This window comes from Pseudarthrobacter sp. NCCP-2145, from assembly GCF_023708005.1.
In the GTDB taxonomy this organism is placed as follows: Bacteria; Actinomycetota; Actinomycetes; order Actinomycetales; family Micrococcaceae; genus Arthrobacter; species Arthrobacter oxydans.
Map to the genome: position 1 here is coordinate 225,944 of NZ_BRCG01000003.1, position 55,836 is coordinate 281,779.

General features: G+C 66.7%; 55 protein-coding genes and 1 tRNA gene (1 of these 56 running past the window's edge). 36 read left to right on the forward strand and 20 right to left on the reverse strand.

Translation table 11 applies throughout. The features are described from left to right. A protein-coding gene (locus tag NFU08_RS04015; protein ID WP_174178337.1) for an aromatic acid exporter family protein crosses the window boundary here: on the reverse strand, positions 1 to 426 show its 5' portion. 702 nt of this gene lie to the left of the window's left edge; only the first 426 of its 1,128 coding nucleotides appear in the window; it begins with the start codon at positions 424 to 426; the stop codon falls past the left edge of the window. Between the two features lie 264 nt (positions 427 to 690). Between NFU08_RS04015 and pstS the strand changes: the two genes are divergently transcribed. From pstS to NFU08_RS04040, 5 genes are all read left to right on the forward strand, one after another. Next, complete coding sequence (pstS, locus tag NFU08_RS04020) at positions 691 to 1,812, forward strand: phosphate ABC transporter substrate-binding protein PstS (protein ID WP_174178339.1); 1,122 nt, start codon at positions 691 to 693, stop codon at positions 1,810 to 1,812. Between the two features lie 105 nt (positions 1,813 to 1,917). After that, the gene (gene pstC / locus NFU08_RS04025; RefSeq protein WP_251420899.1) at positions 1,918 to 2,850 is read left to right on the forward strand and encodes a phosphate ABC transporter permease subunit PstC; all 933 of its coding nucleotides are present in this window, start codon (positions 1,918 to 1,920) and stop codon (positions 2,848 to 2,850) included. Continuing rightward, positions 2,851 to 3,963, forward strand: a complete 1,113-nt coding sequence (gene pstA, locus NFU08_RS04030; RefSeq protein ID WP_251420901.1) for a phosphate ABC transporter permease PstA — start codon at positions 2,851 to 2,853, stop codon at positions 3,961 to 3,963. An 81-nt stretch (positions 3,964 to 4,044) separates the two neighbouring features. Beyond that, a complete protein-coding gene (gene pstB / locus NFU08_RS04035) occupies positions 4,045 to 4,824 on the forward strand; it encodes a phosphate ABC transporter ATP-binding protein PstB (RefSeq protein ID WP_066273199.1) in 780 nt (259 codons plus the stop codon). Positions 4,825 to 4,994: 170 nt separating this feature from the next. Further along, on the forward strand, positions 4,995 to 5,411 hold the full coding sequence (locus NFU08_RS04040) for a hypothetical protein (protein WP_251420974.1): 417 nt from the start codon (positions 4,995 to 4,997) through the stop codon (positions 5,409 to 5,411). A 19-nt stretch (positions 5,412 to 5,430) separates the two neighbouring features. Here NFU08_RS04040 and NFU08_RS04045 read toward each other — a convergent pair whose 3' ends face one another. The 4 genes from NFU08_RS04045 to NFU08_RS04060 all read right to left on the reverse strand — a co-directional run bounded on the left by NFU08_RS04045 (position 5,431) and on the right by NFU08_RS04060 (position 8,727). Continuing rightward, positions 5,431 to 5,838 (reverse strand): hypothetical protein, encoded by a 408-nt coding sequence (locus tag NFU08_RS04045; protein WP_251420903.1) that lies wholly within the window; start codon positions 5,836 to 5,838, stop codon positions 5,431 to 5,433. Positions 5,839 to 6,079: 241 nt separating this feature from the next. Further along, positions 6,080 to 7,093, reverse strand: coding sequence for an inorganic phosphate transporter (locus NFU08_RS04050; protein ID WP_174178349.1), 1,014 nt, complete (start codon positions 7,091 to 7,093; stop codon positions 6,080 to 6,082). Position 7,094: 1 nt separating this feature from the next. Then, positions 7,095 to 7,712 carry a DUF47 domain-containing protein gene (locus NFU08_RS04055; protein WP_174178351.1) on the reverse strand — a complete coding sequence of 206 codons (618 nt, stop codon included), beginning with the start codon at positions 7,710 to 7,712 and terminating at the stop codon, positions 7,095 to 7,097. A 355-nt stretch (positions 7,713 to 8,067) separates the two neighbouring features. Next, positions 8,068 to 8,727 (reverse strand): hypothetical protein, encoded by a 660-nt coding sequence (locus NFU08_RS04060; protein WP_066273207.1) that lies wholly within the window; start codon positions 8,725 to 8,727, stop codon positions 8,068 to 8,070. A gap of 186 nt (positions 8,728 to 8,913) precedes the next feature. Between NFU08_RS04060 and NFU08_RS04065 the strand changes: the two genes are divergently transcribed. The 9 genes from NFU08_RS04065 to araA all read left to right on the forward strand — a co-directional run bounded on the left by NFU08_RS04065 (position 8,914) and on the right by araA (position 17,791). After that, positions 8,914 to 8,986: transfer RNA gene (locus NFU08_RS04065), tRNA-Lys, on the forward strand. 152 nt (positions 8,987 to 9,138) lie between these two features. Then, positions 9,139 to 10,164: a LacI family DNA-binding transcriptional regulator gene (locus NFU08_RS04070; protein ID WP_174178355.1), complete on the forward strand. Its 1,026-nt coding sequence runs from the start codon at positions 9,139 to 9,141 to the stop codon at positions 10,162 to 10,164. 156 nt (positions 10,165 to 10,320) lie between these two features. Further along, positions 10,321 to 11,154 carry a DUF4397 domain-containing protein gene (locus tag NFU08_RS04075; RefSeq protein WP_174178357.1) on the forward strand — a complete coding sequence of 278 codons (834 nt, stop codon included), beginning with the start codon at positions 10,321 to 10,323 and terminating at the stop codon, positions 11,152 to 11,154. A gap of 113 nt (positions 11,155 to 11,267) precedes the next feature. Beyond that, positions 11,268 to 12,017, forward strand: a complete 750-nt coding sequence (locus NFU08_RS04080) for a class F sortase (RefSeq protein ID WP_251420906.1) — start codon at positions 11,268 to 11,270, stop codon at positions 12,015 to 12,017. A gap of 50 nt (positions 12,018 to 12,067) precedes the next feature. Beyond that, positions 12,068 to 12,646, forward strand: coding sequence for an RNA polymerase sigma factor (locus NFU08_RS04085; protein ID WP_374724838.1), 579 nt, complete (start codon positions 12,068 to 12,070; stop codon positions 12,644 to 12,646). After that, a complete protein-coding gene (locus NFU08_RS04090; protein ID WP_251420908.1) occupies positions 12,633 to 13,502 on the forward strand; it encodes an anti-sigma factor in 870 nt (289 codons plus the stop codon). Before NFU08_RS04085 ends, NFU08_RS04090 begins: the two co-directional genes overlap by 14 nt. 282 nt (positions 13,503 to 13,784) lie before the next feature. Further along, positions 13,785 to 15,542: a ribulokinase gene (gene araB / locus NFU08_RS04095; RefSeq protein WP_251420910.1), complete on the forward strand. Its 1,758-nt coding sequence runs from the start codon at positions 13,785 to 13,787 to the stop codon at positions 15,540 to 15,542. Further along, complete coding sequence (locus NFU08_RS04100) at positions 15,539 to 16,240, forward strand: L-ribulose-5-phosphate 4-epimerase (protein WP_251420912.1); 702 nt, start codon at positions 15,539 to 15,541, stop codon at positions 16,238 to 16,240. The genes araB and NFU08_RS04100 overlap by 4 nt, the downstream gene beginning before the upstream one ends. A 30-nt stretch (positions 16,241 to 16,270) precedes the next feature. Further along, positions 16,271 to 17,791, forward strand: a complete 1,521-nt coding sequence (araA, locus tag NFU08_RS04105) for an L-arabinose isomerase (protein ID WP_251420913.1) — start codon at positions 16,271 to 16,273, stop codon at positions 17,789 to 17,791. A 40-nt stretch (positions 17,792 to 17,831) separates the two neighbouring features. Here the strand turns inward: araA and NFU08_RS04110 are convergent, their stop codons facing one another. Next, complete coding sequence (locus NFU08_RS04110) at positions 17,832 to 18,785, reverse strand: ANTAR domain-containing protein (protein ID WP_174178369.1); 954 nt, start codon at positions 18,783 to 18,785, stop codon at positions 17,832 to 17,834. Between the two features lie 285 nt (positions 18,786 to 19,070). On the opposite strand from NFU08_RS04110, the gene NFU08_RS04115 reads away from it, so the two are divergent. From NFU08_RS04115 to NFU08_RS04170, 12 genes are all read left to right on the forward strand, one after another. Next, on the forward strand, positions 19,071 to 20,618 hold the full coding sequence (locus NFU08_RS04115) for an alpha-N-arabinofuranosidase (protein WP_174178371.1): 1,548 nt from the start codon (positions 19,071 to 19,073) through the stop codon (positions 20,616 to 20,618). Between the two features lie 61 nt (positions 20,619 to 20,679). Continuing rightward, entirely contained in the window at positions 20,680 to 21,255 is a 576-nt protein-coding gene (locus NFU08_RS04120; RefSeq protein WP_188729230.1) for an HhH-GPD-type base excision DNA repair protein, read from the forward strand. A gap of 117 nt (positions 21,256 to 21,372) precedes the next feature. Then, a complete protein-coding gene (locus tag NFU08_RS04125) occupies positions 21,373 to 22,377 on the forward strand; it encodes a LacI family DNA-binding transcriptional regulator (protein WP_174178373.1) in 1,005 nt (334 codons plus the stop codon). 60 nt (positions 22,378 to 22,437) lie between these two features. Next, positions 22,438 to 22,989 (forward strand): cysteine hydrolase family protein, encoded by a 552-nt coding sequence (locus NFU08_RS04130; protein WP_188728983.1) that lies wholly within the window; start codon positions 22,438 to 22,440, stop codon positions 22,987 to 22,989. 137 nt (positions 22,990 to 23,126) lie between these two features. Further along, positions 23,127 to 23,429, forward strand: a complete 303-nt coding sequence (locus tag NFU08_RS04135) for an urease subunit gamma (RefSeq protein WP_104185865.1) — start codon at positions 23,127 to 23,129, stop codon at positions 23,427 to 23,429. An 11-nt stretch (positions 23,430 to 23,440) separates the two neighbouring features. Beyond that, positions 23,441 to 23,779 carry an urease subunit beta gene (locus NFU08_RS04140; RefSeq protein WP_174178385.1) on the forward strand — a complete coding sequence of 113 codons (339 nt, stop codon included), beginning with the start codon at positions 23,441 to 23,443 and terminating at the stop codon, positions 23,777 to 23,779. Next, positions 23,776 to 25,569: an urease subunit alpha gene (gene ureC / locus NFU08_RS04145; protein WP_251420915.1), complete on the forward strand. Its 1,794-nt coding sequence runs from the start codon at positions 23,776 to 23,778 to the stop codon at positions 25,567 to 25,569. The genes NFU08_RS04140 and ureC overlap by 4 nt, the downstream gene beginning before the upstream one ends. 26 nt (positions 25,570 to 25,595) lie before the next feature. Continuing rightward, positions 25,596 to 26,075 carry an urease accessory protein UreE gene (gene ureE / locus NFU08_RS04150; RefSeq protein WP_188728985.1) on the forward strand — a complete coding sequence of 160 codons (480 nt, stop codon included), beginning with the start codon at positions 25,596 to 25,598 and terminating at the stop codon, positions 26,073 to 26,075. Continuing rightward, a complete protein-coding gene (locus tag NFU08_RS04155) occupies positions 26,056 to 26,763 on the forward strand; it encodes an urease accessory protein UreF (RefSeq protein WP_251420917.1) in 708 nt (235 codons plus the stop codon). Before ureE ends, NFU08_RS04155 begins: the two co-directional genes overlap by 20 nt. Before the next feature lie 12 nt (positions 26,764 to 26,775). Continuing rightward, positions 26,776 to 27,393 carry an urease accessory protein UreG gene (gene ureG / locus NFU08_RS04160; RefSeq protein ID WP_251420919.1) on the forward strand — a complete coding sequence of 206 codons (618 nt, stop codon included), beginning with the start codon at positions 26,776 to 26,778 and terminating at the stop codon, positions 27,391 to 27,393. Continuing rightward, positions 27,390 to 28,280, forward strand: coding sequence for an urease accessory protein UreD (locus NFU08_RS04165; RefSeq protein WP_397425148.1), 891 nt, complete (start codon positions 27,390 to 27,392; stop codon positions 28,278 to 28,280). The genes ureG and NFU08_RS04165 overlap by 4 nt, the downstream gene beginning before the upstream one ends. Further along, positions 28,280 to 29,335, forward strand: coding sequence for a HoxN/HupN/NixA family nickel/cobalt transporter (locus tag NFU08_RS04170; protein ID WP_251420921.1), 1,056 nt, complete (start codon positions 28,280 to 28,282; stop codon positions 29,333 to 29,335). Before NFU08_RS04165 ends, NFU08_RS04170 begins: the two co-directional genes overlap by 1 nt. 61 nt (positions 29,336 to 29,396) lie before the next feature. Here NFU08_RS04170 and NFU08_RS04175 read toward each other — a convergent pair whose 3' ends face one another. The 6 genes from NFU08_RS04175 to NFU08_RS04200 all read right to left on the reverse strand — a co-directional run bounded on the left by NFU08_RS04175 (position 29,397) and on the right by NFU08_RS04200 (position 36,454). Continuing rightward, positions 29,397 to 29,849, reverse strand: coding sequence for a transferase (locus NFU08_RS04175; protein WP_251420923.1), 453 nt, complete (start codon positions 29,847 to 29,849; stop codon positions 29,397 to 29,399). Between the two features lie 96 nt (positions 29,850 to 29,945). Then, entirely contained in the window at positions 29,946 to 32,255 is a 2,310-nt protein-coding gene (gene treS / locus NFU08_RS04180; RefSeq protein ID WP_251420925.1) for a maltose alpha-D-glucosyltransferase, read from the reverse strand. Between the two features lie 125 nt (positions 32,256 to 32,380). Continuing rightward, on the reverse strand, positions 32,381 to 33,040 hold the full coding sequence (locus NFU08_RS04185) for a GntR family transcriptional regulator (protein ID WP_174178402.1): 660 nt from the start codon (positions 33,038 to 33,040) through the stop codon (positions 32,381 to 32,383). Between the two features lie 131 nt (positions 33,041 to 33,171). Next, on the reverse strand, positions 33,172 to 34,218 hold the full coding sequence (locus tag NFU08_RS04190; protein WP_217432513.1) for a transketolase family protein: 1,047 nt from the start codon (positions 34,216 to 34,218) through the stop codon (positions 33,172 to 33,174). After that, entirely contained in the window at positions 34,215 to 35,117 is a 903-nt protein-coding gene (locus tag NFU08_RS04195) for a transketolase (RefSeq protein ID WP_174178404.1), read from the reverse strand. The genes NFU08_RS04190 and NFU08_RS04195 overlap by 4 nt, the downstream gene beginning before the upstream one ends. After that, complete coding sequence (locus NFU08_RS04200) at positions 35,114 to 36,454, reverse strand: MFS transporter (RefSeq protein ID WP_174178405.1); 1,341 nt, start codon at positions 36,452 to 36,454, stop codon at positions 35,114 to 35,116. The genes NFU08_RS04195 and NFU08_RS04200 overlap by 4 nt, the downstream gene beginning before the upstream one ends. 200 nt (positions 36,455 to 36,654) lie before the next feature. Between NFU08_RS04200 and NFU08_RS04205 the strand changes: the two genes are divergently transcribed. The 6 genes from NFU08_RS04205 to NFU08_RS04230 all read left to right on the forward strand — a co-directional run bounded on the left by NFU08_RS04205 (position 36,655) and on the right by NFU08_RS04230 (position 41,444). Beyond that, positions 36,655 to 37,479 (forward strand): sugar phosphate isomerase/epimerase, encoded by an 825-nt coding sequence (locus NFU08_RS04205; protein WP_251420927.1) that lies wholly within the window; start codon positions 36,655 to 36,657, stop codon positions 37,477 to 37,479. Between the two features lie 90 nt (positions 37,480 to 37,569). Further along, positions 37,570 to 38,343: an SDR family NAD(P)-dependent oxidoreductase gene (locus tag NFU08_RS04210; RefSeq protein WP_251420929.1), complete on the forward strand. Its 774-nt coding sequence runs from the start codon at positions 37,570 to 37,572 to the stop codon at positions 38,341 to 38,343. Positions 38,344 to 38,388: 45 nt separating this feature from the next. Beyond that, positions 38,389 to 40,137, forward strand: coding sequence for a dihydroxyacetone kinase family protein (locus NFU08_RS04215; RefSeq protein WP_251420931.1), 1,749 nt, complete (start codon positions 38,389 to 38,391; stop codon positions 40,135 to 40,137). Further along, entirely contained in the window at positions 40,134 to 40,625 is a 492-nt protein-coding gene (locus tag NFU08_RS04220; protein ID WP_285835569.1) for an RpiB/LacA/LacB family sugar-phosphate isomerase, read from the forward strand. Before NFU08_RS04215 ends, NFU08_RS04220 begins: the two co-directional genes overlap by 4 nt. 46 nt (positions 40,626 to 40,671) lie before the next feature. Further along, on the forward strand, positions 40,672 to 40,950 hold the full coding sequence (locus NFU08_RS04225) for a hypothetical protein (protein ID WP_251420933.1): 279 nt from the start codon (positions 40,672 to 40,674) through the stop codon (positions 40,948 to 40,950). A gap of 53 nt (positions 40,951 to 41,003) precedes the next feature. Further along, positions 41,004 to 41,444 carry an SRPBCC family protein gene (locus NFU08_RS04230; protein ID WP_251420934.1) on the forward strand — a complete coding sequence of 147 codons (441 nt, stop codon included), beginning with the start codon at positions 41,004 to 41,006 and terminating at the stop codon, positions 41,442 to 41,444. A gap of 182 nt (positions 41,445 to 41,626) precedes the next feature. Here the strand turns inward: NFU08_RS04230 and NFU08_RS04235 are convergent, their stop codons facing one another. Then, complete coding sequence (locus NFU08_RS04235; RefSeq protein WP_174178419.1) at positions 41,627 to 41,917, reverse strand: hypothetical protein; 291 nt, start codon at positions 41,915 to 41,917, stop codon at positions 41,627 to 41,629. Positions 41,918 to 42,204: 287 nt separating this feature from the next. Beyond that, positions 42,205 to 42,504, reverse strand: coding sequence for a DUF4193 domain-containing protein (locus NFU08_RS04240; RefSeq protein WP_174178421.1), 300 nt, complete (start codon positions 42,502 to 42,504; stop codon positions 42,205 to 42,207). Positions 42,505 to 42,634: 130 nt separating this feature from the next. On the opposite strand from NFU08_RS04240, the gene NFU08_RS04245 reads away from it, so the two are divergent. Further along, positions 42,635 to 43,243 carry a TetR/AcrR family transcriptional regulator gene (locus NFU08_RS04245; protein WP_174178422.1) on the forward strand — a complete coding sequence of 203 codons (609 nt, stop codon included), beginning with the start codon at positions 42,635 to 42,637 and terminating at the stop codon, positions 43,241 to 43,243. Next, positions 43,240 to 44,226, forward strand: coding sequence for a DMT family transporter (locus NFU08_RS04250; protein WP_251420936.1), 987 nt, complete (start codon positions 43,240 to 43,242; stop codon positions 44,224 to 44,226). The genes NFU08_RS04245 and NFU08_RS04250 overlap by 4 nt, the downstream gene beginning before the upstream one ends. On the opposite strand, the gene NFU08_RS04255 is transcribed toward NFU08_RS04250, so the two are convergent. After that, the gene (locus tag NFU08_RS04255) at positions 44,143 to 44,442 is read right to left on the reverse strand and encodes a DUF3040 domain-containing protein (protein ID WP_246256204.1); all 300 of its coding nucleotides are present in this window, start codon (positions 44,440 to 44,442) and stop codon (positions 44,143 to 44,145) included. The genes NFU08_RS04250 and NFU08_RS04255 overlap by 84 nt on opposite strands. Before the next feature lie 157 nt (positions 44,443 to 44,599). Further along, entirely contained in the window at positions 44,600 to 45,646 is a 1,047-nt protein-coding gene (locus NFU08_RS04260) for an aldo/keto reductase (RefSeq protein ID WP_174178425.1), read from the reverse strand. Between the two features lie 364 nt (positions 45,647 to 46,010). On the opposite strand from NFU08_RS04260, the gene malQ reads away from it, so the two are divergent. Next, the gene (gene malQ / locus NFU08_RS04265; protein WP_251420938.1) at positions 46,011 to 48,209 is read left to right on the forward strand and encodes a 4-alpha-glucanotransferase; all 2,199 of its coding nucleotides are present in this window, start codon (positions 46,011 to 46,013) and stop codon (positions 48,207 to 48,209) included. Positions 48,210 to 48,330: 121 nt separating this feature from the next. Here the strand turns inward: malQ and NFU08_RS04270 are convergent, their stop codons facing one another. After that, the gene (locus NFU08_RS04270) at positions 48,331 to 51,501 is read right to left on the reverse strand and encodes an alpha-amylase family glycosyl hydrolase (protein ID WP_251420945.1); all 3,171 of its coding nucleotides are present in this window, start codon (positions 51,499 to 51,501) and stop codon (positions 48,331 to 48,333) included. A 448-nt stretch (positions 51,502 to 51,949) separates the two neighbouring features. Then, a complete protein-coding gene (locus tag NFU08_RS04275; protein ID WP_251420946.1) occupies positions 51,950 to 52,996 on the reverse strand; it encodes a beta-propeller fold lactonase family protein in 1,047 nt (348 codons plus the stop codon). Positions 52,997 to 53,098: 102 nt separating this feature from the next. Between NFU08_RS04275 and NFU08_RS04280 the strand changes: the two genes are divergently transcribed. Next, positions 53,099 to 53,962 (forward strand): putative protein N(5)-glutamine methyltransferase, encoded by an 864-nt coding sequence (locus NFU08_RS04280; protein ID WP_251420948.1) that lies wholly within the window; start codon positions 53,099 to 53,101, stop codon positions 53,960 to 53,962. A gap of 41 nt (positions 53,963 to 54,003) precedes the next feature. On the opposite strand, the gene NFU08_RS04285 is transcribed toward NFU08_RS04280, so the two are convergent. Together NFU08_RS04285 and NFU08_RS04290 are read right to left on the reverse strand one after the other, a co-directional pair. Beyond that, positions 54,004 to 54,630 (reverse strand): maleylpyruvate isomerase family mycothiol-dependent enzyme, encoded by a 627-nt coding sequence (locus tag NFU08_RS04285; protein WP_251420950.1) that lies wholly within the window; start codon positions 54,628 to 54,630, stop codon positions 54,004 to 54,006. A gap of 536 nt (positions 54,631 to 55,166) precedes the next feature. Further along, the coding region (locus NFU08_RS04290; RefSeq protein WP_251420952.1) for an HNH endonuclease signature motif containing protein at positions 55,167 to 55,836 on the reverse strand (670 nt) is incomplete at its 5' end.

The following is a 55,836-nucleotide window of genomic DNA, read 5'->3' on the forward strand; positions in this document are numbered from 1 at the left end:
CGGTGCAGGCAGCAGCACCACCAGCAGCGACTGCAGGGCCAGCTGGGTGGTGAAGATGTTCCCGCTGTCGAGGAACCTGGCGAGCAGGATGGAGAAAAGAAGCACGACGGCGGCCTGCCAGATTCCGGCGCCCAGCCAGTGCAGGAGCAGGTCGCCCACCGCGATGCCGATGGTGCAGCCCAGGCCCACCTCCAGTACCCGCCGCAGGCGCGGTTCCCGGGAGAAGCCAAGCGCGATCAGCGATGATGTGGCCGCGAAGAGGGGACCGGAGTGGCCCAGCACGTATTCCGCGAAGGCGTAGGCACCCACGGCGCAGACGGTCATCTGGATGGCCGGGATGAGCGAATTCCGGCTCCGGATCATGCCGGTGCGGAAGCGGCCGCGGAGGAACCGCCTGCCTGCTGAGAGTCCTGCTGCGGGAGCCATGCCGTCCAGTCTATTGCTGGCACGCACATTTCCTTTGGCAACTCCTGGGGCGCCGGTGCACTACGGCCGGACATGTGATCTGCGCAATGGTGACCGGGCATTTGTCAGCGAATATCCCGCCGTCGTTAATCCTCCGTTCACTTTGGTCCGCCCGTCCCGTTACCTGCGGAGCCTAACTTCGATGAAGGTACAAAACCTACGCATCGCGCAGCAGGGTTCTCCGTCCCTGTCCGCAACTGAAAAACCCTGGAAGGGGTACATCTAGTGAAGGCACTCCGCTTCGGCCGCCACGCGGCTATCGCTGTTATCGCAGCCGGCGCTCTCGCGCTTACCTCCTGCGGTTCAGACAACGCTACGGGCACCGCCCCCGCAGGCGACCAGGCTTCCTCCGGCCCGAAGGTCACCGGCACCCTCACGGGCATCGGCGCTTCCTCCACCGGCGCAGCCATGGATGCGTGGAAGGCAGGCTTTGCCGCCGCAAACCAAGGCGCCACCGTGCAGTACTCCCCGGACGGCTCCGGCGCGGGCCGCAAGGCCATCATCGACGGTTCGGCGCAGTTCGCCGGTTCGGACGCCTACCTCAAGGACGAGGAGTTCGAGAGCTCCAAGGCCGTCTGCGGGCCCGATGGCGCCATCAACATCCCCGTCTATATCTCCCCGATCGCCGTGGCCTTCAACATTCCCGGCGTCACCGAGCTGAAGCTGGACGCCGCCACCGTGGCCAAGATCTTCCGCGGCGAGATCAGCAACTGGAATGACCCCGCCATCGCGGCAATGAACGAGGGCGTCAGCCTCCCGGACCTCAAGGTCACCCCGGTGAACCGCTCTGACGACTCCGGCACCACCACCAACTTCACCGACTACCTGGCATCCGCGGCACCCGAGGTGTGGACGGACAAGTCCTCCGGCGTCTGGCCCGCGAGCCTCCAGGGTGAGAACGCCAAGGGAACCTCCGGCGTGGTCAAGACCGTCACCGACACCCCCGGCGCCGTGACCTACGCGGACGATTCCGCAGTAGGCGGCAAGCTGGGAACCGCCTCGATCAAGGTGGGCGAGGAGTTCGTCAAGATCTCCGCCGAGGCTGCCGCCAAGGCCGTTGAAGCCGGCGAGCCCGTTGAAGGCCGCGCCGAGACCGACGTCGCCATCAAGCTGGACCGCAAGACCACCGCTTCCGGCGCCTACCCCGTGGTGCTGGTCTCCTACCACGTCGTCTGCAGCGCCTACGATTCCCAGGAAACGGTTGACCTGGTCAAAGCCTTCGAGAGCTACGTAGTGTCCGAGGAGGGACAGCAGGCCGCCGCGGATTCCGCGAAGTCCGCCCCGCTGTCCTCCGCTCTTGCGGAGAAGGCAACCACGGCGATCGAGTCCATCAAGGTCAAGTCCTAACCACCGCTCCACTGCCGGGTTCCCCGCCTGCCGAAAGGCAGTGCGGGGAACTTGGCTTTGGATAATGCTTCCTCCCCTCCCAGCAACCAACCGAAGGGCCGTCGAATGACCGCCACCCCCCTGACAAGTACCCAGGGCGCCGGGCGCGCCGGGGACAAAATCTTCTCGGGCGCCGCGCTGGCCGCCGGCTGCCTCATTCTCGCCGTCCTCTTCGGCGTCGCACTCTTCCTGGTGGTCCAGGCCATCCCGGCGCTCACCGCGCCGGCCGCCGAGATCCAGGGCGGCGAAGGTTTCTTCGCCTACATCTGGCCCATCGTCATCGGCACGCTCATCGCCGCGGTCATCGCGCTGGTGATCGCCACGCCCATCGCCATCGGCGTGGCGCTGTTCATCTCGCACTTCGCCCCGCGCGGGCTGGCCGCCGGACTCGGCTACATGGTGGACCTCCTCGCCGCCATCCCGTCCGTGGTCTACGGCGCCTGGGGAGCTGCTTTCCTGGCCAAGGAAATCTCGCCGGCCTACAACTGGCTCGCCGCGAACATGGGCTGGCTGCCCATCTTCCAGGGACCTGCCTCGGCCACGGGCAAGACCATCCTCACCGCAGGCATCGTGCTCTCCGTCATGGTGCTTCCGATCATCACCTCACTGTCCCGGGAAATCTTCCTGCAGACCCCCAAACTGCACGAGGAAGCGGCGCTCGCACTGGGTGCCACCCGCTGGGAAATGATCAAGATGTCCGTCCTGCCCTTCGCACGCCCCGGCATCATCAGCGCCGTCATGCTGGGCCTGGGCCGGGCCCTCGGCGAGACTATGGCCGTGGCCCTGGTGCTCTCCTCCGGCGCCCTCACCGCCAGCCTGATCCAGTCCGGCAACCAGACCATCGCCGCCGAGATCGCGCTCAACTTCCCGGAGGCCAGCGGGCTCAAGGTCAGCACCCTGATCGCCGCAGGCCTGGTCCTGTTCGTCATCACCCTGGCCGTGAACATGATCGCGCGCTGGATCATCACCCGGCACAAAGAATTCTCGGGAGCCAACTAAATGACCTCCACGCTTACCCCCGTGCGCAGCAAGCGCTCGGCACTCACCAAGGGCCAGCTGCCCAAGTACGCCCCCTACGTGGTCCTGGCCGCAGCGCTGATCGCCGGCGCCGCGATCCTGGCGCTGGTGGGCTTCAATGCATTCGGCTGGGGAATCGTCTCGGCAATCCTCTTCGCCGTCGGACTGGTGTCCTGGAGCGCTGCCGTTGAAGGCTCCCGCAAAGCCAAGGACAAGCTGGCCACCTGCCTGGTGGTGGGCTCCTTCCTGATCGCCCTGCTCCCGCTCATCTCGGTGATCTGGACTGTCCTGGTCAACGGCATCCCGGGCCTCCTGAACCCCGGCTTCCTCACCACGTCGATGAACGGTGTCACCGGCGTCTATGACAACCGGGCAGTGGAGGAAGGTGCGCCGGTGATCGGTGGCATCTACCACGCACTCCTGGGAACCATCCAGATCACCCTGCTGGCCACCGTGATCTCCGTGCCTGTGGGCCTGCTGACCGCGATCTACCTGGTGGAATACGGCAACGACGGCCGGCTGGCCCGCGCCATCACGTTCTTCGTGGACGTCATGACCGGCATCCCCTCCATCGTGGCGGGCCTCTTCGCAGCAGCCTTCTTCTTCGCCGTGGTGGGCCCCGGGACCAAAACCGGTGCCGTGGCCGCCGTCGCGCTTTCCGTGCTGATGATCCCCGTGGTGGTGCGTTCCAGCGAGGAAATGCTGAAGATCGTCCCCAACGAACTGCGTGAAGCGGCGTACGCGCTGGGCGTGCGCAAGTGGCGCACCATCCTCAAGGTGGTGATTCCGACGGCGATCTCCGGCATCGCGTCGGGCGTCACCCTGGCGATCGCCCGCGTTATCGGTGAGACCGCGCCCATCCTGGTCACCGCAGGGTTCGCCACCAGCATCAACTCCAACGTGTTCAGTGGCTGGATGGCGTCGCTGCCCACCTTCATCTACACCCAGATCCTGAACCCCACCTCGCCGGCGAACCCCGACCCGTCGTCGCAGCGCGCCTGGGGTGCCGCCCTGGTGCTGATCATCCTGGTGATGGTCCTCAACCTCGCGGCACGGCTGATTGCCAGGATCTTCGCCCCAAAGACCGGCCGCTGACGGCCGGGCCGCCCCAACCCCTTCCGGTCCTGCGGGCCGGATGCCAGACTTCAATTCATACCCAGTCAGTTAAGGAACACCATGTCTAAGCGCATCGACGTCAAGGACCTGAATGTCTACTACGGCGATTTCCTTGCCGTGGAGGACGTCACCATCAACATCGAAGCCAAGTCCGTAACGGCATTCATCGGCCCCTCAGGGTGCGGCAAGTCCACGTTCCTGCGGACACTGAACCGCATGCATGAGGTCCTCCCCGGTGCCCGCGTGGAAGGCGAGGTCCTGCTGGACGGGGACAACCTCTACGGCCCCGGCGTGGACCCCGTCACCGTCCGCTCGCAGATCGGCATGGTGTTCCAGCGCCCCAATCCGTTCCCCACCATGTCCATCCGCGACAACGTACTGGCGGGCGTGAAGCTGAACAACAAGAAGATCTCCAAGGGCGAGGCCGATGTCCTGGTGGAACGCTCCCTGAAGGGGGCCAACCTGTGGAACGAGGTCAAGGACCGCCTGGAGAAGCCGGGCTCCGGCCTCTCCGGCGGACAGCAGCAGCGGCTCTGCATTGCCCGGGCCATCGCCGTGGAACCGCAGGTGATCCTCATGGACGAGCCGTGCTCCGCGCTGGACCCCATCTCCACGCTGGCCATCGAGGACCTCATCAATGAGCTCAAGGACCAGTACACCGTGGTGATCGTGACCCACAACATGCAGCAGGCAGCCCGCGTATCGGACCGCACAGCCTTCTTCAACATTGCAGGCACCGGCAAGCCCGGCAAGCTCATTGAGGTGGGGGACACCCAGACCATCTTCAGCAACCCCGTCCAGAAGGCCACTGAGGACTACGTCTCCGGCCGGTTCGGGTAAAGCCGCCACAGCATGGAGGCGGCCCGCGGGGAGGGGGCGGAACACTGCGGGGCAGGGCCAAGGTGCAGGTCAGAAATAGCTGCTGGCCAGAATCGGAAGCATTTAGTACGCTGAACTAGATACTTTGGAAACTAGTAAATAGCATGCTTAGGAGTTTTCCCTTGACGCAGATGGCAACCGGCCGCAGAGGCCACCAGCTTAAAGTTTCCAGGCCCGGGACCGCGAATGCCGTCCAGCAGAACGATCCCCTTGACCATCTGTACACTGGCGCCCCTCTGTCCTTTGAGGATGCGGGGGCTCCGGTTTCTTTCGCCGACTCCGGCGCGGCTGCAGGCCCTGTGCTTGCCGCCGCAACCGGCGCTGCGGACGGGGAGGACTACGTTTCCGCGGTATGGCGCACCAGTTCGTACCTGGAAACTGTCCAGTGGGAGCTGGATGTTGCCCACGAGTCGCTCAGGCAGGCCATCAAGCAGGCGGCGAGCCACGGGGTGGACCAGGGTGCGCTGCTCCAGGCGGCGAATATGACGCCGGAGGAGCTGGCAGCAGCACTGTTGGACAGCCCTCCTGCATTTCCCGCAGCCACGTAGCTGCTGCAGCAATGTGCTGCTACTCCGGGATTTCCAGCTGGAAGCCGCACCGGCAGCGCAGGACACGGGTGGGCAGGCAGACCATGTTAAGGCTGCCGCCGTTGTTGCTGCTCCGGTAGCAAAGCCTTTCGATTTCCAGCCCCGCCTCTTCCAGGGGGAATCCGCAGTGGATGTAGTCATCGCCGAACATGATGACCTTGGCCATCCAGCGGACCTGGTGGAGGGCCGCGGCAACATCCCCCGCGTAGGCGAGGTGCTCGCTGAACAATCCGCAGTCGTTGCAGGTGTAGGAGACGGTGACCAGGTCCCCGTTGGCTGCCCCCATTGCCCTGACGGCATGGATGGTCAGCTGGTGCTCCGTACCGCAGGTTTCGCAGCGCAGCTGGCGTGGCTGGGGTGGGGAGTGCCGGGGATTTGAAGTAGACACGATGCCTGCTCTTTTCCACAGTGTGCATCCTGGCCGCCGATATGCTGCAGCGGCGTTGTCCGCGGCCGTGCACCCGGCGGCGGATGTTGGTCCCTTATTGCTGTGTGCCGTTTACTGCTGTGTGGCTATGAATTGCTGGGGACCCACTTTCGAATCTACGTCACCGGAATGCGGCTGTACAGGGAAGGGCGGGCAACCGTAGTGAACCCGTAACCGTAACCAACGTCCCGACCCGGTTCACCTAGCGTGCGAACGGGGTCATCGCCAGCGCCAGCACAAACGCCAGTGCAGCCGTGGCCAGCGGGGTCAGCAGCCAGAGCCCCACGATCCGGATCACCAGTTTCCGGTTCGTGACGGAGAAATGCTGGTTCTCGCCCGCGCCCAGGACTGCCGCCGTCACCGTGTGCGTGGTGGACAGCGGCCAGTGCAGCCCGATGGCGCCCACGAAGAGCATCACCGCGCTGAAGATCTGGGCCACAGAACCCCGCAGGGGATCGATCCGGGTGATCTTGTACGCGATGGTGTGCGAGATCCGCCAGCCCCCGAACAGCGTCCCGGCAGCCATCATGACGGCGGACAGCAGAACCACCCACAAGGGTATGGTGCCGGGATCGGAATATCCTGCCGCCAGCAGGGCCAGGAGCAGCACCGCGCTCACCCGCTGCCCGTCCTGCAGGCCATGCCCAAAAGCCACCGCCCCGGCAGCGATGGCCTGGCTCCTGCGGAAGCGGTGGTTGACCACGTTGGGCTGCGTGTAGCGTGCCGCCCACGTGGCCGGATACACCAGCATGAAGGCGCCGCTGTACGCAACGAGCGGGGACAGAACCAGCGGCAGCACCACCTGGAACAGCAGGGACTGGTCCACCCCTCCCACGCCGGAACCGCCCACCGCCAGGCTGGCCAGGCCCGCGCCGGCCAGGCCGCCCACCAGGGCGTGCGTGGAGGAAGCCGGAATGCCCCGCCACCACAACAGGATTCCCCAGGCGCAGGCGCTCGCCAGGCCGGCCACCAGGATGCTCAGGCCACCGTTGCCCGGTGGAAGACTGATCCAGGCCTGGCTGACGGCCACGGCCAGGCCGGCGCTCAGCAGGGCGCCCACAAAGTTGAAGAAGGCCGCCAGCAGCACCGCCACGCTGGGGGTGAGTGCCCGGGTCCGCACCGCAAGCGCCACGGACGTGGAGGCATCACGGAAGCCGTTAAGGAAGGTAAACGCCGCGGCCAGCAGGACCACGAAACCGAAGATGACCGGGGTCACCTCAGGATTCCTTGACGATGATGCTGCCCACCTGGGTGGCGATCCGCCGCATGTCCTTGGTGACTTCCACCAGCTGGTTGGCGATGTCCCGGTTGCGGGAATACTGCGCCCATTTCATGTCCGCAATCATGTCTGCCACCCACACCCGGTGCGTCCTCTCGGCGCGCTGGGCAAGGCGGAGGATTTCGATCCAGTAGTCCTCGAGGTCGTCCAGGTTGTTGAGCCGGCGCATGGCGTCCACTGTCAGCTCGGCCTGCCGGCTGATGATCTCCAGCTGGTCGGCCGCACGTTTGGGCAGCCGCTCCAGTTTGTACAGGGCCACCAGCTCGGCGGCCGCGTCCATTTTTTCCATCGCCTCGTTGAGGTAGCGGGAGAGCGCGTACATGTCCTCGCGGGGGAGGGGGTTCACGAAGCTGGTGCGCATGTGCGTCAGGAGGGCGAAGTGCAGTTCAGCCGACTTCGCCTCGTGGTTGTGCATGTCCTCCACGAGCTTGCCGTGCTCGGCGGCGGGGACGCCCAGGATTTCCGCAAGGGTGGCACTGGCCAGCACGATCTGCTGGGCCAGCTGCGAAAGGAGGTTCAGCCCGGCGGGCTCCTGGGGAAAAAGGCGCAGCTTCACGTGTTTACCGGTCTCCGGGAAAAGTACAGGGCGGGGGGTTGCTGCCGTGTGACTTGACCCCGGCGGGCAACTGAGCCCCACTCTACCGGCCTGTGGCTGGGCACCTGAAAAACAGCGCGGCGAAGCCCCTGAGAAATGGGCCGGGAGCCGGGCCGGGAGGTGCGGGAGGGAAACCGTCCGGCAGCAGGCATGAAAATGGTGCCGAACCGGATACGCCTCTCGGCGGTAGGCCGCTCTAGGCGGCTAATTGTTGAAGCCCGGGGGTTTCGCGGCTCGGCACCGGTTTCAGTTTTCTACTTTGGCTGGCGCAAGTCAATCTTGACAGATGGGGCCAGGGCGGGGCAGCGGGGCTGATTCAGTCGAGTTCTCCCAGTCGCCACGCGTTCGCGGCGTGCTCCAGGTCCTCGGCGGTCTTCACCAGCTGGTGCGAGTTCCGCGTGAGTTTGCTGGCGTGCGCTTCGTTGCCATGCTCGGCACCGTCGGCGATGGTTGCCTGGCCGAGCGCCACTACCCGGCAGAACGCTGCGGAACGTTCCAGCGCAACGTCGAATTCGCCGTCGAACGCTCCGGAAAGGATGGCGTCCGCCATGCTCCGCATCTCATCTGCGCCCGGCGGCTCGGCCGCCCCTGCCACCACGTTGGACACCTGGGCGGTGTCCTTGCCGGCCCGGAAGTACACCGAGATGCGCTCCGGGTCCTGGACCGTGGCAGCGCGCAGGGCGTACAGGCGCCACAGGGCGCCGGGCAGTGAACGTGCGGGACTCTCCGCCCACATCTCCGCAATGGCCTCGAGCCCCTGCTCGTCGGCGAGCTTCACCAGGCGTTCGGTGACCACGGGATCGTCGCTGTCACGGCCGTGGCGGACCAGCGCCTGGGCAGCGAGGTGGGCGGCCTCCGAGATGCGCGCGGGATCCGCGCCTCCGGCGAAGGGCTCGAAGTCGATGGGAGCGAAGGGCTTGGGCTTGTGGTGCCGGTTCGCGCCGCCGTACTGGCTGGATCCTGCTTGCTCACTCATGCCCCCACGCTACTCCTGTGCCGAGGCGGAAATCGAGCATCCGCCGCTCCCTCCGCCTCTGGATTCCGCGGCGGGCGGCTGGCCGGGAGCCCCGTGCGAACCCGCCGGAACCATGGGTTAGAGTATTAACGTCCAGAAATGGATTGGGCCGGGTGGCCCGCACATACGCTGCGAACCATCCGGCAGGGGCCTTTAGCTCAGTTGGTAGAGCATCGGACTTTTAATCCGTGGGTCGTGGGTTCGAGCCCCACAGGGCCCACTCTTTGAGAGAAGAGTGGTACGTCCCCGGCATCCTGGCAACAGGACGCCGGGGACGTTTTCTTTTCCCGGACCGGATCCGCGGGCAAGCCCAGAACTCCCGTATCCAGGCCAAACAGGGTATCCGGGCCAACCGGCGGGCAGAATGGGCACATGGCAAAAAGCAGCAAGGGGCGGATGCCGCGCCTGGAAGATGTGGCGGACCGGGCAGGCGTCTCCCACCAGACCGTCTCCCGCGTGATCAACAACCACCCCAATGTCAGCGAAGCGACGCGCGCCAAGGTTGAGGCGGCCATCGCCGAACTGGGGTACCGGCGCAACACCGCTGCCCGGAGCCTGGTGACCCGGCGCTCGCAGACCATCGGTGTCCTGGCCAGCGAACTGTCACAGTACGGCCCGGCCCATACCCTCCTGGGTGTGGAGCAGGCGGCGCGGAACGCCGGCTACTTTGTCAGCATCGCCGCCCTGCGCGAGGTCAGCCGGGATGCCATTGCCGACGCCGTCAGCCACTTCATGGACCAGGCCGTGGACGGGATCGCGGTGCTGGTTCCGCACTCGGACACCCTGCTTGCCCTGGATGAAATGCGGCTGCCCGTGCCCGTGGTGGCCGTGGGGTCCCTCGGCAACAGCAATGTCAGCGGGGCCATGGTGGACCAGCGCCGCGGCGCCCAGCTCGCCGTCGAACACCTTATTGGGCAGGGACACCGCCGGATCGGGCACCTGGCAGGACCCCCGGACTGGATCGACGGTTCGGAACGCGCGGAGGGCTGGCGCGAGGCGCTCCTGGACGCCGGGCTCGGGGACGACCTCCTGCTGCAGGGCGACTGGAGCGCCGGCAGCGGGTATGCCGCCGGCCGGAAGCTCGCCGCCGACCGCCGTGCCACGGCACTCTTCGTGGGGAACGACCAGATGGCCCTGGGCATGCTGCGCGCGTTCGCCGAAGCGGGGGTCAGGGTGCCCGACGACGTCTCCGTGGTGGGCTTCGATGACCAGCCGGAATCGGGGTACTTCACCCCGCCGCTCACCACGGTGCGGCAGGACTTCGAGGAGCTGGGCCGCCGCTGCATGGACATCATGCTCAAGGAGATCGAAGCCGGCGCCGCGGTCAGTTCCACCGTGGTCACGCCGGAACTGGTCCTCCGCGCCAGCACCGCCCCGCCTGTGGAGGCCGCCCCGTAACCGCGGTCATGACGGGTGCCGGTGTCCGCCCCGGTGCCCGGCGCAAAAAATTTTAAAAAGAATTTCCATGCACGTGCATCCAGCTCCGATGCTGCGCCGGTAGTAGAGGTGTAAGCAAAAAATGCCCGCGAGGCGGGCCGATCAATGGAGATAGACATGCGCAACAGGATTTTCACAGCAGGCGCCGGTGCAGCGGCAATCGCAGCAGCCATCGCTCTCGCCGGCCCGGCCCAGGCTGCGGAGGGGGACGCCCAACTGTCGGTCCTCCACGGTGTCCCCGGCCTGACCGTCGACGTCTGGGTCAACGGTGACCGGACCCTCGATGACTTCACCCCCGGCAGCCTGGCCGGCCCGCTGGCACTGCCGGCAGGAGCCTACGAACTCGCCATTACCGCCTCGGATGCCGCTGATGCTTCCGCGGCCGTCATCGGCCCCGTGAGTGTCACGCTGGCCGCCAACGGCAACTACACCGCCGTCGCCAACCTCGATGCAGCCGGCAACCCCACAGCCAACCTCTTCACCAACGACGTCTCCCAGATCGAGGCCGGCAAGGGCAAGCTGACCGTCCGCCACACCGCTGCCGCTCCCGCCGTCGACATCCTTGCAGGCGGTTCCCCCGTCATCACCAACCTTGCCAACCCGAACGAGCAGACGCTGACGCTGGACCCCGGCACCGTACCGGCAGCAGTTGCCGCCACCGGAACCACCGCCCCGGTCATCGGCCCGGCCGACGTCACGATCGCCGAAGGCACGCACACCATCGTGTACGCCTGGGGCAGCCTCGCGGATTCGAACCTGCAGCTTGCCGTGCAGACCATTGAGGGCCTGCACTCCGCTCCGGGTTCAGTGCCGGGTGCCCTTGACGGCTCCACCGTTGCAGCTCCGGCAGACTCCACTGCCCTGATGGTCGGTTTCGGCGCCGCAGCCCTGGCACTGATCCTCGGCGGCGTGGGTGCAGCCCGCACCGTCGCCGCCCGCCGGGCAGAGTAGCACCACTGGCGGCCGCCCGGTGAATGCCGGGCGGCCGCCGCTTTTCCATCCGCTGCGCCGGTTCCTTCCCGGGCCTGCCGAGAGAAAGGCCGGGCACGATGAAAGCCGGACACATGGAAACAGGCACGACGACGGCAGGGGAGTCCCGCCGTCGGTCCTCCGTTTTCCAGGGCGCGGGAGTCCTGCTCGCCGGGGTCCTGATGCTTTCCTCGTGCGCGGCAGACCCTTCCCTGCCGGCGTCATCCCCGGCCCCGACTGCCAGCCAGGCACCTGCTGCGCAGCCCGCCCAGCGCGAAAGCCCGGCCCCCGAAAGCCCTGCTCCCGAAAGTCCTGCGCCGGTAGCTGCGGCGGCGACCACCAGCCCGGCGGCTGTCCCCGATATTCCCGTGCGTGCCGCCACCCCGGCGGCGGTGGTGGCGGCGCCGGTCCCGATCTCCCTGGCTGTTGCCGGCACCCCCATCGACATGCCGGTGGTGCCGGTAGGGGTCTCTGACGGTGGAGCGATGGAAATCCCGGACGCGTTCGACCGGGCCGGCTGGTACCGCTTCGGCCCCGCGCCGGGAGCCGCGGCCGGCACGTCCGTGATCGCCGGGCATATCGATACGAAGTCTGACAATGCGCCCTTTTCCGCGCTGAAGTCCGTAGCGGCCGGAACGCTGGTGCAGGTGGGCCGGGAGGGCGCGCCGGCCCTGAACTACCGCGTGGTGAGCGTTGAGCTGATGGCCAAGGACCGGTTCGATGGCAGCTCCGTGTTCCGGCGGTCCGGGCCCCACGAACTCAAAGTCATCACATGCGGCGGCGAGTGGCTGGACGAACGAATGGACTACAGCGACAATGTGATTGTCACCGCGGTCCTGGAGTGAGCGGTGATCCTGCCATGATTGTCGCCACCGACGCCGCGAAGGAGCCCCGTTTGGTATCTCCCGACCAGGCTCCGCCGGGGTGGGAAGACGGCCTGACGCCGTCCTTCCTGGCAGGCGATGAACATGCCCTGGCGGCCGCTTACCGGGAGTTTGCCCCGCTGGTCCACACCCTGGCGCTGCGTTCCCTGCCGGACCGTTCCGCGGCCGACGACGTGACGCAGGAGGTGTTCATCCGGGTGTGGCGCTCCCGGAGCACGTTCAATCCCCAGGTGGCCCGGCTGCCGGCGTGGATTGTCGGGATCACCCGGAACGTCATCTCGGACACCCTGTCGGCCTCGGCACGGGAAGCCAGGAAAGCCGTGGCAGTGGCCGGCGCCGGTTTGGCCGACGAAGCCGGTACCGGCCATGAGGACGCCGAGCTCCTGGCTGACAGGCTCCTCCTGGACGGGGAGCTGGACCGTCTCGGCGAGCCCCAGGGTTCCATCATGAAGCTTGCCTTCTACGATGACCTGACGCACGAACAGATTTCAAGAAAACTCGGCCTGCCCCTTGGTACGGTCAAAAGCCATATCCGCCGCAGCCTGTCCCACCTGAGAAACAGATTGGAGGTAAACCATGCCGCATCCTGATCCGGAAGAGTTGAGCCTCCTTGCGCTGTACCAGGACTGGGAGGACCGCAGCACCAGGGACCACCTGCAGGTTTGCCCCGAATGCGCAGCGGACTTCGCGGCACTGCGCCGCACTGTCGAAGCCGTCAAAACACCGCCCGGAACCGGCCGCCTTGAGGTGCCTGGCCCGCAGGTCTGGGAAGGGATCCACCGGGAGCTTGGTCTCTCGGAGTCCGTGCACGGGGACCCCTTGGCCGGCGTCAGGGAACATTACGCCACTTCGCGGCCCGGATGGGCGCAGGAGGAAGCAGCTGCAGCGGAAGACGCGGATGATGCCCCGGCCTCCGGCCACGGTGTCCGGCAGGCGGAACCCGCCGCGGAACGTGAAAGCCTCGCCGAGCCGGTGTCGCTCCAGGACAGGGCAGCGTCCCGTCCTGCCAAGCGCCGGTCCGCGGCGTGGTGGCAGCGTCCGGGGCCATGGATGGCTGCCGCTGCGGCGGCGGTCCTGGTGACCGCCGGCGCCGTCTGGTCCCTGAACCAGGCGCCCCGGCCGCTGGCGGAAGCGGACCTGGCACCGCTGGCCCAGTTTTCCGCCGCCGGTTCGGCGCGGGTGGTGGAGTCCGCGGACGGGTCCCGGGCGCTGGAAGTCCGGCTCAGCAAGGATGAGGCCCAGGGCTACCAGGAGGTCTGGCTGATCGCGCCCGACCTCTCGCGCCTGGTGAGCCTGGGGGTCATGAACTCCGAATCCGGAACCTTCCAGTTGCCGGCCGGGCTGGAAATCTCGGAGTATCCGATTGTCGACGTCTCCGACGAGCCCGTCGACGGCAACCCCGCCCACTCAAGCGTCAGCATTGCCAGGGGCACGCTCGCCACCTGACCTGCTTCTCCGCCGCACCGTGGCAACCACCTTGGGCCACTGCGTGGTCACGCCTGCGGCTGCCAGTGCCGCCGCAACGTGAAAGTGCAGCATCGGATGCAATGAGTGGGCGGCGCCTCAGTCGGTTTCGCCCGTTCAGCCTCCGGGGAACCTGCCCGAATCATGGCGGCCATCATCAGCAAGGCTCCGCGGGGGCGTACGGAGCTGTTGACTTCCCTCTTGTTAGCGCTCACAATTGAGCGCAGGCCGCGAAGTGGCGGCAAGCTATGGAGGAAGTTTCTTATGGACGCAGTGGACGCTCCGGATTCGTTTGTCATCGGTGTGGATTATGGAACGCTGTCAGGCCGTGCCGTGGTGGTGCGGGTCCGCGACGGCAAGGAGCTCGGCAGCGGTGTGTACGACTACCCGCACGCCGTGGTGACTGATGTCCTGCCGGAAGATGTGGCAGGCAGGGGCGCCGACGGTCAAGCCGTCCGCCTGCCCGGGGAGTGGGCCCTGCAGGTGCCGAACGACTACCGCGACGTCCTGCGCCACGCGGTTCCCGCCGCCCTGGCGGAGGCCGGCATCGACCCGGCCGCCGTCGTCGGAATTGCCACGGACTTCACCGCCTGCACCATGGTGCCTGTCACGTCCGACGGCACCCCTCTGAGCGAGCTGGACCGCTTCCGGAACCGCCCCCACGCGTACGTCAAGCTCTGGCGCCACCACGCGGCGCAACCGCAGGCCGACCGGATCAACCGGCTGGCAGCCGAACGCGGCGAAGACTGGCTGCCGCGGTACGGAGGGCTCATCTCCTCCGAATGGGAGTTTGCCAAGGGCCTGCAGCTGCTTGAGGAAGACCCCGAAACCTACGCCGAGATGGACCACTGGGTTGAGGCTGCCGACTGGATTGTCTGGCAGCTGTGCGGCCGGTACGTCCGCAACGCCTGCACGGCCGGGTACAAAGGCATCTACCAGGACGGCCGCTACCCCTCCCTGGACTTCCTGGCCGCACTGAACCCGCAGTTCCAGGACTTCGTCAGCACCAAGCTCGAGCACACCATCGGCCGGCTGGGTGGCGCTGCCGGGTATCTCACTGCCGAGGCGGCCGCCTGGACCGGACTGCCGGAAGGCATCGCCGTAGCCGTGGGAAACGTTGACGCCCATGTCACGGCGCCGGCGGCGAAGGCGGTGGATCCCGGGCAGCTGGTGGCCATCATGGGGACCTCCACCTGCCACGTCATGAACGGCGCCGAGCTGCGCGAAGTGCCGGGCATGTGCGGGGTGGTGGACGGCGGGATCGTGGACGGGCTCTGGGGGTATGAAGCCGGGCAGTCCGGCGTCGGCGACATCTTCGGCTGGTTCACCAAGTACGGCGTGCCCCCCGAATACCACCGCGCCGCCGGGGAAGCCGGCCTGGGCATCCATGAATACCTCACCGAACTGGCATCCCGCCAGGCTATCGGCCAGCACGGGCTCATCGCCCTGGACTGGCACTCGGGCAACCGTTCCGTGCTGGTGGACCATGAGCTGTCCGGGATCGTGGTGGGCCAGACCCTCGCCACCAAGCCCGAGGACACCTACCGGGCACTGCTCGAGGCCACCGCGTTCGGCACCCGCACGATCGTGGACGCTTTCCGCGAGGCTGGCGTCCCGGTCAAGGAATTCATCGTGGCCGGCGGCCTGCTCAAGAACCCGCTCCTGATGCAGATCTACGCGGACGCCACGGGCCTGCAGCTGTCCACCATCGGCTCTGCCCAGGGCCCGGCCCTCGGCTCGGCCATCCACGCTGCCGTCGCCGCCGGAAAGTACGCGGACATCCGGGAGGCCGCTGCCGCCATGGGTTCCGAACCCGGCGAGGTGTACACTCCCATCCCGGAAAACGTGGCCGCCTACGGGGAACTCTTCCAGGAGTACAAGACGCTTCACGACTACTTCGGCCGCGGCAGCAACGATGTCATGCACCGGCTCAAGGCCATCCAGCGCAGGGCTGCCGGAGCAGTTCTTCCCGGCACCACGGCAGGGTCCACGGTCCGCGCCACGGCGGAGGTCTCCGCGTGAGCCCCGGGCCAGGAACCGTGGAAACCATCGCCCGCGTCCGGGAGGAAGTGTGCGCCCTGCACGCGGAGCTGACACGCTACGAATTGGTGGTGTGGACCGCCGGCAACGTCTCGGCCAGGGTTCCCGGCCAGGACCTTATGGTCATCAAGCCCTCCGGCGTCTCCTACCAGGACCTGACTCCGGAACAGATGGTGGTCACCGACCTTTATGGTGTCCCGGTAGCGGGAAACGGCGACGGCGCGTGGGGCAACCCGGAGCTGTCGCCGTCGTCGGACACCGCCGCCCATGCCTACGTCTACCGGCACATGCCGGAGGTGAACGGCGTGGTGCACACGCACTCCACCTACGCCACCGCCTGGGCCGCCCGCGGCGAAGCCATCCCGTGCGTGCTCACCATGATGAGTGACGAATTCGGCGGCAGCATCCCGGTGGGTCCGTTCGCGCTGATCGGTGACGACTCGATAGGCCACGGCATCGTGGAGACGCTTAAGAACTCCAATTCGCCGGCCGTGCTGATGCAGAACCACGGGCCGTTCACCATCGGCAAGGACGCAAAGTCCGCGGTAAAGGCAGCCGTGATGTGCGAGGAAGTGGCCCGGACCGTCCATATCTCAAGGCAGCTCGGCGAGCCCGTCCCCATCGACCAGGCGCACATCGACTCGCTCTACGCCCGCTACCAGAACGTCTACGGCCAGTAGGCCGTCACAAACTTTTCCAGGAGAAAACCCATGAGCACCGCAGCAAACACTTCCCTTGACGGCTACGAGGTCTGGTTCCTCACCGGCAGCCAGCACCTTTACGGCGAGGACGTCCTCAAGCAGGTGGCCGCCCAGTCCCAGGAGATCGCCAACCAGCTCAACGCTTCAACGGACGTCCCGGTCAGGATCGTCTGGAAGCCGGTCCTGACCGATTCGGACGCCATCCGCCGCACCGCGCTGGAGGCCAACTCGGACGATTCCGTCATCGGCGTCACCGCCTGGATGCACACCTTCTCCCCGGCCAAAATGTGGATCTCCGGGCTGGACCTGCTCCGCAAGCCACTGCTGCACCTGCACACGCAGGCGAACGTGGAGCTGCCCTGGGCGGACATCGACTTCGACTTCATGAACCTGAACCAGGCCGCCCACGGCGACCGCGAGTTCGGCTACATCCAGTCCCGCCTGGGCATCGCCCGCAAGACCGTGGTGGGGCACGTCTCCAACCCTGATGTGGCCCGCCAGGTGGGTTCCTGGCAGCGCGCCGCCGCGGGCTGGGCCGCCATCCGGACCCTGAAGCTGACCCGCTTCGGGGACAACATGCGCAACGTCGCCGTCACCGAAGGCGACAAGACCGAGGCGGAGCTGCGCTTCGGCGTCGCGGTTAATACCTGGTCCGTCAACGAGCTCGCCGACGCCGTGCACGGCGCGGCGGAGTCCGACGTCGACACGCTTGTTGCCGAGTACCAGGACCTTTACGACGTGGTTCCGGAGCTCCGCGCAGGCGCCGCCAGGCACGGGTCCCTCCGCTACGGCGCCCGGATCGAACTGGGGCTGCGCAGCTTCCTGGAAGCCAACGGCTCCGCCGCGTTCACCACCTCCTTCGAGGACCTGGGCGCGCTCTGCCAGCTCCCCGGCCTGGCTGTCCAGCGCCTGATGGCGGCGGGTTACGGCTTTGGCGCGGAGGGCGACTGGAAGACCGCCATCCTGGTCCGCGCCGCGAAGGTGATGGGTGCCGGACTCCCCGGCGGCGCATCCCTGATGGAGGACTACACCTACCACCTGGAACCGGGCGCCGAGAAGATCCTCGGCGCGCACATGCTGGAGGTCTGCCCCACGCTGACGGCCGCGAAGCCCCGGCTGGAGATCCACCCGCTCGGCATCGGCGGCAAGGAGGACCCCGTCCGCCTGGTGTTCGACGCCGATGCCTCCGCGGGCGTCGTCGTGGCCCTTTCGGACATGCGGGACCGCTTCCGCCTGGTGGCGAACGCCGTCGACGTGGTCCCCCTGGAGCAGCCGCTGCCCAACCTTCCCGTCGCCCGCGCGCTCTGGGAGCCCAAGCCCGACTTCGCCACCTCCGCCGCCGCCTGGCTCACCGCGGGGGCCGCGCACCACACCGTCCTGTCCACGCAGGTGGGCATGGACGTGTTCGAGGACTTCGCGGAAATCGCCAAAACCGAACTGCTGACCATCGACGAGGGCACCACCATCCGGCAGTTCAAGAAGGACCTGAACTGGAACGCCGCCTACTACAAGCTGGCGGGCGGGATCTAGGCAAAAACTCCAGGGATGGGGTGTTGGCCGACGTGCGGGCTCAGCGTCCGAAGTGTGCGCGGGGCGGCCCTTCGGGCAGCTTGTCGAGGATGTCCTCGGCCACCCTGCGCACCTTGATGTTGCGGTGACTTGAGGCCTTGGCGAGGATGGAAAACGCCTCGTGGTAGGAGCACCTGTTCTGGGCCATGATCACTCCGCAGGCGACGTTGATGGAGGTCCGGCTGTCCAGGGCTGAGCGCAGGTCCGTGGCGGTGGTCCTGGCTGAATGCAGGTTGACGGCCACTTCCAGGCTCTTTGCCGCGAGCCCGGCGAAGCCGCGGGCCTCCGCGATGACCTGCAGCGGGAAGGCCTTGGCATCCTGGGCGAAAAATGCAAGGGCGGCAGGCGTGTCAGCCGGGCCGGACCCGTCGCCGTCGGAATCAGCAGCGACCCGAAGCCTGATTCCCATGGCGCTGCCGAAGCCTGACAGCTGGAGCTGCGTGGAATACCGCGGCCAGCGGAAATCCCCGTTGCGCTGGAGCACGGCTACCGGATGATGGCCGGCCAGCACCTCGTGCAGGGGGCCCTCCTCGGCCTGCTGCTCCCACTCCAGGAGCCCCACAACGTCCTCCGAGGTACCGGTGACAGCGGAGCTCCTCTTCGGCTGGTGCACCACCACGCCGCATTCGATCTGCAGGCCTGTGGCCCGGACAATGGTCCGGACGGCTGCGGCGGCAAGGACATCAAGGGATTCGCGCAGGCTGTGCGTCCCGCTCACCAGGTCGAGGAGGAGGCCGTCCTGGATTCCGCTGTCCGGATGCCCGGCCTCGCCCCCCAAAGCGGGTGCTGCCGGTCCGGGCGTGGGCGGACCATGGTCCGCGCCCTTCCGCACACGTAGAGGGCCGGCGACGGCTGGGGGAGAGGCCTTGGTCTCAAAGGCCTCCTCGTCGCCGGCCCCGTTTAGTACCCGTGCCCTGCGGGCCGGGAAAGCCGAACTTATGTTTTGTGCGTGCATTGCAGTCTCACACCCCCTCGTGAGACAAGTACTACGAGTCAGACGACGTCTTGTCTCTGAGAAGAACTTAGTTCGGCGATTCATCCCGGTGAATGCGTAAGGAGTACCCGACTTTCAGATTAGGTACTACTTGGATTTCCGGCCGGCATCCCTCTGCCCCTGTTGCCGCAGGTGGGGTGCGGACAGCGCCGCGCGGTTCCAGGGCCTGCCTCCACCGCGAGTTTGCGTCCGGATGCTTGACTCCTGCCGCGGCAGCCCCAAGAATGTTTCTATAACGTTGTAAAAATGAGAAACGAGGATGTTTTCGTGACCGCTGCAGAACCAGCCACCGCCAGGATCACCATTGACCCCGCCTTTACCGTGGGGCCGGTCCGGCGCCGCACTTTCGGTGCCTTCGTGGAGCACCTTGGCCGCTGCGTGTACACCGGAATCTTCGAGCCGGAGCACCCCAAGGCGGATGAGGACGGCTTCCGCACCGACGTGCTGGAACTGACCCGCGAACTCGGAGTGTCCACAGTCCGCTATCCCGGAGGTAATTTCGTCTCCGGCTACCGCTGGGAGGACGGTGTTGGCCCCGCCGACAAACGTCCGGCCCGGCTGGACCTCGCCTGGCACTCCACAGACCCCAACCTGGTGGGTGTGGACGAATTCGCCAAGTGGTCAGCCAAGGCCGGCGTCGAACCCATGATGGCCGTGAACCTTGGCACCCGAGGCACGCAGGAAGCGCTTGACCTGCTGGAGTACTGCAACATCGACGGCGGCACGGCCCTTTCGGACCAGCGCAGGGCCAACGGTGCGGAGAACGGGTACGGCATCAAGATGTGGTGCCTGGGCAACGAAATGGACGGCCCGTGGCAGATCGGCCACAAGAACGCCCTCGAATACGGGCGGCTGGCAGCCGACACCGCCCGCGGCATGAGGATGATCGAACCCGGCCTGGAACTCGTGGCGTGCGGCAGCTCAGGCCCCACCATGGACACCTTCGGTGAGTGGGAACGTGTTGTCCTTTCGGAAACCTACGACCTTGTGGACCTGATCTCGGCCCACCAGTACTTCGAGGACTTTGGCGACCTGCAGGAGCACCTTTCCGCGGGGTACCGGATGGAAGCCTTCATCCATGACATCGTGAGCCACATTGACCACGTGAAGTCGGTGAAGAAGTCCACCCGGCAGGTCAACATCTCCTTTGATGAGTGGAACGTGTGGCACATGAGCCGCGACGAGTCCCGCGCACCCACGGGGAAGGACTGGCCGGTTGCCCCGGTCCTGCTCGAGGACACCTACACCGTAGCGGACGCCGTCGTCGTCGGTGACCTGCTGATCACCCTGCTCAAGAACACGGACCGCGTCCACTCAGCCAGCCTCGCCCAGCTGGTGAACGTCATCGCGCCCATCATGACCGAGCCCGGCGGCCGCGCCTGGAAGCAGACCACCTTCCACCCGTTCGCGCTCACGTCCCGCCACGCTTCCGGGACGGTGCTTCAGCTCGCCGTCGAATCCCCGCTGGCCAGCGGCGGCAAGACTGCAGGCTTCGCCGCCGTGTCCGCCGTCGCAACGTACGACGCTGACACGGGCGAAGCCGTGGTCTTCGCCGTCAACCGCTCTGCCACGGATGCGCTCAGCCTCGACGCCGTGGTGTCCGGCCTGGGCAACGTGCGGGTCCTCGAGGCCGTCACGTACGCCAACAAGGATCCGTACTGGCAGGCAACCGCCGATGACTCCACGTCCGTCCTGCCCGCGGAAAACGTCACGGTAAAGGCCGGCGGCGGCAGGCTCACCGCGGACCTGCCGGCCGTGTCCTGGTCCATGATCCGGCTGGCCGTCAACCAGTAGCCCCTGTCCGCGGGGAGGGGAGGGCATGACGACGGCGGCCCTCCTCTGGGAGGATGGCGGCATGGAACTCCACATCACGGGTGATCCCGCCGCAGACAAGTTGTTGAGCGAGGACGCCTTCGCGCTGCTGACAGGCATGCTGCTGGACCAGCAGGTGACCATGGAATCGGCCTTCGCCGGTCCGGAGAAAATCAGGGCCAGGATCGGATCCGTGGAGCCCGGAGCCATCGCCTCCCAGGACCCGGACGCCTTTGTGGAGATGTTCAAGGAACGGCCGGCCGTCCACCGCTTCCCCGGCTCGATGGCGGCCAGGGTTCAGGCGCTCGCGGAAACCGTGCAGAACGAGTGGGACGGCGATGCCACCGCCATCTGGACCAGGGGCAACCCGGACGGTGCCGAGGTGCTGCGCCGGCTGAAGGCCCTGCCCGGCTTCGGCGAGCAGAAAGCCAAAATCTTCCTGGCCCTGCTCGGCAAGCAGTGCGGACTGCAGGCGCCGGGGTGGCGTGAAGCCGCCGGCCATTACGGCGAGGAGGGCTCCTATCTCTCCGTGGCCGACATCGTGGACCCGGAATCCCTCGCCAAGGTGCGGGCCAGCAAGCAGGCAGCCAAGGCGGCCGCGAAAGCGGCGAAGGCCTGACCCGCGCTTCCTGGGTCAGTTCCGCCGCGGCCGTGCGTGACCGGCGGTTGCGGCAAGGCCGCCAACGTCTGCAACGATGTATGGCAGGAACTGGCGGAACCACATAAAGGAGCCACGATGGCGGTCACAATGAATGACGTTGCGAGGGCGGCGGGGGTGTCGCTTAAGACTGTCTCCAACGTGCTCAATGACTACGAGTTCATCCGCCCTGCCACCAAAAAACGGGTCCAGGATGCCATCGCGGAACTGGGCTACGAGGCCAACCTGACCGCCAGGAGCCTTCGCTCGGGGAAAACCAGGATGCTGGGCCTGGTGCTGTCCGACCTCTCAGCGCCGTACTACGCCGAGCTTGCCTCCAGGCTGATGAAGGCTGCCTCCCGCCGTGGCTATCGCGTCCTGGTGGAACAGTCGGACGCGGTTGGCGGGGTGGAATTGAACGCCTTGCAGGGCCCGTTCCGGCAGCTCACCGACGGCCTCCTCTTCACCCCGCTGGTCATTGACGCGGACGCCATCGCCGACCGCCTGGGCAGGAAGCCCCTGGTCCTGCTGGGTGAACACATCCTGGACCCCCGATTAGACCTGGTCACCATGAAAAACGGCGAGGCCGCCGCCGCCCTGACCGCCCACCTGTTGGCGGGAGGCCGCCGCCGGATTGCCGTGATCGGGGCGCATCCGGAGGAGTCCGTGGGCAGTGCCGGCCTGCGGCTCAACGGTTACCGCAAGGCCCTCGAGGAAGCAGGTGTCCCTTTCAACCCGGAACTGGTCGCCCCCTGCGAGTGGCGCCGGGACAACGGCGCCGCCGCCGTAGCCGGGCTGATGGACAGGAGTGTGGAGTTCGACGCCGTGTTCGGCCTTAACGACGTCCTGGCGCTGGGTGCCATGCACGAGCTGCTGATCCGCGGGGTCCGGGTGCCCCAGGATGTGGCGGTGGCGGGGTTCGACGACATCGACGAGGCCCGGTTCGCATCGCCTTCGCTGACCACAGTCTCCCCGGGCATGGAAGAGATCGCGGAGCGCTCCATCGGCCTGCTGATCGACCGGATCGAGGGGCGCGAGGCGGCGGAGCAGGCAGCGCACATCGAAGCCGGGTTCCAGCTGAAGGTCCGCGAGTCCGCACCCTAGGTTTCGCCCGCCCGGCCCTGGGGTACTTTTCCGGCAGAACAACGAGGAAAAGGCGGCCATATGATTGCCCTTCTTGTCATTGACATGCAGAACGCATTTTTCGAGGCGCCCGAACTTGCGGCCAGGCAGGAGCAGTTGGTGGCGTCCTGCAACCGGCTGATGGAGGGGTTCGAAGCGAGCGGGCACAAGGTCCTGCTGGTGGGGACGGAACACGAACGGGACAAATCCACCTGGTCCCTGAACATGCTGGACGATGACCAAGGCTTTATTTTCCGCGGCAGCCAGCAGGCCCAGGCCGTGCCTGGACTGGGCACCGACGGCCTGCCGCAGCTGACCAAAACGCGGGACAGTGCTTTTGTGGGAACCAACCTGCTGGCCAGGTTGCGCAACTGGGGCGCTGAGGAGATCGTGCTCGCCGGCGTATCTACGCACAACTGCATCGCCCAGACCGGCGCGGATGCGTTCGCGCACAACATCCGCGTCACGTACGCCAAGGATGCAATGGCCTCCGAGGACAGCCAGGACGCCGCGGACATGCTGCGCATCCTCTCCACGAGCTACCGCCAGCCCGTCCAGTCCAGTGACGAGATCCTGGCCCGGCTCAGCCGCTGACACTGCCGCGTTGAACCGCCCGGACCGGCGCCCGGTGATTGGAGAGCCGGCCATAACAAACCTGAAACGTGGCGGAAACGTCCGCAACCTACTGTGGATCCCACGCCGCCGCAAGCGGCCAGCTGAAGGGACCCAACATGCATCTGATGCCGCGTGAGCAGGAAAAACTCTTGATCGTGGTGGCCGCCGACCTCGCACGGCGACGCCAGGCCCGCGGCCTCAAGCTCAACTACCCCGAGGCTGTGGCCATCATCAGCTACGAACTGATCGAGGGTGCCCGCGACGGCCGCAGCGTTGCCGACCTCATGAGCTACGGCACCACCCTGCTGACGCGCGGGGACGTCATGGAAGGGGTGCCCGAGATGATCCACGACGTGCAGATCGAGGCGACCTTCCCCGACGGCACCAAGCTCGTCACCGTCCACGATCCCATCCGCTGAGAGGGCAGGCCATGATTCCAGGAGAGTACGTCCTCCGGTCCGAGCCGGTGACGGCCAACGCCGGGCGGAGGGCGATCGAGGTCGCCGTGACCAACACCGGCGACCGGCCCGTCCAGGTGGGTTCCCACTTCCACTTCGCGGAAGCCAACGCCGCGCTGGCCTTCGACCGGGATGCCGCCTACGGCCGGCGCCTGGACATTCCTGCCGGAACGGCAGCACGGTTTGAGCCGGGGGACGCCCGGAGCGTGCGGCTGATCGAACTGGGCGGGCGCCGCGAGGTGTTTGGGCTCAGCAACGCTGTCAACGGAAAGCTCGACGGCGGCACCCGCCCGGAAGGGGACGTCCAGTGAGTTTCGAGATCCCCCGCCGGCAATACGCGGACCTGTACGGCCCGACCGCCGGTGACAAAATCCGCCTGGCGGACACCGACCTGTTCCTGGAGATCGAGAAGGACCTCACCGTCTACGGCGAGGAAGTCGTCTTCGGCGGCGGCAAAGTGATCCGCGACGGCATGGGCCAGAACGGCCAGGTGACCCGGGACGGCGACGGTTCCGGCGATCCTGGTTCCGGCGATCTTGGTTCCGGCGGCGGTGTGCCGGACACCGTCATTACCAACGCCGTGATCCTGGACTACACGGGCATCTACAAAGCAGACATCGCCATCAGGGACGGACACATCTTCAGGATCGGCAAGGCCGGCAACCCGCAGATCACCGACGGTGTGGACATCGTGATCGGAGCGAGCACTGAAATCATTGCCGGCGAGCGCAAGATCCTCACGGCCGGGGGAGTGGACACCCATATCCATTTCATCTCCCCGGACCAGATCCCCACGGCGCTGACCAGCGGCATCACCACCATGATCGGTGGCGGCACTGGCCCGGCGGAAGGCACCAAAGCCACCACCGTGACGCCCGGAAAATGGCACATCCAGCGCATGCTGCAGGCCGCCGAGGGGTTCCCCATGAACATCGGGCTCTTCGGCAAGGGCCACGCCTCCGCCGTCGAACCCCTCGCCGAGCAGATCCGCGCCGGGGCCATCGGGCTGAAGGTGCATGAGGACTGGGGCTCCACCACCTCCTCCATCGACACCTCCCTCACCGTGGCCGACAAATACGACGTGCAGGTGGCCATCCACACGGACACCCTCAACGAGTGCGGTTTCGTGGAGGACACCATCCGCGCCATCAACGGCCGCGTCATCCATACGTTCCACACCGAGGGCGCCGGCGGCGGGCACGCGCCGGACATCATCAAAATCGCGGGCATGCCCAACGTCCTGCCGGCGTCCACCAACCCCACGCTTCCCTACACGCGCAACACCATCGAGGAGCACCTGGACATGCTCATGGTGTGCCACCACCTCAATCCGGACATCCCCGAGGACGTTGCGTTCGCCGATTCCCGGATCCGCGCCGAGACCATCGCCGCCGAGGACGTCCTGCAGGACCTGGGGATTTTCTCCATCACCTCCTCCGACTCCCAGGCGATGGGCCGGGTGGGCGAGGTGATCACCCGCACGTGGCAGGTGGCGGACAAGATGAAGAGGCAGCGCGGGGTGCTGGCAGATCCCGCGGATACGGCAGATGACGACGGCGGGGCGCACGGCAGTGCGGGCAGCGACAACTTCCGCCTCAAGCGCTACGTGGCCAAATACACCATTAATCCGGCCATCGCGCAGGGCATTGCGGACTCCGTAGGTTCCGTGGAGGTGGGCAAGTTCGCCGACCTGGTCCTGTGGGATCCTGCCTTCTTCGGCGTGAAACCGGAACTGGTGCTCAAAGGCGGGCAGATCGCGTACGCGCTGATGGGGGACGCCAACGCCTCCATCCCCACTCCGCAGCCGCGCACCATGCGGCCCATGTTCGCCGCGTTCGGGAAGGCCGTGCAGCAGTCCTCCATCACCTTCCTGTCGAAGGCCGCGATCGACGCCGGGGTCCCCGCCGAGCTGGGGCTGGAAAAGGTGATCCGGACCGTTTCCGGCATCCGTTCCCTCACCAAGGCGGACCTGAAGTACAACGACGCCACCCCGGACATCCAGGTGGACCCCGAAACGTACCAGGTGACCGTGGACGGCGAAGACGTCACGTGCGAACCATCCGACGTGCTGCCCATGGCCCAGCGCTACTTTCTCTTCTGAATTCTTCCAAGCCCCCGGAGAACCCCGTGATCATCGAAAAAGTCCTCGGCAACCTGCACGAACTCCCCGACCCGGACACCTATGCCAACCTGCACCAGGAGAAAGTGGTGCTTCCCAGCGCCCAGCTGGTCAAACGGATCCAACGCGCCACCACGGACCACGGCAAGGAAATCGGCATCCGGCTCCCTTCCGGCTCCGGCGACCTGCGCGACGGCGACATCCTGCACGTCGAGGACGCCAACATGATCGTGGTGTCCGTGCTGCCCACCGACGTCCTGGTGATCGCACCGCGGACCATCCACGAGATGGGCGTCGTGGCACACTCCCTCGGCAACCGGCACCTCCAGGCCCAGTTCTTCGACGGTGCTTCGGAGTACGGGGCCGAGGTCATGGTGTGCGCCTACGACCACACCGTCGAGGACTACCTCCGAAGCGTCGGTGCGCCGTATACCCGCCAGGAACGCGTCATGCCTGTTCCTTTCCGCCATGCTGAACACTCGCACTAGTTCCAGCGGCACCGCCAGTGTCGGCAGCTACCAGCTGGCGCTGCAGCAGCTCACCGATTCCGCGCTTCCTACGGGGGCGTTTGCGCACTCTCTTGGTTTTGAGACTTATGTCGATGCCGGGGTGGTCTCTGATGAGGGGTCGTTTGGCGTGTGGCTCGGTACGTTCATCTCCCAGTCGCTTTCCTATTCGGACGGGCTGGCCATCCGGTTCCTGTATGAGGGGTGGGATCCTGGGGAACTGGATGAGCTGTTGTCGGCGTCGCTGCTGCCGCGGCAGGTCCGGGAGGCCAGCATCAAGATGGGCCTGCGGCTGCTCGAAATCGGGGCGGAGGTCTTCCCGTCGCCGGAGCTGGAACTGTACCGGGACCTGGTGGCCACCGGCCGGGCCGCGGGGCACCAGCCGCTGGCGTTCGCCGTCGTCGCGCGCTCCCTGGGGGTGCCGCTGCCGGAAGCCCTCGCCTCCTACCTTTTCGCCGCCGTCACCTCGTTGACACAGAACGCCGTCCGGGCCATCCCGCTGGGCCAGAACGCCGGCCAGCGGCTGCTTCGCCAGGCGGCCGACGGCGTTGCTGCCGCCGTCGAACGGATACCGCACCTGACGCCGGACGACTTCGGGGCCGTCACCCCCGGACTGGAAATTTCACAAATGCGGCACGAACGCCAACGTGCCCGGATGTTCATGAGCTAGCAGGAGGATTAAATGGCTGAACCCATCAAAATCGGCATCGGCGGACCCGTCGGGGCGGGCAAGACGCAGCTCGTGGAGCGGCTCACCCGGCACATGAGCGGGGAAGTCTCCATGGCCGCCATCACCAACGACATCTACACCATCGAGGACGCCAAGATCCTCGCCGCCAACGGCATCCTCCCCGTGGACCGGATCATTGGCGTCGAAACCGGCGGCTGCCCGCACACCGCCATCCGCGAAGACACCTCCATGAACACCGCCGCCATCGAGGAACTCAAAGCCCGGCACCCCGACCTGCAGGTCATCTTCGTCGAATCCGGCGGCGACAACCTCTCGGCCACCTTCAGCCCCGAACTGGTCGATTTCTCCATCTACATCATTGACGTGGCCCAGGGCGAAAAGATTCCCCGCAAAGCCGGCCAGGGCATGATCAAGTCCGACCTCTTCATCATCAATAAAACCGACCTCGCCCCCCACGTTGGGGCGGACCTCGCCGTCATGGAACGGGATTCCAAAGAGTTCCGCGGGGCCAAGCCGTTCTGCTTCACCAACCTCAAAACCGACGAAGGGCTCGACGCCGTCATCGAATGGGTGAGGCGCGACGTCCTGATGCTTGACCTGGCGCAATGAGCACGACGGCGGCCCCTGCACCTGAGGAGGTCATCCCATCTGGGCCTGCGTCACCGATGGGCCGTCTCGAGCTTCGAGTCGCTGTGCGTGGTCAGCGATCCGTGGCAGCGCATCAGTACCACCAGGGAGCGCTGCGAGTACTGCGGCCGCATTACCTGGATGACTCCGGGCAGGTTTGTTATGTGGTCGTAAATCCCGGCGGGGCGTACCTGGGGGCGGATCTGTTCGTGCTGGACATCGAAGTGCAGGACGGGGCTGACCTGCTCCTTACCACCCAGTCCGCCACGAAGGTCTACCGGACGCCCGGGTCCTACGCCGAGCAGCGGATGGCTGTCCGGCTGGGGGAGGGGGCACGGCTGGAGCTCATGCCGGACCAGCTCATCGCCTACCGGGAGGCCAGCTACCGGCAGCACACGCACATCACGGTTCGGCCGTCGTCGTCCCTGGTCATGGCTGAGGTGGTGACTCCGGGATGGTCGCCGGACGGCGCCGCCTTCCGTTATCAGGAGGTCCGGCTGCGCACCAGCATCCGGGTGGAGGGCCCGGACGGAACCCGGCTCCTGGCCCTGGACAACCTCCTGATCCGCCCGCCGGCCGGGGATGTCACGGGCCTGGGGTTCATGGAGGGTTTCAGCCATGTGGGCTCGCTGCTGGTGGTGGATCCCCGGGTGGACCAGGCGCTCGCCGATGACCTGCACGCCCTGGCCCAGGACCAGGATGCCCGCACCGGAATTTCCCTCACCCGAACGGCCTCGGGAACCACCGGGCTGGTACTGCGCGCCCTGTCCAACAGCACGGGGGAACTGAACAACCTGCTTGCTGCCTGCACGTCCGTCCTCCGGAAACGGTGGCACGGGCAGGAACCGCTGAACCTGAGGAAGCACTGATGACGGCCATCACGAACATCACTACGCTGTACCGGGACCGGGAGGCACTGCCGCTGCGGACCCGCCTGCTGTTCACCTTCGGTGCGGTGGCCGCACTGCACGCGGCCGCCGTCGTGCTCCTGCTGGCCGGCAACGCCGCCGGGTCCGGTGCGGAGCCGTTCATCTGGGGGCTCGTCCTCACGGCCTACCTGGCGGGCGTCAAGCACAGCTACGACTGGGACCACCTCGCCGCGATCGACAACTCGACACGCAAGTTCGTGGCACAGCGCCAGGATCCGGTGAGCGTGGGCTTCGCCTTCAGCCTCGGCCACAGTTCGGTGGTGACGCTGGCGGGGATCCTGGTGGTTGCCGGCGCGGGCATGGCGGGCCAGTTCATGCAGGACGGAACCACGGGCAACCTGGTGCTCGGGCTGATCGGCAGCGGCGTCTCCGGGCTGTTCCTGCTGGCCATGGGCCTGTTCAACGGTTCGGCCTTCGCGCGTTCGGCGCGGGCCTACCGCCGGGCCCGGACCGGGGCGACGGTTGACCCAGGCGACCTTGAGCCCCGGGGACTGGTGGCCCTGCTGCTGGCCCGGCCGCTGTCCAGGGTGCGGCGGCCGCGGAATATCTACGTGATCGGGTTCCTGTTCGGGCTGGGGTTCGATACTGCCACCACCATCGGGCTGCTGATGATGACGACGGCGGCCTCGCTGGCGGGGGTGCCGCCGTTCGCGCTCCTGGCGCTGCCGCTGGCGTTCACGGCCGCGATGACCCTTTGCGATTCGCTGAACGGGGTGGCCATGATGCGGATGTACCGTTCTGCCCTGGAGGACCCCCAGCGGCGGCTGGGCTTCAACGCCGTGGTCACCGGCATCTCAGCGGTGTCCGCCCTGTTTATCGCGGTGATCACGCTGGGCGGTTTCGCCAACGCCGCCTTCGCACTGGAAGATCCCCTGACGGTGTGGCTGGAATCCCTCGACCTGGGCGACGCAGGCCTGCTGCTGGTGGCGCTGCTGCTGGCCGTGTGGGGAGCGGCGGCAGTTAAGGGACGCTTGGCGGGCAGCCCCAGGCACTGAGCGGCCGCTGCCCATAACAGGGCGGAGCGGCTCAGGGTGGGGCGGCTCAGTGCTGGGCGGCTCAGGCGGCCACCCGGCCGCTGCCCTGCCGGTGCTGCCTGCCTTTCCCCTGGGCCCGGCGCGGCGCGCGCGAACCTGCGGGGACCTGCCCGCCGTCCGGAACCGCGGAGTCTGCGTGGACCTGGACCCCGTGCTCGATCAGGACCCCGGAGCCGATCCGCGAGTGGCTGCCGATGTTCACCCGGTTCCCGATCACCGTTCCGCGGCCGATGCGCACGCCGTCGCCAATAACGGCGCGCTCGCCGATTACGGCGTCGCGGTCAATCCAGCTGCCGTGGCCGATTCGGCACCCGGGACCCACCTTGGCACCCTGCTCCACATACGTCATGCGGCCGACGCGGGTATTTTCGGGGACCGAGGCTCCGGGGGCAACGAGTCCGCCGCCGTTGGCATGCCGGACGTACCGGGTGACCTTTCCGGCGTCGTCTTCCACTGAAACAAACTTCGCGTTCATTCAATCCCTCGTTAACGGCGCGGCACTCCAGCCGCACATTCAGTTAACGGTTCACAACTCAAAGGGATTCCCGAACGGCGCCGGGCGCCCCCTTCGCTACGGCGAGGCCTCCCCGTGCCCTGCGCTTTCCTCTTCGCCAGGGCCGGGGTCCTCCTCTGTCAGCAGCAGGGCAGTCCCCTGGTAGGCAGGCAGTTCGAGGAAGAAGCTGTGCAGGTCATCAACCTGGCCAACCGCTGCCCCGCTGAACAGGTCGTGCACGGCGGACCCGGGGACCAGGTGGCTGGACTGGATGCTGCCGGCAATGTCCTGGTCGGAGAAATTCAGCACCGTCACCTCCAGCGCTCCGCTGCCCAGCTGGATGACCATCACCAGCAGGCCGCGGTGTGAAACGCCGGGCACATCCAGCAGCGACCCCGTGGCGATGCCGTGTTCTTCGCGGACAGCCAGGATCTGCTGGAGCCGCCTGGCGTAGGAGCCGGGATTCTGCAGCTGGTCGGGGAGCGGGCCGTAGAGGCTGCGGGCCCGCGGCATGCCGGAGGAGGAGTATTCCGCATCCGGACTGGTGCCCATGATGTCGTGCGCCCCCCGGTTGATCCAGCGGGTGTCACCCTGGGCCGTGAGTTCCTCCACGCTCTTGCGGTCCAGCGCGGTGATGCCGGCAAGGTCCCAGCCGGACAGGGCAAAGACGCCGGGCTGCAGGGCGTTGTACATGGACAGGAGGATGTGCACGTCCAGGATCTGCGCCTCCTGCTCCGGAGTGATCGCGTCGGGGTCCTGGACCCCCAGGGCGGCCATGATGAAGCTGACCGTTGTGCAGGCGATCCCGTTGGTGGTGAACACCGCGTTGTAGGGGGCGTTCTCCCCGGTCAGGCGCTCCCGCATGGTCTGCTGGACCTGCTCCGCGAGCTGCGCCCCCGTGAGCTCCTGGCCGGCGAGCTCGAACATCTCGTCCCGGTGTCCGGCAGCGAAGTGCATCAGCTCGTAGGTCAGTTCGTCATGGTTTTGCAGCGCGTGGACCAGCGACGCCTGGTCTACACCGATCTCCATGGACAGGCGGAGCGTCAGGCGCAGCAGCTCGGTATCGGCGGTGACCAGCGCGTAGTGGTACGCCGGCCGCGTGATGAAGTCGTAGGAAAGGTCCGGGCCTGCTTCCGAGGTGGCCTTGATGTCGTCGATGGTCAGGTTCAGTTCCTGGAAGGAGAACCCGCCCACCTTGCGGATCATGGACCCGATGAGCTGGTTGGCGGCCTCGGACAGCGGGTGCCCCTCGGACCAGCCCGGCTGCTCTTCGGCGCTTTTCTCCACGCCCAGGAACCCGTTCGCATCGAGCCTGAGCGCACCGGTGCCAAGGTCAACCAGGGAATGCAGCGCGTCACCGACCACCAGGCGCATCCCGGCGAACGTTGGGTCCAGCCAGTTGATGGAGGGCTGGCCAGCCTTGAAGTAGTGGAGGTAGACCCAGCGGCGGGTCTTCCCTGTGGTGTCAACGATCGCCCGGGTGGCGCTCCAGTTCGTTTCCTTGACGCCGGGCTCGTAGAAGATGACCCGCTGCAGCCGGCCGATGATGTAGCCTGCCTTCTGCAGCGCCTGTTCCGAGTCGGGACTCAGGTTCACCGAGTCCTGCCCCTCCGGCACGTCCGGCAGCAGGTGCCAGTCCTCCTCCGGGATGTCCACCATGTGGTAAATCCCAGGGTAGTCCCGGAAGTTCATTTCGGCGAGGCGGAAGTCGGCGCCCTTGCCGGTGTGCCCGGGAACAATGTCATCGATGATCGTGCCGCCGTGGTCCGTGGCCACCTGGCACATGGAGCGGAACTCGTCCTCCGTGCCAAACACCGGGTCGATCGCCATGCTGATCCGGTCGAAGTGCCCGTCAACGCTGGGCGTCTGGGACCAGCCGCTGATGCCGCCCGCCAGCTTGACCGGGCCCGTGTGGATGGCCCGGATCCCGATTTCGCTGAAGGCTTCCCACATGGCCGGATCGCCCAGGGCGGAGAGGAAGGACTGGCTGGACCTGGTGATGAAGGACAGGGGGTACGCGGTGAACCACACCGGTGCGCGCTCCACGGCGGCCCGGGGGTTGGGATGCGCGTAGGAGTTCTGCCACATGCTGGCCTGCCCGGACAGCTGCCGGGCCAGTGCGTTCGCATCTCCCAGCATCGCCTGGTTCCGCAGCCATTCGACGTAGGCCGCGTTCCGCCCATCGAATTCGAAGGACGGCCTGGTGGCGTAGTACTGGCGGCGGCGCGCGGTCGGCCTCAGCGCTTTGGGCCGGGCAGGATAAAGATGTTCGTCGAAATTGACGTCCGGTTCCACCAAGGGCTCAGCTGCCGCCGAACCTGCTTCCTGGTCATCACCTGCAACGGTCTCCGGTTCAAAGACACCGTCGCTGGCCATAGGTTCCCGCATGAGTCCTCTTTCTACAAGTTGTTTCCGCGGTCCCAAGGCGTGCTGCCTGGCCGCCCTGTCCATAATCCCTGTACCCGGGGGTGCCGGGACTATTCGGGGCGAACTACGAAACTACCAAGAAACGGCTAGGCCACGAGGTTTGCGGCCGCCGTGTCCATGTGGGCCCTGATGGTTTTCCGCGCCAGCGAGGCATCGCCGGTCTCAATGGCGGCCACGATGTCGTGGTGCCGGTCCACGCTCATGTTCTTGACGCCTTTTTCGAGTCCGGCAAACATGATGGACATCCTGATGGACCCTTCCAGGGATTCCCAGGTGTGCAGGAGGGTTTCGTTGCCCGTGAGCCGGCACAGGGTGCGGTGGAACTCCAGGTCCGATTCGACCCGCTGCTGCAGGCTCTCCTTTTCCGCGGCCTTCATCGTGTCAATGGCTGCGCGGAGGGAGGTGATGGCGTGCTGGCGGTCCGGCAGTTCGCAGAGCGTCCGGGCGGCCAGGGACTCAAGGGCGGCGCGGACGGCGTAGATATCGCGGATTTCCTTCTCGTCCAGGTGGCGGACGGAGAGCCTGCCGCGGGGACCGGCGGACAGCAGGCCCTCCTGTTCCAGTTGGCGGAGCGCCTCACGGAGTGTTCCCCGGCTGATCCGGAGCATCTCCGAAAGTTCGGTTTCCACCAGGTGGCGGCCGGGTTCCAGCTCTCCGCTGGTGATCGCTGTGCGCAGTGCCGAGAGGGCCTGCTCGCGCAGGCTCTTCTTTTCCAGTCCCAGCAGCGGTGCTGTCGCTCCGGCCATGGCGTCCATCCTCAATGTTGGAAGTCGACTGTCTACAGTCGGTAATAGTTTCGATAGTACGGCAGAAAGCACGGCACCGGCCGGGACCGGTGCCGTGCTTTCCGTGGTTCCTGCTCCGTGGTTCGCACCAGCTAGCCGAGTTCGGCCAGGACCTTCGCCACGATGCGGTCCACGGCCAGTCCGTAGCGGTCGTGCAGCGTCGGCAGGGCGCCGGCGTCGAGGAACTGGTCCGGGAGGGCCACGGGTACCACGCGCTTGCCCACGCCGGCCGTGACGACGGCGGAGGCGACCGTTTCGAACAGGCCGCCCACCACGGAGTGGTTTTCCAGGGTGACGGCAAGCCGGTCGGTGTTGATCTCGGCAAGGACGGTGGCGGCGTCGAACGGCTTGATGGTGGGGGTGTGGACGACGGCAACGTCCACGTTGTGTGCCGCGAGCGCCTTCGCTGCCTGCAGCGCGCGCATGGTCATCAGCCCGGAGGAGATGAAGACGACGTCGTTGCCGCCGCGCAGCACCTTGGCCTTGCCGAGTTCGAAGGTGTAGCCGTATTCGTCCAGGACGGTGGGGACGTTGCCCCGGAGCAGGCGCAGGTAGGTGGGCCCGTCGCTGGCGGCGAGCTGCGGAACGGCCTGTTCAATGTCGATCGAGTCGCACGGGTCCACGATGGTGAGGTTGGGCATGCCGCGGAAGATCGCCATGTCCTCGGTGGCCTGGTGGCTGGGGCCGTATCCGGTGGTCAGGCCGGGGAGGCCACCCACGATGTTGACGTTCAGGTTCGGCTCGGCAGCGTCGAGGCAGAGGAAGTCGTAGGCGCGGCGGGCGGCGAACACGGAGTAGGTGGACGCGAACGGTACCAGGCCGGTTTCGGCCAGCCCGGCCGCGGCGCCGAACAGCAGCTGCTCGGCCATGCCCATCTGGAAGAAGCGCTCCGGGAAGGCCTTGGCGAAGATGTGCATGTCCGTGTACTTGCCCAGGTCCGCAGTCAGGCCGACGATCCTGTCGTTCTCCTGCGCAGCCTTCACCAGTGCGTGCCCGAACGGGGCAGACGCGGTCTTCTGTCCGGGGTCGGCGAAGGAGGCGATCATCGCCGAGGTCTTTAGTTTCGGCTTGGCCGGTGTTGCAGCGGCTGCTGCGGTGACTGTAGGTGCCGCAGCGGCGGCCGAGGTGGTGGTGCTCATGCTGAAGCCTTTCCTTCGTATCCGGCGGTGAGCTGCTCGCGGCAGACCTGCCATTCGTGTTCGTCGATGCGCATGAAGTGCGCCTTTTCGCGCTCCTCCAGCAGCGGCACTCCGCGGCCCACCTTGGTATCGCACAGGATTACCGAAGGACGTCCGACGGCGGCCGCCTGGGCGGCTGCGTTGTCGAACGCTGCCAGCAGCGCGCCGACGTCGTTTCCGTCCACCCGCTGCGTGTACCAGCCGAAGGATTCCCATTTCTCGGTCACCGGCTCGGTGCGGAGCACCGTGTCCGTCTTGCCGTCGGCCTGCAGGGCGTTGATGTCCACCATCGCGGTGAGGTTGCCCAGCTGGTGGTGGTGCGCACCCATGGCGGCCTCCCAGGTGGAGCCCTCGTCCAGTTCGCCGTCGGACAGGAAGTTGAAGACGCGGGCGCTGGAGCCCTGGTGGCGCAGGCCCAGGGCCATGCCCACGGCAATGGTGAGCCCGTGCCCCAGCGACCCTCCGGAGATTTCCATGCCCGGCGTGTAGGTGGACATGCCGGACATCGGCAGCCGGGAATCGTCCGATCCGTAGGTTTCCAGCTCCTGCACGGGGAGGATGCCGGCCTCGGCGAGGGCCGCGTAGTGGCCGATCGCGTAGTGGCCGGTGGAGAGCAGGAACCTGTCCCGTGCTTCCCAGTGCGGGTCCTCCGCCCGGAAGCGGAGCTGGTCGCCGTAGACCGTGGCGAGCATGTCCGCAGCCCCGAGGGCCTGGCCAACATAGCCCTGCCCCTGGACCTCGCCCATGTTCAGGGCATGGTGCCGGATGCGGTAGGCCGCAGCGCTGACGTGCGCCAACCGGTCCTGGACGATTCCTGCGGGCATTGCTGACTCCGTGTTCGATTCGTGGGTGATGGTCATGAGACGGTCACTGACTGCGGGGTGCTTTTGGCGGCTTCATCTGCCAGCTGGCGCTCGCGCTTGCCCCACGTTTCCCGGGTGACGAGGGCGGCCCAGAGACCGATGGCTGCGTAGAAGCTGAAGAGGAGCGCGGGGCCCATCCAGCCAAGGGCTACGAACAGCAGGGTGGTGACGAAGGGGGTGAAGCCGGAGACCATGGCGGAGATCTGGTACGCCAGGGAGGCGCCGGAGGAGCGGGTCTTGGCCTGGAACAGTTCCGGGAACCACGGGCCCTGGGCGCCGGCCAGCGAGTTCTGGCAGACCGCGTAGGAGATCACGATGGTGGCGATGACGAAGATGAACATTCCCGTGTTGACCAGCAGGAACATGGGGATGCCAAACAGGGCGGCGAAGGCGCAGGACCAGATGTACAGGGGACGGCGGCCAATACGGTCCGTGAGCCGGGCCCATGCCATCGTGGCGAAAATGCCGACCGCCGAGGCGATGCAGAGGGCCACCAGGGTTTCGGTCTTGTCCGCCAGCTGCTGGGTGTGCAGGTAGGAAATCATGTACGTGACGGAGACGGCGTAGCCGGCGGTCTCGGCGATGCGCAGGCCGATGCCCCGGACAATGCTGCGCCAGTCGGTCCTGATGACCTCGACGATGGGGGACTTGACGATCGAGCCGCTCTCCTTGACCTCGTCGAAGACGGGGGACTCCGGAACCTTGGAACGGATGATCAGGCCGACGGCGACGAGCACGATGCTCGCGAGGAACGGGACGCGCCAGGCCAGTTCGCCGCCGAGGTTCACGCTGACCAGGAAGACGAGGTTGGCCAGCAGGAGGCCCACAGGGAAGCCTGCCTGCACGATGCCGGTGTACCTGCCCTTGGACTTCCACGGCGCATGCTCGTAGCTCATGAGGATGGCGCCGCCCCACTCTGCGCCGAAGGCCAGGCCCTGGACGATGCGGACAAACACCAGCAGGGCCGGTGCCAGGAGGCCAACCTGCTCGTAGGTAGGGAGCAGGCCGATGAGGAACGTGGCTACGCCCATGAGGATGAGGGAAGCCACCAGGACGGGCTTGCGGCCCACCTTGTCACCCAGGTGTCCGCCGATGATGCCGCCGATGGGGCGGGCTGCGAAGCCGACGCCCAGGGTGGCGAACGCCGCAAGCGTTCCGGTCACGGGGTCGCCCGTGGGGAAGAAGGCGGTACCGAAGTACAGGGCCGCAGCGGTGCCGAACCCGATGAAGTCGTAGGTCTCAATCACGGCGCCGACTCCGGAGCCGACGGCTACCCGCTTTGCATCCTTGGTGCCATGCACATGGCCGCGCATTTTTAGAGCTTCGTTGCTCATGGTGTTTCCCTTTCGAAAAGCGGCTCAACTGGATCTGCCGCTGTCGACTGTTAACAAATGATACGCCAAGTGTGACCCGGATCATGATCACTGTCAACAGTCGACTTTTAGAGTTGACTGTTGACAGTCAACGCATCTACTGTGGTCCTCATCACTACCGCCGGCCGCTCCACCAGCTGGCAAGAACCGAAGGATCAACGATGTTCCATTCCAGGCTCGGGTGCTCATCCATCAGCTTCCGCCACCAGGAGCTTGATGCTGCGCTGCGCACCATCAAGGACCTGGGTTTCGAGGAAATAGACCTCGGCGCCCTGCCCGGTGTCTGCAACCACGTCCCTTATGAACTGGACGCGGCAGCCGTCGCGGCCGTGTCAGCCGAAGTTGCCGGGTCCGGGCTGCGGGTCCGCTCCGTCAACGGGGACATCGGCGACCTCAACGCAGTGCTCGACGCCGGACAGCAGGCTGGCCGTGCACGGCACCTGGATGCCCTTCTCACCCTCACGGCCAACGCCGGCGCGAAGGCGCTGGTCCTTCCATGCGGCGCCCTGGGCCGCGACCCCGTCCGGAGCGTGGACGAAGACCTGGACACGATCGCCGCCCGGCTCATCCACTCCGGGCAGCGCGCCGCGGAGTTCGGCGTCGAACTCTGGACCGAATCCCTGCACTTCCTGCGGTTCTGCTGGAACCTGGAGCGCGCGGAACTGCTGGCACAGCGGCTGGCAGGTTCCGGCGTCGGAATTGTCATGGACTTCAGCCACATCGTGGCTGCCGGCGAGGACGTCCACGCCTACCTCCGACGGCACCAGGGCCGTATCCGCCACGTCCACCTGCGGGACGCCGTGCCGGGGAACATCAACCTCAGCATCGGCAACGGCCAGGCGGACTTCGCCGGTGGCCTGAAGCAGCTCGCCGCGGACGGCTACACCGGGCACTTCTCGCTCGAACTCGAAACCCGGGACGTCACCCACGATGAACGCCCCGCAGCGGCAGCCAAGGCCGCCAGCTTCATCACCGACCTCATCTGACCATCGATTGCTGAGTACTTGCCGTTTTGAACGTCCAGAACGACAACTACGGAGCAATCGATCCATCCAAAGAAACCCAAGGAGCACATCATGACCACCATCCAGCGCACCGCCGTCCTCACCGGGGCAACCTCGGACCGGGGCATCGGCATCACCACCGCCCGCCGCTACGCCAGCCAGGGCTGGGCGGTGGTGATCCTGGACCTCGACGGCGAGAAATCAGCCAAGGTCGCGGCGGAAATCGGCAACGACTTCAACGTCCCCGCCTTCGGCCACGAGGTCGACGTCGCCAATGAAGCATCCGTCACGGCAGCCCAGGCCGCCGTCGCCGCCGAGGTCGACTCGGGCAACCTGCCGCCGGTGGGAGCACTGGCCAACATCGCCGGCATCACCTCGCCGGTTCCCTTCCTGGAAACCACCCTTGAGCTCTGGCACAAGGTCATGGACGTCAACGCCACCGGCACCTACCTGGTGACCAAGGCATTCCTGCCGGCCATGATCGACAACGGCTGGGGCCGGATCGTGAACATGTCATCGGTCTCCGCCCAGCGCGGCGGCGGCGTGTTCGGCAAGGTCCCCTACTCCGCAGCCAAAGCCGCCATTTTGGGCTTCACCAAGGCGCTGGCCCGCGAGCTCGGCACCACCGGCGTGACCGTCAACGCCATCACCCCCGGGGCAGTGGACACCAACATCCGCGTGGGCAGCACCGAGGAGCAGGAAGCCGCCATCAACGCCGGCATTCCGCTGGGCAGGAACGCCACCACCGAGGAAGTAGCCGCGGTGATCACGTTCCTTTCCTCCGAGGATTCGGCCTACCTCACCGGCACCACCATCGACATCAACGGCGGCAGCCACATCCACTGACAGTCCGGTCCGGCCCGCTAAGGACCACACGGCAGAGAGCTCAACATGACGAAAATCTTCAATGACCCCTCGGACTTCGCCGAGGAGGCCCTCGCAGGGTTCTGCGACATCCACTCCGGCCTGGTGCGCCAGGTGCCCGGCGGTGCCGTGCGGCGCTTCCGGCCGGTGCAGCCCAAGGTGGCTGTCCTTGCCGGCGGCGGGTCCGGGCATTACCCGGCTTTCGCGGGCCTCGTCGGAACAGGATTCGCCGACGGCGCCGTGGTGGGCAACATCTTCACGTCCCCTTCGGCGCAGCAGGCGTACGCCGTGGCCAAGGCAGCGGAGTCCGGAGCCGGCGTCGTCTTCACCTACGGAAACTACGCCGGAGACGTCATGAACTTCGGCATGGCCAGCGAACGCCTGGCGGCGGAGGGCATCGCCGTGGACAACGTCCTGGTGACCGACGACATCGCCAGCGCCCCGCCGTCGGAATCGGAGAAGCGCCGCGGCATCGCCGGTGACTTCACCGTTTTCAAGGTCATGGGCGCCGCCGCCGAGGCCGGCGCGGACCTCGCCGAGGTGGTCCGCCTCGGCCGGAAGGCCAACGACCGCACCCGCACCATCGGCAGCGCGTTCTCCGGCTGCACCTTCCCCGGCGCGGAAATGCCGCTGTTCTCCCTGCCCGAGGGCCAGATGGGGCTAGGACTGGGCATCCACGGAGAGCCCGGACTGTTCGACACGGACCTGCCGCCGGCCAAGGCGCTGGGGGAAGAACTCGTGGGACGCCTGCTGGCGGAAACCCCGCCCGGAGCAGGCAACCGGATTGCGGTCATCCTCAACGGTCTGGGATCCACCAAGCATGAGGAACTGTTCGTGCTCTGGGGAACCGTGGCCCCGCTGCTCCGGGAAGCCGGGTACACCCTGGTGATGCCGGAAGTTGGAGAACTCGTCACCAGCCTGGACATGGCAGGGGTTTCGCTCACGGTGACCTGGCTGGACGGGGAGCTGGAACCGCTGTGGCTTGCCCCGGCGGACACGCCCGCCTACCGCCACGGCAACGCCGTCCGGGAAGGCGGGCCCGTGGCGGACGGGGGAACGTCCGACGTCGAGACGACGTCCGCCCCGTTCGTCGCCACCGGCCCCTCCCGGGACTACGCCACCGCCTGCCTTGCTGCGCTGGAGGCCACGCAGGCCCTGTTGCACGAGGCCGAGGAACGGCTCGGCAGGATGGACGCAATCGCCGGTGACGGCGACCACGGACGCGGCATGGTGCGCGGGATTGACGCTGCCACGGGTGCTGCTTCCGCCGCCCTGGGGCAAGGGGCCGGAGCCGGCGATGTGCTCGCAGCCGCCGGTGATGCCTGGGCCGATAAGGCAGGCGGGACGTCCGGCGTCCTGTGGGGAGCCGGACTTCGGGCTTTCGGCGAAGCGGTGGGCAACAGCGCGGCACCGGAGCCCGGACAGCTCGCGGCGGCGGTCAGGGCCTTCGCGGACCGGATTGTGCAGCTGGGCAAAGCCGAGACAGGCGACAAGACCATGGTGGACGCATTGCTGCCGTTCGCATCATCCTTTGCCGGCCTGGTGGCGGCAGGCGCGGAACCGGCCCGGGCGTGGGGGGACGCCGCACGCGATGCGACGGCGGCAGCCGAGGCGACGGCCGGCCTGCTGCCCCTCAAGGGCCGGGCGCGCCCGCTGGCCGAAAAGAGCCTGGGCACACCGGACCCCGGAGCAACCTCGCTGGCCATGATCTTCACCATCATGGGTCCGCACCTCACCGCCGTCGCGTCCCGGGAAACCGTTGGAGTGCGGCAATGAACACTGAAGGAAAGACCATGGGACTGAGACTGGTTGTAGGCGCTGACGAAGCGGGGGTGGACTACAAGGACAAGGTCCTCGAGGATCTCCGCCAGGATCCCCGGGTGAGCGAAGTGATCGATATTGGAGTCAACCGTTCCGACGCGCCGGATGACTTCACCAGGCCGTACCCGTACGTGGGAATCGCGGCGGGCGAGATGATCAGGGACGGAGCCGCGGACCGGGCCATCCTCTTCTGCGGCACCGGAATCGGTGTGGCCATCGCGGCGAACAAGGTGGAAGGCATCAGGGCCACTGCGGCGCACGATTCCTTCTCCGTGGAACGCTCGGTCCTGTCCAACGACTGCCAGGTGCTGACCATGGGCCAGCGCGTGGTGGGCATCGAACTCGCGCGCCGGCTCGCCAGGGAATGGATCGGCTACACCTTCGACCCGGCGTCCGCCTCCGCGGGCAAGGTCAAGGTCCTCACGGACTTCGAAGCCTGTTAGGTCCTGGTCTTCTGGTACGTCTTGCCACGCTGCAGGAAGGATCACGATGGAGAGTTACCGGTTGAGCGACTGGTGCCGCCTGATCGGCATCCCGGTGGAGGTCCGCAAGGACTTTGAGCTGGTCCGGTCAGGCGTGGTGGACGATGCCATGGAAGATTCTTCAGCCCTATGGATCGCCGCGGATGCTTCCGGCGGCAGGGCGCTTTTCGCGGCTGCGGAAGGCTACGAGGTGTGGATCCGGCCCCGGGAGCTGGAGGGAAGGCTGTGCTACAAGATGGCCGCTGCCCTGCGGCCACTTCCTGCCGGTGCCGCAGGCCGGGCCTAGCCGCTGGGGGCCGGGGGCTGTGTTTGCAGGCGGCCTGTTCCTACACTGGGGTGATGATCACAGTCGCTGGAAGCGTGGAAACCACATTGTCCGCCGAGAAGGCCTTTGCCTTTTTGAGCCAGTTCGAGAACACCCCCAAGTGGGATCCCAACACTCCTGTCATGGATAAAGTCACGCCGGGGCCGGTGGCCGTGGGGCACAAATACAACGCCGAAGCCGAGTTCCGGGGCAAGCGGCAAAGCCTGGTCTACGAGGTCATCGAGCTGACGGACAACCACATCAAGCTGCGCGGCGAGAACAAAACCGTCATCTCCTTCGATTCCATCGACGTCACCCCCAACGGGGCCGGCTCGGTGGTGAAGTACACGGCCGAGTTCAGCATCAAGGGACCCGCCAAGATCATCCAGCCGCTCCTGAAGCCGGCCTTCATGTCGCTCCGGGATCCGGCACTGAACGGGATCCGGGACACGCTTAACTCGCTGGCCGCAGCCTGACGGCTTCGAAGAACTCCCGGAGCTCCCGGCGGGGGTCCGCCTCCAGCCGGGGCTCCTCGTCCAGGATCATCGTGGCCCGCAACGCACCGTACTCCGGCGGACTGTTCCTGAGCGTGGGTGGGCGTCTGTCATGGTTGACACCATAAGCCTTCCCCGGAGGTGGTCCGGAATGCTCCCGGCGCCTACATGGATAGGCCGGGTCCCCGTGGGCCGGTGTGTGCCTGGACCAGGGGAGAGCCGCTCAACGGTGCCCGGGCCGGCAGGCCTGCTTCGACGCAATGCTCGTTGACCGCCTGCGCCAGTGCGTCACGGTCCGTGACGGGAAGCCCCGCCAGCCCGGCGCTGTAGTCCCTGATGGCCTGTTCCGAGGCGTCGCCGCCCAAGGCCAGGTGCGCCAGCCACAGCCGGTCCAGGTCCAGGCCATGTTCCAGTATCACCGCGCCAATCAGGGCCTGCTGGTCCACCTCGTCCATCGTCCGTCCGTCCCCTCGGGAGAGTAGTTCTCCCAAGGGTTTCGGAGCGCGCCCGCTGTTGGATGGGGTGGGTAGTGGTGTTTGTCAGGCAGGCTGGGCGGCAGGCTCCCGGACTGGCTGGGCGGCAAGCTCCCGCGCCCGTCCGGCAAGCCAGCGTGCGCTCTCTTTGGGGGATCCGCTCCTGGGTGCGCGAGCTCTGCCGTTCAGCGCCACCCGCTGCGCGCCTTGGCTGCCCAGCGGCAGTTCCTTGAGGCATCGCTGCGAAGCCTGGTGGCTTTGTATCGACCCTAGGACTCACACTCTTTGCAGTACTTCCTGCCGTCCTTTTCCCTGGCGAGCTGGCTGCGGTGGTGCACCAGGAAGCAGGACATGCAGGTGAACTCGTCGGCCTGGACCGGCACCACCTGGATGAGCAGCTCCTCGTTGGACAGGTCCGCCCCGGGCAGTTCGAAGCTGTCCGCGAGCTCGGTCTCGTCGACGTCGGCAATGGCCTCCCTTCGGCCCGACTTCTCGGTTTTCAGCTCCTCGAAGCCGCTGTTTGGCTCTTCCTCGGGCGTCACCCGGGGAGCGTCATAGTCAACTGACATTGGTGCGTTCTCCTGTCGGCTGGATGCAGTTCATCCTGAACAGAGCAACAACAGAACGGGGGCTTCGGATATTCCCCACCAATTTGTAGGTAGACTGACCTACCTACTTTGTGTCTATGAAGGAGGCCTTTTGTCCGCCAGGAATAACGTTGCGCACACACCTGCGCCGCCGAAGCGTCCGGCCCGCGCGCTGCTGCTTGACGCTGCGGCGCGGCTCTTCTATGCGCAGGGCGTGGCCGCCACCGGCATCGACACCATCACCACCGAAGCCGGTGTGGCCAAGAAGAGCCTCTACAACAATTTTGCTTCCAAGGCCGAGCTGGTGGCGGCGTACCTTGAGGCCCGGCATGCGGAATGGCTGGGGCTGTACAGCAGGCGGCTGGAGGAGGCCAGGGATCCGCGCGAGCGGGTGCTGGCCGTTGTTGACGCCTATGCGGACCATGCCAACGCCGCCTACCCCAACGGGTTTCGTGGATGCGGACTGCTTAATGCGGCAGCGGAACTGCCGGCAGGTGCGCCGGGGCGGCTGGCGGTCCGGAAGCACAAGGAAGAGGTTGAGGCGCTCCTGTCACGGCACGTGGCCGAGCTGCTCCCGGCGGGCGATGGCCGCGCCGCAGGACTGGCTCGGCAGCTGGCCTTCCTCCTGGAGGGTGCCATGGCCCGGGCCGGGCTTGAGGGCAATGACGCGTGCCTGAAAGAATGCCGGACCATCGCTGCCCGGCTGCTGGCGGACGTGTGAAACCGGCGGCCGGTTCGGCCAACGCGCCGCTCTGGGGCGCTTTGTGCGTGGTGGCGGCTTCCGTGCTGTGGGGCACCACAGGCACTGCTGCCACGTTTGCGCCGTCCGTGAGCCCGCTGGCCGTCGGCGCGGTGGCCATGGGAATCGGGGGCCTGCTGCAGGCGCTGTACGCCACCAACGCAATGACCGGGCAGTGGCCGGGCCTGCTGGACCGCTGGCGTTTGGTGGCCCTGGGCGCGGCGGCGGTGGCCGTCTATCCGCTGGCCTTCTACAGCTCCATGCGGCTTTCAGGCGTGGCGGTGGGAACGGTGGTGTCCATCGGTTCCGCGCCGGTGGCAGCCGCGCTCATCGAGCGCTTCGCCGACGGCAAACACCTCACCCGCCGGTGGATGGCGGGAGCCATGCTCGGCGTCTCGGGCGCTGCCCTGCTGTCCTTCGCCGGGCACGCGCCGGCCGGTTCCCCGGGCGGTTCCTGGACATCCCTGGCCGGGATTGCCCTGGGGCTACTGGCTGGCGCCACCTATGCCTTGTATTCCTGGGCAGCCCACCGCCTGATCGGAGGCGGGCTGTCATCGCGGGCGGCCATGGGGGCAGTCTTTGGTCTCGGCGGACTGCTGTTGATGCCCGTGCTGGCAGTCACCGGCCGGCCCCTTGTTGAGTCATGGGTCAATTTCTCGGTGGGCGCCTACATGGCCCTGGTGCCGATGTTCGCCGGGTACGTCCTCTTTGGATGGGGCCTGGCCAGGATCCGGGCCAGCACCGCCACCGGGATTTCCCTGCTTGAAACGGTGGTGGCCGCTGGTCTGGCGGTCCTGGTGGTGGGGGAGCGGTTGCCGCCGCATGGCTGGCTTGGCGCCGCCGTCGTCCTTTTCAGCCTCTTTGTCCTGACGCCGGGGCGGTCAGCCCGCGGGCCGCTCCGGTCCCCTTCTTCGCCCGGGAAAAAACTTGCCCAGCAGCAGGCCGGTGCCCAGCCCCACGAGTGAAAGCCCCAGGGCCAGGAGGGCAACAATGCGGCCGCTGGCGCCGGCGATGAGCAGCGCCAGCCCGGTCAGGCCCGCGAGGGCACCGAAAAATAGGTCCGCCCTGAACCGGGGCGCGGGGTAGCCGGAGAGCAGCTCCATGGCCAGGTGGGGGTCGTCGGCGATCAGCCCCAGCTCCAGCTCCTTGAGCAGCCGCCGTTCCTCTTCGGACATTGGCATGGGATGCCCCTGGTTTCCGGGTAAAAGGGATATCGGTATTGACGCTAGGACTCCTGTGCCGTGGCGTCAAGAGCTCCGGTGACGGCACTCGAAGCATCGATTCTGGACGTCGTCCTGGCCCTGCCGTGGCACCCCGGTGAGGTCCGCGGAGGGGTGGTTACCGCCGTCGGAGTTCCGCGAACTCAAGCGAGGGGACGATGGCGCCCGCGTCCCGCTCCACGAAGTTGGTACCTGGTGGCACCACGTCATCAATGGCGTCGAGGACGGACTCGCTGAGCCGGACCTGCGAGGCCTGCACGTAGGCCCGCAGGTGCTCCTCGCTGCGGGGGCCGATAATCACGCTGCTGATGGCCGGGTGCGTCAGGGCGAAGCCGACGGCAAGGTCCACCAGCGACAGTTCCAGCTTGTCGGCCAGCCGCGCCAGGGCATCGGCGGCCAGGAGCTTCCGCTCGCTGGCGGGACCGGTCATGTCGTAGCGGCCCGGGAGCGAGTGGACCCGGGTGGGCGCCTTCCCCGGTTCAGGGGAGAAGCTGCCGGACAACCAGCCTCCGGCCAGGGGACCGTACGCCAGGACCCCCAGCCCGTATTGCTGGGCGATGGGCAGCACGTCGCGTTCGGTGCCGCGTACCAGCATGGAGTACGGCACCTGGTTGCCCAGCGGCGGAATCAGGTGGTTGGTGGTGGCCAGCCACTGCGCCTCCACCAGTTGCGCTGGTGTGAAGACGGAGGTGCCGTAGTAGAGGATCTTGCCCTGCCGGATCAGGTCGTTGAGCGTGGTGATGGTTTCCAGCACGTCGGTGTTGTAGTCCGGCCGGTGCGCCTGGTACAGATCAATCCGGTCCGTCTGCAGCCGCCGGAGGCTGCCCTCCACAGCCTGGGTGATCCAGCGGCGCGAGTTCCCGGAGTGGGCCGGGTTGGGGCTCATCTGGCCGTGGAACTTGGTGGCCAGGAAAATGTCGTCGCGGCGCCCGCGAAGTGCGCGGCCCACCACCTGTTCGGATTCACCCTGGGAGTAGACGTCCGCGGTGTCGACGGCGGTGATCCCGGCATCCAGCGCCGCATGGATGATGCGGATGCTTTCCTCAGCCCCGGTCGGGGCGCCGTGCGGGCCGCCGTTGCCTTCGCCGAAGTTCATGGTTCCCAATGTGAGTGGGCTGACGGGGGTACCCGACCGCCCAAACACCCGCAGTTCACTGAGGCTCATCCCGGTCTCCTTCCGCCGCGCTGCCACGCGTCCCCTCGACCGTCACGAGGCTACACAGCTTCCCGGAAGCAGGGCAGACGTGAGCCATAGTCCTTAGCTTTTCGTCGCACGGGGTAACGCGGCTGCCCGGGATGACGAATTGTGGCGGCCGCGTGCAACCTTGGGAGTGTGGACTTGCCCGCGCCTGTAATCCCGGGCCTGGTTTCGTCTGTGCGCCGCCCTGCAATAATCTGAACCAATCGGTTGTGCGCGGGGGTGCAGGCGCCCGGTGCAACAGGCAGCACTGTAAGTTCGGGCGGCATCACACCAGACGAGGCGGACACGCATGACGGCTTCAGACCAGCAGCACCCACAGCAACCAGGGATGCCAACAGACCCTCCCGGGCTTTCGCCCGCGGCGGGCGGGGCTGCTGCCGGCCTGGCCGTGGACCCCCATTTGCTCCAGAAACTGGCAGATGCGCACGGCGTGGGCACCTCCTTCCAGGGCTGGGACGGCCTGCCGCACACGGTGGCAGAAGAGACGCTCGTCAAGGTCCTGGCTGCCTTGGGGGTACGGGCGGACACGAACCAGGCCATCGAGGCCGCGCTGGCGGAAGCTGAACTGGCCCCCTGGCGGCGGATGCTGCCGCCCGCCGTCGTCATCCAGCAGGGTGAACCCGCGCTGGTCCCGGTCCATGTGCGCGATGGCGTTGCAGTTAAGCTGGGCATCGCCCTTGAAGGCGGGGCCGGCTCTGTTGACGCCGTCCAGGAGGACGTCCGGGAACAGCCCCGGGATGTCGACGGGGTGGCTACCCGCCGTATGACCTTCGCCCTCCCGCAGGACCTGCCCCTCGGCTGGCATACCCTGAACGCCCAGGCCGGTGACGTGACCGCGGAGGCCACCTTGGTGGTGACGCCGCGCCAGCTCACCACCGCGCAGCCGCTCGAACAGCGCCGCGGCTGGGGGCTGGCCACACAGCTGTATTCCGTCCGGTCCAGGCGCTCCTGGGGGATCGGTGACTTCGCCGACCTCGCCGACCTCGCCGCCATCAGCGGCGAACGCGGGGCCGACTATGTGCTGGTCAACCCGCTGCATGCGGCCGAACCCGTGCCGCCGGTGCAGCCGTCGCCGTACTCGCCGTCCACACGCCGGTTCTTCAACCCGCTCTACATCCGCATCGAAGCTGTTCCCGAAGTGGCATACCTGAAGCCGCGCCGGCGCGCCGCGGTGGAGAAGCTCCGTGAGGAAGTGTCCGGGCTGAACAAGGACGGCGCGCGGCTGGACCGGAACGCCGTCTACGCGGCCAAGCTGCAGGCCCTGGAAATGCTCTACCACGCACGCCGCTCCCCGGCCAGGCAGGCCGCCTTCGATGAGTTCTGCCGGATCTCCGGCCAGGGACTGGACGATTTCGCGCTGTGGTCCGCCATCCGGGAGGACCTCGCGCCGGATGACCCGTTGTGGACCGATCCCGCCTGCGCGCTGGGCACCCCGGAGGCCGAGGCGCTGCGGGAAAAGCTGGGGGACAGGATCGGGTTCCACCGGTGGCTGCAGTGGATCTGCGATGAGCAGCTCGAAGAGGCCCAGAGGGCTGCGCTGCGTTCCGGCATGAGGCTTGGGGTGGTGCACGATCTCGCCGTGGGCGTGGACCACAGCAGCGCCGATGCGTGGACCCTGCGCGGCGTGCTGGCTCCCGCCACCAGCGTGGGCGCGCCCCCTGACATGTACAACCAGCAGGGCCAGGACTGGGGACAGCCCCCATGGCATCCGGCGCGCCTTGCCGAGGCCGGCTACATCCCGTTCCGGAACATGCTGGCCACGGTCCTGCGGCATGCGGGTGGGATCCGGGTGGACCACATCCTGGGCCTGTTCCGGCTGTGGTGGATTCCGGTGGGAAATGCCCCGGGTGACGGCGCGTACGTGCGCTACGACCATGAGGCGCTGATTGGCATCCTCGCCCTGGAGGCGCAGCGTGCCGGGGCCGTGGTAATTGGCGAGGACCTTGGCACCTTCGAGCCGTGGGTGCGCGACTACCTGGCTGCCCGCGGCATCCTTGGGACGTCCATCCTGTGGTTCGAGTACGACGGCGACTCCCCCCTTGCGCCCGAAAAGTACCGGATGCAGGCCCTCGCCAGCGTCAACACCCACGACCTTCCGCCCACGGCCGGCTACCTCGCCGGTGACCACGTGGCGCTGCGCAGCGGCCTGGGTTTGCTGGAGCGCTCCGAGGCGGAGGAGCGTGCCGAGCACAACGCGTCCCTGGAGAAGATGCTCGCCCTGGTCCGGGAACGTGGCTACCTGCCCGGGGCAACCGCGGGCGGGCAGGCGGAGACGGAAGAGCAGACCATCGAGGCGCTGCACCTCCTGCTCACCCAGACGCCGTCGGTCCTGCTGGGTGTTGCCCTTGTGGACGCGGTGGGGGAGCGGCGGGTCCAGAACCAGCCCGGCACCACCGAAGCGCTGTATCCGAACTGGCAGGTTCCGCTCGGCGGGCCGGATGGCAAGCCGGTGTTCCTTGACGATCTTCCCGCCAACCCGCGCTTTAACACGCTGCTGGCAGCGGTTGAAGGCGCCCTGCACAGCTAACTGACCGCCAGCAGCCTGTGCCGCCAACAGCTTTGGTGCCGCACACGGCAAAGCGGGGCCACGTTGCACCCGTCCGATGCTCGGAACGGGCGCGACGTGACCCCGCGTTTTTGTGGTTTCGCTAGCCGGCCGTGATCACGTGGGTGAAATGGTCGTAGCGGAAGGTTGCCGGGCCGCCGCCGTGCTCGAACACGATGTTGGCACCGGGCGACGCGCCGCCCGCGCCGTAGCTGACATTCCATGACCGGTCCAGGGCGGCCTTGAATTCATAGGTGCCGGCCGGCAGGGCCGGAGCGGACAGCTTCCACACGAGGTCAGCCGGATCGAGCTGAAGCTGTGCCTGGTCGCAGGCAGGCTCCCAGTCCGCGCCGCAGCCAAGCTCACTGTTCATGCTCCCGGCAGCCGCGACAGCTCCCGGCTGCTGGGAGGCGTAAACGGCGCTGAGCAGGTGGGTGCTGTTGTCGTAGCGGAACGTCACGGGGCCGCCGGGATGGTCCAGCGTGATGTTTTGCCCGTTGAGGGCGCCGCCTGCACCGTAGTTCTCGTCCCAGCCGCCGTTCAGCGCTGCCTTGTATTCGTACTGTCCCTTGGGAAGGTCCACCGTAAGGCGCCAGATCTTGTCCGCGGGGTCGAGTGCCATCATTGCCTGGGAACAGGCCGGGTCCCAGGGTTCAGTGCAACCCATTGCCTGGTTCAGGGAACCGGCCACCGTCACGGAATCGGGCTGCGGTGCTTCGCCCACCGTCACGGTCCGGGTTTCGCTAACCACGGTGAAGCCGGGGCCGCTCAAGGAGGCCCGGTAGGCCACCTTGGTGCCGTCATCGAGCCCGGAGACGTCGTCCTGTGCCGAGTACACGGGCGAGGAATCATCCGTTGCCACCTCGGTCCAGGCGCCGTCCGCGACGCTTCGTTCGAAGGTAACTGTGTGGCTTGCCTTCTCGGGGTCCACGGTGGCACTCAGCTCCACCTGGCCCTCGGCGCTGCTGCCCTCTGCGGGCTTGTCCAGCGTCACGATGGGAGCCGGCACGCTCGCCGGGCGTGGCTGCGAGGTGGCGGTGTGCCCGCCGTTGTCCAGTACAGTGGCGCGGTACTCGACAGGTGTCCCGGCGTCCAGCGCGGCCACGTCATGGAACACCTGGTACGGGGCGGTGTCGTCAGTGCCGATGGGCACCCACTCGCCGCCTGCTGTCCTGGCCTCAAAGGTGACCTCGTAGAACGAAGAACCGCCGACGTCGGCCGTTACCTTGAGGCGCCCGTTGTCACCGGGAGCCGCTGCCGGGTCCTGGAGGGCGACGGCGGGCGCGGCCTTGGAGTGCGGGATCCGCCCGGACGACTGGTACACCACGGCGGAGAGCGGCGGGACCGTAACCGTCAGCGTGCCGGCCTCGGACGTCTTGGTTTCAGCCGCAGCGTCTCCGTAGATGCGGGTGTAGTTGCGCTTGCCAATATAAGTGGGAACCTCAGCGGTCTGCGCCTGTTCGCTGTTGTTCAGGGCCACCACGTACTCGCGCTGGTCTCCTGCGTCCGTGCGGGAGAAGGCGTAGATCCCCTGGCCTTCGGAGGCGTACCGGTGCTGGTGTGCGCCGTTTCGCAGGGCCGGGTGCTCGCTGGTGAGGGCGGCCAGCTCGCTGATCTTGCGGTACAGCGGGTGCCCGGTGTTGAAGTTGTCGGTGGCGTGCGTGGCATCCGTGCCCAGAAGGTTGTCGTCGAGGTACTCCGGCACCTGGCTGGCGAACAGCGTCTGGCGGGCGTCCTGGTCCCCGCCGGGGCCGGTGAAGCCCTGCTCGTCACCGTAGTAGATGACCGGGTTGCCGCGGGAGAAGTACATCAGCTCGTGGGCGAGCTGGTCGCGTGCCACCTGTTCGGCGTCGGACGATCCGGGGTTGTCCGCGGCGATGAAGCTGCCGATGCGGCCCATGTCATGGTTCCCGAGGAACGTTGGCAACTGGTAGACGTTCGAGTCCGCATCCGTGTACCAGTCATCTCCGGCGAAGAACGTCTCCAGCGTGCGGGCGTCCTGGCTCTTGGAGGCAAAGCTGCGGGCGGCGTCCTGGAAAGGGAAGTCCAGGACGGCCTGCATCTGGTTCCGGGTTGTGTACTGGGAGGTGAAGCCCTTGGTGGTGTCGAAGACTTCGCCGAACATGAAGAACTCGTCCTTGCCCTGGGCTTTGGCGTAGCTGAGGACGTCCGGGCCGAACTCCTGCCAGAACTCGTTGTTGACGTGCTTCATGGTGTCGATGCGGAAACCGTCAACGCCAAAGTCGCCGATCCAGGTCTTGTAGATGTCCTTCATGCCGTCCACCACGGTGGGGTGCTCGGTGAACAGGTCGTCCAGGCCGAAGAAGTCGCCGTAGTAGGCGTCCTCGCCCACGAAGGTTGTGTCGCCCCGGTTGTGGTACAGCGTGGGGTCGTTCAGCCAGGCGGGAACCTTCAGGTCCTCCTCGCCGCCCTCCAGGACCGGGATGTAGGGGAAGGAAGTTTCCGGGTCGAGCTCAGGGAAGCTTTCCGAGCCGGCGTAGTCGCGGTCGTCGAACACCTCGCCGTCCGCGGTCTTGTACGGAACTTCGTCCTTGGAGGCGTAACCCTTGCGGGCGCCTCCTTCATAGCCGATGACATCCGCCGTGTGGTTGGTGATGATGTCGAAGTAGACCTTCATGCCGCGGGCGTGGGCCTCGTCGATGAGGGCCTTCAGTTCATCGTTGGTGCCGAGGTGCGGATCGATCTGCGTGAAGTCGGTGATCCAGTACCCGTGGTACCCGGCCGACTTGTCCTCGGGCTGGACCGCCTTGTTCTTGAAGCTGGGGGTGAGCCAGATGGAGGTGGTGCCGAGGCCTTGGATGTAGTCGATCTTCTCCAGCAGGCCGGCCAGGTCTCCGCCGTTGTAGAAACCCTTCCTGGTGGGGTCGAAGCCGGACACCATGGGGTCGCCGCCCAGCCCGCCGTCGTCGTTCGCGGCGCTGCCGTTGCTGAAGCGGTCGGCCATGACGAAGTAGAAGTTCTCGTCCGTGACGGGAGCGCGGAGCGAGTGGAAGGCCGACGCCGGGCCCGGGTCTTTCGGGCCGGGTGCGGCGTGGGCGGGGAGGACTGCCGCTGAAACTGCGACGGCGGCCGCCAGCAGCCCCGCGGCTGAACGGAAGGCGGTTGCTTTGGCGGTTGTTTTGGTCGTGATGCGGGCGGTGGTGCCGGCCCGGTCGGTGCGGTCGGCCCGCTCGGCCTGGGACGGTGGGACGGGTGGAGAAGCGGCTGATCTGCGGGCGCGCGAGGGCCCGCCGGAATGGGTGCGGAATAACAAGGGGTGAGACCTTCCTGGGAGCGTCGCTGCTGTTCAGGCTTGCCGGGGTAACAGGCGGCAATGATGAGTGCGGTTCACGGGAAAGCCAGCCTTTCCGTGAGGCACATCACAACTGTAAGCGCTTGCACCGAATAACTCCAGTGATTGTGCGATGGCGTAGGTGGCCGCCTGGCGTATGTCCCGCTCTACGGCCCGCCTCAGAGGCGGGCCGGCAGGGCTCAAGCGGCAGGGCCTAAACGGCAGCGCTGCCCCGGGCTGTCGCCTTTCAGTGCTCACCTGTAATTGGCAGCGGCCCTCCGTCCAGTGGCTGCCCGGCAGTGCTCATTCGGCAGCCCTGCGCCGCATACTCGACTGGCTGTGCATATGTAGCGGACCTGCTCCGGACGCCGCCCGGCAGTGCCTATCCGGCAGTCTTCACCGGCCCTTCCCAGTGCCCAGCCGGGGCCGGCTAGATTGAAGGCACCAGGGCGGTTGGCGAGGGGGTCTGGAGGTTGTGAACAACGTCTCCCGGGCAGCCCGAGAGGGAGTCCAGGGCAAAGGTGGCCACGTTGTCGGACCGCTCGTGGGCCACGTGGAGCCAGTTCTCCCGCACCAGGTGGTGACGAGGCCAGTTACCCCCGCTGGGCGAGTCCTTGACGGGAATCAGTTCCGTCCCGCCGGCACCAACCTTGAGGACGCTGATGATATTGGAGCCGCGAACGCCCACGTACGCATAGGAACCTTGGAAGCCGAGGCAGATTTCCGCGCCGGAGTCGTCCGGCAGGCTGCGGCCCGAGGTTGCCGGACCGCGGAAGACCAGCTCGAATACCCCCGCTTCCGGCCTCACGACGAATACTTCAACGGAGTACTCGGACACCACGAACACGTTTCCGTTCTGGTGCTGCACCAGGTGCCGAGGGCCACTGCCGAAGGGGAGGACAACTTCGTGGTCAGCCACCAGCCCGGTGCCCGGCACGTAGTTCCACACCCGAAGGGTGTCGTGGCCCAGATCCGTCGTCATGATGCGTCCGTCCGCCAGCATCAGGCTTGCGTGGGCGCGGCTCTGTCGGGGCTCACCTGTACCCAGGCCCGCGTGTGGATCCACCGACGGTGCAGCAGGGAGACGGCCGGTCATTCCGCCGTCGGCATCCAGTTCGAAGAGCAGGACCTGCCCGTCGCCCCAGCAGGTTACGGTGACGAAGCGGCCCTGCCGGTCCACAGCGACATGGCACGTTGCTTCTCCGGCGGGTTGCGGATCGCCGAGGGGCTCCAGCCCGTAGTCGCCTGAGCGGCGGAAAGCCCGAACCATTTTGCGCTGTTCGGCCACTGCGTAGACCACGGGCAGGGTGGGGTGAACGGCAACGAACGACGGCGAGTCCGTTTTCGCCGCAGTCCCCAGCCGTTCAAGGCTTCCGTCGGGCTTAGCGGCCAGGGCGCCGATGCCGTCAGCATGGCCTCCTCCGTCGGGCGTGTAGGTGCCGGTCCAAATAACGGGCTGCTGCGCAGGCAAAGTCATGGGTCCATCCTGCCAACAAACGGATGCTTTGCGGTGCACCTGCCCACTAGCATGGGCCTGCAGTCACGCTGTTGGCTGCAGGCCCTCGGGAAGGGATGATGAATGCCAGTTGACGATGCAACGGCCGCGCCCCATGCCCTTGCTCCCATTGTGTCCGCCCTGCGGGCAGCCGGCTGCGTTTTCGCGGAAGACGAAGCGCAGCTGCTGGTAGCCGAGGCGCCGGACTCCGAAGCCCTCGCCGAATGGGTGGACCGCCGCATGTCCGGCATGCCACTGGAACACATTCTTGGGTGGGCGGACTTCTGCGGGGAACGGATCGCCGTGGACCCGGGAGTTTTTGTGCCCCGGCGCAGGACTGAACTGCTGGTTCACCAGGCGGTAAGCCTGCTGCAGCGCGACCGGCCGTTGTCACCGCCCCCTGTTGTTGTCGACCTTTGCTGCGGGTCGGGCGCGGTGGGTACGGCTATTGCCCGGCTGTACCCGGAGTCGGAACTGCACTCAGCCGATATTGATCCTGCCGCAGTGAACTGTGCCCGCCGCAATGTGGACGCCGTGGGTGGCCGCGTATATCAGGGTGACCTGTTCGCAGCCCTGCCGCCGGGACTTCAGGGACGGGTGCGGATCCTCGCCGTCAACGCGCCTTATGTCCCCACTGAGGCGATAAAGACAATGCCGCCCGAAGCGCGCCTCCATGAGTCACGGGCAGCGCTCGACGGCGGCGACGACGGTTTGGACTTCCACCGTCGCGTGGCAGCAGAGGCCAGCGAATGGCTTTTGCCTGACGGGCACCTGCTGATCGAGACCAGTGGACTGCAGTCCGGGCGGACAGCCGGGATTGTGGCTGGGGCAGGGTTCACTGTCCGCGCCGTCCACTCTGATGAGCTGGACGGAACTGTGGTGGTTGGTGCGCCTCTTTGTGGCAAACGCCCCCGAGGGTTTCCAGGGCGCCATACGCCGTCTCGCTGAGAATCCAGGCCCTCAGCCGGTGGCAGGCCGAGTTGCGCCGCTTAGGTCCGCGACCGGAGGATGGGCAAGCCGGGGCCGGCAAGCTCGTCCAGGTAAGGCTTGCGGCCGGCCATGCCCATTACCAGGGCGAGGGTTGAACCGGTGACCATCGGGCCGGTGCCCGCGGCGAACGAGCCATCATCAGCGCGTAACTGCAGGCCGGCCGCAAGTGTGCCGCTTTTCACGGTGAAGTCGCGTCCAGCATAAAAATCGGCTACGACGGTCAACGCCTCAACGCTCGGCCTCCGGGGAAGTCCCAGCGGTTGGCGGATGTCTTGGGCATGCACCACAACTTCGCCGAGGTAGGCCGCAAGGTGGCCTGAGGGCGCTTTGGTACTGCCGAGTATGGCGCGGAAGCGCTCTAGCGTCTCGGCCGGCGTCCTGCCGCGATGCTCGGCCAGCCTGCGCTGATTATGGACGTCGGGCCGGAAACGCGCACCGAGTATGCTGCGGAGCCACTGCCACTGGTTCAAACTCGCGGCGGCCGAGAGGTGGGCGAGAACTTGCTCGACATCCCACTGCGAACACAGAGTGGGGTGCTGCCACTGCTCTGCGGTGAGGCTCTCCAGGTCTTCTGCCAGGGCGGTCCGCTCAGCTTGGACCATGCGCCATAAGTGTTCGCTTTTCAATGACGTCCCCCTACATTCTCGCGGCCAGTGCTCACCGGCGACGCTCACGCGAGGCCGACGTGCCAGCGGCTGCCCGGATCAGACGGGAGGCACCGCTGCCGTCGAGTCTCTCATGGGTAACCCGGCGCACGGAGACTGTGAGCAGCAAATCGAGAGGGTCGGCCTCGACCTCGTCTCCCTTCGCCCAGGTTGCTCGGGTACTTCGGTCGATCAGCAGGAAGCCCGCGGCACGGTCGCGTCCTCCGCCGAAAGAAACAGGGGTGCGCAGTTGGTAGGAGAGCGCCCGGACGATGGCGTGCCATGGATAGTTCCCAGACGTGCCCACTGTTCGCCGGGCAAATCCGACAGATCAGCGGCAGGTTGGCGCCTCTCGGAGTGGACAACTTGCCAGACGGTAGCTGCTGACGTGCGCATGCCGGTTCTTTCATCCGTGGGTGTGAACTGCAGATCATCTGGAGGAACACCGAGACAGACACTATCGGGAAACATGAATCGTTGCCCCCGGTTTATCGAACAGGTCAGGGTTATGAGTCCTCTCACACCCGCTGTGTTCGCGGTGGCGGGGGTGGTCTGAAGTAGTGGTTCTGTTGTGGTTTTTGTTGGGGGTCGATGTGTGGCGGTGGCGTGAACCAGGGTGTGCCGTGGCGGGACGTGATAATCCATTGTTCTTTGTGTACGAGGTGGTGGTGCGCTGAACAGAGAAGTGCGCCGTTGCTGGTAGTTGTGGGTCCGCCGTTGGACCAGTAGGTGATGTGGTGTGCTTCGCACCACGGTGCGGGAATGGTGCAGTTGGGGAAGGTGCAGCCTTGATCGCGGGCAATGAGGGCGAGGCGTTGGACCGGGGTGAAGAGGCGGGTCTTGCGTCCCAGGTCCAGGATCTCGCCCTCGGTGCCCAGGACTGCGGGGATGATGTCGGCGTCGCAGGCGAGCTTGCGCAGGGTGGAGGCGGACACTGGACCGGTGAAGACAAAGTTCCCGGCCCCGGAATGGGAGCCTGTCCCGTTCACGGTGCTGGTATCCCCGACTGAGACTGCACCGGCGCTTGCTTCAGTGCCAGTGCCAGCGCCCGTGCCTGTGGCTGCTCCAGAGTTAGCGCCAGTGGTTGCGCCGTCGCCGGTGCTTGTGTCAGTGCCTGTGGGTGCGCCGCCCGTTCCTTCGCTCCAGGGGCCTGTTTCCTGGCGTCCGGCGGTGGTGGGGCGGTGGGGG

Coding starts and splice junctions, on each gene's coding strand:
- pstC (WP_251420899.1), top strand. CDS start 1,918: ATGACCGCCACCCCCCTGACAAGTACCCAGGGCGCCGGGCGCGCCGGG.
- pstA (WP_251420901.1), top strand. CDS start 2,851: ATGACCTCCACGCTTACCCCCGTGCGCAGCAAGCGCTCGGCACTCACC.
- pstB (WP_066273199.1), top strand. CDS start 4,045: ATGTCTAAGCGCATCGACGTCAAGGACCTGAATGTCTACTACGGCGAT.
- NFU08_RS04040 (WP_251420974.1), top strand. CDS start 4,995: ATGGCAACCGGCCGCAGAGGCCACCAGCTTAAAGTTTCCAGGCCCGGG.
- NFU08_RS04060 (WP_066273207.1), bottom strand. CDS start 8,727: ATGAGTGAGCAAGCAGGATCCAGCCAGTACGGCGGCGCGAACCGGCAC.
- NFU08_RS04070 (WP_174178355.1), top strand. CDS start 9,139: ATGGCAAAAAGCAGCAAGGGGCGGATGCCGCGCCTGGAAGATGTGGCG.
- NFU08_RS04075 (WP_174178357.1), top strand. CDS start 10,321: ATGCGCAACAGGATTTTCACAGCAGGCGCCGGTGCAGCGGCAATCGCA.
- NFU08_RS04080 (WP_251420906.1), top strand. CDS start 11,268: ATGGAAACAGGCACGACGACGGCAGGGGAGTCCCGCCGTCGGTCCTCC.
- NFU08_RS04090 (WP_251420908.1), top strand. CDS start 12,633: ATGCCGCATCCTGATCCGGAAGAGTTGAGCCTCCTTGCGCTGTACCAG.
- araB (WP_251420910.1), top strand. CDS start 13,785: ATGGACGCAGTGGACGCTCCGGATTCGTTTGTCATCGGTGTGGATTAT.
- araA (WP_251420913.1), top strand. CDS start 16,271: ATGAGCACCGCAGCAAACACTTCCCTTGACGGCTACGAGGTCTGGTTC.
- NFU08_RS04110 (WP_174178369.1), bottom strand. CDS start 18,785: ATGCACGCACAAAACATAAGTTCGGCTTTCCCGGCCCGCAGGGCACGG.
- NFU08_RS04115 (WP_174178371.1), top strand. CDS start 19,071: ATGAGAAACGAGGATGTTTTCGTGACCGCTGCAGAACCAGCCACCGCC.
- NFU08_RS04120 (WP_188729230.1), top strand. CDS start 20,680: ATGGAACTCCACATCACGGGTGATCCCGCCGCAGACAAGTTGTTGAGC.
- NFU08_RS04125 (WP_174178373.1), top strand. CDS start 21,373: ATGGCGGTCACAATGAATGACGTTGCGAGGGCGGCGGGGGTGTCGCTT.
- NFU08_RS04130 (WP_188728983.1), top strand. CDS start 22,438: ATGATTGCCCTTCTTGTCATTGACATGCAGAACGCATTTTTCGAGGCG.
- NFU08_RS04135 (WP_104185865.1), top strand. CDS start 23,127: ATGCATCTGATGCCGCGTGAGCAGGAAAAACTCTTGATCGTGGTGGCC.
- NFU08_RS04140 (WP_174178385.1), top strand. CDS start 23,441: ATGATTCCAGGAGAGTACGTCCTCCGGTCCGAGCCGGTGACGGCCAAC.
- NFU08_RS04155 (WP_251420917.1), top strand. CDS start 26,056: ATGCTGAACACTCGCACTAGTTCCAGCGGCACCGCCAGTGTCGGCAGC.
- ureG (WP_251420919.1), top strand. CDS start 26,776: ATGGCTGAACCCATCAAAATCGGCATCGGCGGACCCGTCGGGGCGGGC.
- NFU08_RS04165 (WP_397425148.1), top strand. CDS start 27,390: ATGAGCACGACGGCGGCCCCTGCACCTGAGGAGGTCATCCCATCTGGG.
- NFU08_RS04170 (WP_251420921.1), top strand. CDS start 28,280: ATGACGGCCATCACGAACATCACTACGCTGTACCGGGACCGGGAGGCA.
- NFU08_RS04175 (WP_251420923.1), bottom strand. CDS start 29,849: ATGAACGCGAAGTTTGTTTCAGTGGAAGACGACGCCGGAAAGGTCACC.
- treS (WP_251420925.1), bottom strand. CDS start 32,255: ATGCGGGAACCTATGGCCAGCGACGGTGTCTTTGAACCGGAGACCGTT.
- NFU08_RS04185 (WP_174178402.1), bottom strand. CDS start 33,040: ATGGCCGGAGCGACAGCACCGCTGCTGGGACTGGAAAAGAAGAGCCTG.
- NFU08_RS04190 (WP_217432513.1), bottom strand. CDS start 34,218: ATGAGCACCACCACCTCGGCCGCCGCTGCGGCACCTACAGTCACCGCA.
- NFU08_RS04195 (WP_174178404.1), bottom strand. CDS start 35,117: ATGACCATCACCCACGAATCGAACACGGAGTCAGCAATGCCCGCAGGA.
- NFU08_RS04200 (WP_174178405.1), bottom strand. CDS start 36,454: ATGAGCAACGAAGCTCTAAAAATGCGCGGCCATGTGCATGGCACCAAG.
- NFU08_RS04205 (WP_251420927.1), top strand. CDS start 36,655: ATGTTCCATTCCAGGCTCGGGTGCTCATCCATCAGCTTCCGCCACCAG.
- NFU08_RS04210 (WP_251420929.1), top strand. CDS start 37,570: ATGACCACCATCCAGCGCACCGCCGTCCTCACCGGGGCAACCTCGGAC.
- NFU08_RS04215 (WP_251420931.1), top strand. CDS start 38,389: ATGACGAAAATCTTCAATGACCCCTCGGACTTCGCCGAGGAGGCCCTC.
- NFU08_RS04220 (WP_285835569.1), top strand. CDS start 40,134: ATGAACACTGAAGGAAAGACCATGGGACTGAGACTGGTTGTAGGCGCT.
- NFU08_RS04225 (WP_251420933.1), top strand. CDS start 40,672: ATGGAGAGTTACCGGTTGAGCGACTGGTGCCGCCTGATCGGCATCCCG.
- NFU08_RS04230 (WP_251420934.1), top strand. CDS start 41,004: ATGATCACAGTCGCTGGAAGCGTGGAAACCACATTGTCCGCCGAGAAG.
- NFU08_RS04235 (WP_174178419.1), bottom strand. CDS start 41,917: ATGGACGAGGTGGACCAGCAGGCCCTGATTGGCGCGGTGATACTGGAA.
- NFU08_RS04240 (WP_174178421.1), bottom strand. CDS start 42,504: ATGTCAGTTGACTATGACGCTCCCCGGGTGACGCCCGAGGAAGAGCCA.
- NFU08_RS04255 (WP_246256204.1), bottom strand. CDS start 44,442: ATGCCAATGTCCGAAGAGGAACGGCGGCTGCTCAAGGAGCTGGAGCTG.
- NFU08_RS04260 (WP_174178425.1), bottom strand. CDS start 45,646: ATGAGCCTCAGTGAACTGCGGGTGTTTGGGCGGTCGGGTACCCCCGTC.
- malQ (WP_251420938.1), top strand. CDS start 46,011: ATGCCAACAGACCCTCCCGGGCTTTCGCCCGCGGCGGGCGGGGCTGCT.
- NFU08_RS04275 (WP_251420946.1), bottom strand. CDS start 52,996: ATGACTTTGCCTGCGCAGCAGCCCGTTATTTGGACCGGCACCTACACG.
- NFU08_RS04280 (WP_251420948.1), top strand. CDS start 53,099: ATGCCAGTTGACGATGCAACGGCCGCGCCCCATGCCCTTGCTCCCATT.